This is a genomic window from Soehngenia saccharolytica DSM 12858, assembly GCF_059568515.1.
The window spans coordinates 1-55,729 of the sequence record NZ_JCANTN010000011.1 but is presented as its reverse complement, the minus strand read 5'-3'; the positions used below and the strand labels follow the sequence as shown (position 1 = coordinate 55,729).

General features: G+C 33.1%; 53 protein-coding genes, 2 tRNA genes and 2 rRNA genes. 9 read left to right on the top strand and 48 right to left on the bottom strand.

Annotated features, from left to right (window positions below):
- Positions 1-430 precede the first annotated feature (430 nt).
- The 4 genes from BO51_RS04730 to BO51_RS04715 form a co-directional block, all read right to left on the bottom strand.
- Positions 431-519, bottom strand: a tRNA-Ser gene (locus tag BO51_RS04730).
- A 3-nt stretch (positions 520-522) separates the two neighbouring features.
- Positions 523-972 (bottom strand): tRNA adenosine(34) deaminase TadA, encoded by a 450-nt coding sequence (tadA, locus tag BO51_RS04725; RefSeq protein WP_496484468.1) that lies wholly within the window; start codon positions 970-972, stop codon positions 523-525.
- 11 nt (positions 973-983) lie between these two features.
- Positions 984-1,059: transfer RNA gene (locus tag BO51_RS04720), tRNA-Arg, on the bottom strand.
- 42 nt (positions 1,060-1,101) lie between these two features.
- Positions 1,102-1,710: a sugar O-acetyltransferase gene (locus BO51_RS04715; protein WP_496484466.1), complete on the bottom strand. Its 609-nt coding sequence runs from the start codon at positions 1,708-1,710 to the stop codon at positions 1,102-1,104.
- Between the two features lie 99 nt (positions 1,711-1,809).
- On the opposite strand from BO51_RS04715, the gene BO51_RS04710 reads away from it, so the two are divergent.
- Positions 1,810-3,135, top strand: coding sequence for an alpha-amylase family glycosyl hydrolase (locus BO51_RS04710; RefSeq protein ID WP_496484464.1), 1,326 nt, complete (start codon positions 1,810-1,812; stop codon positions 3,133-3,135).
- A 24-nt stretch (positions 3,136-3,159) separates the two neighbouring features.
- Here the strand turns inward: BO51_RS04710 and BO51_RS04705 are convergent, their stop codons facing one another.
- From BO51_RS04705 to BO51_RS04610, 20 genes are all read right to left on the bottom strand, one after another.
- Entirely contained in the window at positions 3,160-5,148 is a 1,989-nt protein-coding gene (locus BO51_RS04705; RefSeq protein WP_496484462.1) for a TRAP transporter permease, read from the bottom strand.
- Entirely contained in the window at positions 5,148-5,684 is a 537-nt protein-coding gene (locus tag BO51_RS04700) for a DUF1850 domain-containing protein (RefSeq protein WP_496484460.1), read from the bottom strand. The genes BO51_RS04705 and BO51_RS04700 overlap by 1 nt, the downstream gene beginning before the upstream one ends.
- Positions 5,662-6,657 carry a TAXI family TRAP transporter solute-binding subunit gene (locus BO51_RS04695; RefSeq protein ID WP_496484458.1) on the bottom strand — a complete coding sequence of 332 codons (996 nt, stop codon included), beginning with the start codon at positions 6,655-6,657 and terminating at the stop codon, positions 5,662-5,664. Before BO51_RS04695 ends, BO51_RS04700 begins: the two co-directional genes overlap by 23 nt.
- 183 nt (positions 6,658-6,840) lie before the next feature.
- Positions 6,841-8,118, bottom strand: coding sequence for a serine--tRNA ligase (gene serS / locus BO51_RS04690; RefSeq protein WP_496484456.1), 1,278 nt, complete (start codon positions 8,116-8,118; stop codon positions 6,841-6,843).
- A gap of 269 nt (positions 8,119-8,387) precedes the next feature.
- Positions 8,388-9,176: a glutamate racemase gene (gene murI / locus BO51_RS04685; RefSeq protein ID WP_496484454.1), complete on the bottom strand. Its 789-nt coding sequence runs from the start codon at positions 9,174-9,176 to the stop codon at positions 8,388-8,390.
- Between the two features lie 12 nt (positions 9,177-9,188).
- On the bottom strand, positions 9,189-10,208 hold the full coding sequence (locus BO51_RS04680; protein ID WP_496484452.1) for a PTS sugar transporter subunit IIC: 1,020 nt from the start codon (positions 10,206-10,208) through the stop codon (positions 9,189-9,191).
- A 17-nt stretch (positions 10,209-10,225) separates the two neighbouring features.
- Entirely contained in the window at positions 10,226-11,206 is a 981-nt protein-coding gene (locus BO51_RS04675) for an ATP-binding protein (RefSeq protein WP_496484450.1), read from the bottom strand.
- Complete coding sequence (locus tag BO51_RS04670) at positions 11,199-12,266, bottom strand: DnaD domain protein (RefSeq protein ID WP_496484448.1); 1,068 nt, start codon at positions 12,264-12,266, stop codon at positions 11,199-11,201. The genes BO51_RS04675 and BO51_RS04670 overlap by 8 nt, the downstream gene beginning before the upstream one ends.
- Positions 12,250-12,870 (bottom strand): GNAT family N-acetyltransferase, encoded by a 621-nt coding sequence (locus BO51_RS04665; protein WP_496484446.1) that lies wholly within the window; start codon positions 12,868-12,870, stop codon positions 12,250-12,252. Before BO51_RS04665 ends, BO51_RS04670 begins: the two co-directional genes overlap by 17 nt.
- A 67-nt stretch (positions 12,871-12,937) precedes the next feature.
- A complete protein-coding gene (dnaB, locus tag BO51_RS04660) occupies positions 12,938-14,278 on the bottom strand; it encodes a replicative DNA helicase (protein ID WP_496484444.1) in 1,341 nt (446 codons plus the stop codon).
- A gap of 12 nt (positions 14,279-14,290) precedes the next feature.
- Positions 14,291-14,737, bottom strand: a complete 447-nt coding sequence (gene rplI, locus BO51_RS04655) for a 50S ribosomal protein L9 (RefSeq protein WP_496484442.1) — start codon at positions 14,735-14,737, stop codon at positions 14,291-14,293.
- A gap of 3 nt (positions 14,738-14,740) precedes the next feature.
- Positions 14,741-16,729: a DHH family phosphoesterase gene (locus BO51_RS04650; RefSeq protein ID WP_496484440.1), complete on the bottom strand. Its 1,989-nt coding sequence runs from the start codon at positions 16,727-16,729 to the stop codon at positions 14,741-14,743.
- Positions 16,730-16,739: 10 nt separating this feature from the next.
- On the bottom strand, positions 16,740-17,690 hold the full coding sequence (locus BO51_RS04645) for a DUF2232 domain-containing protein (protein ID WP_496484438.1): 951 nt from the start codon (positions 17,688-17,690) through the stop codon (positions 16,740-16,742).
- 102 nt (positions 17,691-17,792) lie between these two features.
- On the bottom strand, positions 17,793-18,017 hold the full coding sequence (gene rpsR / locus BO51_RS04640; RefSeq protein ID WP_496484436.1) for a 30S ribosomal protein S18: 225 nt from the start codon (positions 18,015-18,017) through the stop codon (positions 17,793-17,795).
- Positions 18,018-18,034: 17 nt separating this feature from the next.
- Positions 18,035-18,475, bottom strand: a complete 441-nt coding sequence (locus BO51_RS04635) for a single-stranded DNA-binding protein (RefSeq protein WP_496484434.1) — start codon at positions 18,473-18,475, stop codon at positions 18,035-18,037.
- Positions 18,476-18,495: 20 nt separating this feature from the next.
- Positions 18,496-18,780: a 30S ribosomal protein S6 gene (gene rpsF / locus BO51_RS04630; RefSeq protein WP_496484432.1), complete on the bottom strand. Its 285-nt coding sequence runs from the start codon at positions 18,778-18,780 to the stop codon at positions 18,496-18,498.
- A gap of 317 nt (positions 18,781-19,097) precedes the next feature.
- Positions 19,098-19,283: a hypothetical protein gene (locus BO51_RS04625; RefSeq protein WP_496484430.1), complete on the bottom strand. Its 186-nt coding sequence runs from the start codon at positions 19,281-19,283 to the stop codon at positions 19,098-19,100.
- A gap of 219 nt (positions 19,284-19,502) precedes the next feature.
- On the bottom strand, positions 19,503-19,895 hold the full coding sequence (locus tag BO51_RS04620) for an MFS transporter (protein WP_496484428.1): 393 nt from the start codon (positions 19,893-19,895) through the stop codon (positions 19,503-19,505).
- A gap of 460 nt (positions 19,896-20,355) precedes the next feature.
- Positions 20,356-20,802, bottom strand: coding sequence for a hypothetical protein (locus BO51_RS04615; protein ID WP_496484426.1), 447 nt, complete (start codon positions 20,800-20,802; stop codon positions 20,356-20,358).
- Between the two features lie 3 nt (positions 20,803-20,805).
- On the bottom strand, positions 20,806-21,945 hold the full coding sequence (locus tag BO51_RS04610) for an amidase domain-containing protein (RefSeq protein ID WP_496484424.1): 1,140 nt from the start codon (positions 21,943-21,945) through the stop codon (positions 20,806-20,808).
- Positions 21,946-22,624: 679 nt separating this feature from the next.
- Here BO51_RS04610 and BO51_RS04605 point away from each other — a divergent pair.
- Entirely contained in the window at positions 22,625-22,819 is a 195-nt protein-coding gene (locus BO51_RS04605) for a transposase domain-containing protein (RefSeq protein WP_496484422.1), read from the top strand.
- A gap of 434 nt (positions 22,820-23,253) precedes the next feature.
- Here the strand turns inward: BO51_RS04605 and BO51_RS04600 are convergent, their stop codons facing one another.
- The gene (locus tag BO51_RS04600; RefSeq protein WP_496484420.1) at positions 23,254-23,874 is read right to left on the bottom strand and encodes a hypothetical protein; all 621 of its coding nucleotides are present in this window, start codon (positions 23,872-23,874) and stop codon (positions 23,254-23,256) included.
- Between the two features lie 514 nt (positions 23,875-24,388).
- Between BO51_RS04600 and phoU the strand changes: the two genes are divergently transcribed.
- From phoU to BO51_RS04580, 4 genes are all read left to right on the top strand, one after another.
- Entirely contained in the window at positions 24,389-25,039 is a 651-nt protein-coding gene (gene phoU / locus BO51_RS04595) for a phosphate signaling complex protein PhoU (RefSeq protein WP_496484418.1), read from the top strand.
- Between the two features lie 5 nt (positions 25,040-25,044).
- A complete protein-coding gene (locus tag BO51_RS04590) occupies positions 25,045-25,710 on the top strand; it encodes a response regulator transcription factor (RefSeq protein ID WP_496484416.1) in 666 nt (221 codons plus the stop codon).
- Between the two features lie 2 nt (positions 25,711-25,712).
- Positions 25,713-26,768 (top strand): sensor histidine kinase, encoded by a 1,056-nt coding sequence (locus BO51_RS04585; protein WP_496484414.1) that lies wholly within the window; start codon positions 25,713-25,715, stop codon positions 26,766-26,768.
- A 698-nt stretch (positions 26,769-27,466) separates the two neighbouring features.
- Positions 27,467-29,005, top strand: coding sequence for an ATP-binding cassette domain-containing protein (locus tag BO51_RS04580; protein ID WP_496484412.1), 1,539 nt, complete (start codon positions 27,467-27,469; stop codon positions 29,003-29,005).
- Positions 29,006-29,067: 62 nt separating this feature from the next.
- Here BO51_RS04580 and BO51_RS04575 read toward each other — a convergent pair whose 3' ends face one another.
- The 9 genes from BO51_RS04575 to yedF all read right to left on the bottom strand — a co-directional run bounded on the left by BO51_RS04575 (position 29,068) and on the right by yedF (position 36,681).
- A complete protein-coding gene (locus BO51_RS04575; protein WP_496484410.1) occupies positions 29,068-30,252 on the bottom strand; it encodes an aminotransferase-like domain-containing protein in 1,185 nt (394 codons plus the stop codon).
- An 83-nt stretch (positions 30,253-30,335) separates the two neighbouring features.
- Positions 30,336-31,394, bottom strand: coding sequence for an S-methyl-5-thioribose-1-phosphate isomerase (locus BO51_RS04570; RefSeq protein ID WP_496484408.1), 1,059 nt, complete (start codon positions 31,392-31,394; stop codon positions 30,336-30,338).
- Positions 31,395-31,404: 10 nt separating this feature from the next.
- Positions 31,405-32,226, bottom strand: a complete 822-nt coding sequence (locus tag BO51_RS04565; protein ID WP_496484406.1) for a purine-nucleoside phosphorylase — start codon at positions 32,224-32,226, stop codon at positions 31,405-31,407.
- Positions 32,227-32,332: 106 nt separating this feature from the next.
- Positions 32,333-33,496 (bottom strand): iron-containing alcohol dehydrogenase, encoded by a 1,164-nt coding sequence (locus BO51_RS04560; protein ID WP_496484404.1) that lies wholly within the window; start codon positions 33,494-33,496, stop codon positions 32,333-32,335.
- Positions 33,497-33,509: 13 nt separating this feature from the next.
- Positions 33,510-34,718, bottom strand: coding sequence for an EAL and HDOD domain-containing protein (locus BO51_RS04555; RefSeq protein ID WP_496484402.1), 1,209 nt, complete (start codon positions 34,716-34,718; stop codon positions 33,510-33,512).
- A 15-nt stretch (positions 34,719-34,733) separates the two neighbouring features.
- Positions 34,734-34,964, bottom strand: a complete 231-nt coding sequence (locus BO51_RS04550; protein ID WP_496484470.1) for a DUF951 domain-containing protein — start codon at positions 34,962-34,964, stop codon at positions 34,734-34,736.
- Positions 34,964-35,614: a mechanosensitive ion channel family protein gene (locus BO51_RS04545; RefSeq protein ID WP_496484400.1), complete on the bottom strand. Its 651-nt coding sequence runs from the start codon at positions 35,612-35,614 to the stop codon at positions 34,964-34,966. Before BO51_RS04545 ends, BO51_RS04550 begins: the two co-directional genes overlap by 1 nt.
- 201 nt (positions 35,615-35,815) lie before the next feature.
- Positions 35,816-36,085: a putative Se/S carrier protein gene (locus BO51_RS04540; RefSeq protein WP_496484398.1), complete on the bottom strand. Its 270-nt coding sequence runs from the start codon at positions 36,083-36,085 to the stop codon at positions 35,816-35,818.
- Positions 36,085-36,681: a sulfurtransferase-like selenium metabolism protein YedF gene (gene yedF / locus BO51_RS04535; protein WP_496484396.1), complete on the bottom strand. Its 597-nt coding sequence runs from the start codon at positions 36,679-36,681 to the stop codon at positions 36,085-36,087. Before yedF ends, BO51_RS04540 begins: the two co-directional genes overlap by 1 nt.
- Positions 36,682-36,897: 216 nt before the next feature.
- On the opposite strand from yedF, the gene pdxR reads away from it, so the two are divergent.
- A complete protein-coding gene (pdxR, locus tag BO51_RS04530) occupies positions 36,898-38,349 on the top strand; it encodes a MocR-like pyridoxine biosynthesis transcription factor PdxR (protein ID WP_496484394.1) in 1,452 nt (483 codons plus the stop codon).
- Between the two features lie 21 nt (positions 38,350-38,370).
- Here pdxR and BO51_RS04525 read toward each other — a convergent pair whose 3' ends face one another.
- Positions 38,371-39,171: an alpha/beta fold hydrolase gene (locus BO51_RS04525; protein ID WP_496484392.1), complete on the bottom strand. Its 801-nt coding sequence runs from the start codon at positions 39,169-39,171 to the stop codon at positions 38,371-38,373.
- A 96-nt stretch (positions 39,172-39,267) separates the two neighbouring features.
- Here BO51_RS04525 and BO51_RS04520 point away from each other — a divergent pair, with 96 nt between their 5' ends.
- The gene (locus tag BO51_RS04520; protein ID WP_496484390.1) at positions 39,268-41,001 is read left to right on the top strand and encodes an ABC transporter ATP-binding protein; all 1,734 of its coding nucleotides are present in this window, start codon (positions 39,268-39,270) and stop codon (positions 40,999-41,001) included.
- Positions 40,991-42,808 (top strand): ABC transporter ATP-binding protein, encoded by a 1,818-nt coding sequence (locus BO51_RS04515; protein ID WP_496484388.1) that lies wholly within the window; start codon positions 40,991-40,993, stop codon positions 42,806-42,808. The genes BO51_RS04520 and BO51_RS04515 overlap by 11 nt, the downstream gene beginning before the upstream one ends.
- 25 nt (positions 42,809-42,833) lie before the next feature.
- Here BO51_RS04515 and BO51_RS04510 read toward each other — a convergent pair whose 3' ends face one another.
- From BO51_RS04510 to BO51_RS04450, 13 genes are all read right to left on the bottom strand, one after another.
- Positions 42,834-43,775, bottom strand: a complete 942-nt coding sequence (locus BO51_RS04510) for a 3-hydroxyacyl-CoA dehydrogenase family protein (RefSeq protein ID WP_496484386.1) — start codon at positions 43,773-43,775, stop codon at positions 42,834-42,836.
- A gap of 52 nt (positions 43,776-43,827) precedes the next feature.
- On the bottom strand, positions 43,828-44,487 hold the full coding sequence (locus BO51_RS04505) for a CoA transferase subunit B (protein WP_496484384.1): 660 nt from the start codon (positions 44,485-44,487) through the stop codon (positions 43,828-43,830).
- Positions 44,487-45,143: an acetate CoA-transferase subunit alpha gene (gene atoD, locus BO51_RS04500; protein ID WP_496484382.1), complete on the bottom strand. Its 657-nt coding sequence runs from the start codon at positions 45,141-45,143 to the stop codon at positions 44,487-44,489. The genes BO51_RS04505 and atoD overlap by 1 nt, the downstream gene beginning before the upstream one ends.
- Positions 45,144-45,161: 18 nt before the next feature.
- Positions 45,162-46,340: an acetyl-CoA C-acetyltransferase gene (locus BO51_RS04495; RefSeq protein ID WP_496484380.1), complete on the bottom strand. Its 1,179-nt coding sequence runs from the start codon at positions 46,338-46,340 to the stop codon at positions 45,162-45,164.
- Between the two features lie 93 nt (positions 46,341-46,433).
- Positions 46,434-47,723: a GntP family permease gene (locus tag BO51_RS04490; RefSeq protein WP_496484378.1), complete on the bottom strand. Its 1,290-nt coding sequence runs from the start codon at positions 47,721-47,723 to the stop codon at positions 46,434-46,436.
- Positions 47,724-47,748: 25 nt separating this feature from the next.
- The gene (locus tag BO51_RS04485; RefSeq protein ID WP_496484376.1) at positions 47,749-48,510 is read right to left on the bottom strand and encodes a 3-hydroxybutyrate dehydrogenase; all 762 of its coding nucleotides are present in this window, start codon (positions 48,508-48,510) and stop codon (positions 47,749-47,751) included.
- A 327-nt stretch (positions 48,511-48,837) separates the two neighbouring features.
- A complete protein-coding gene (locus tag BO51_RS04480) occupies positions 48,838-50,535 on the bottom strand; it encodes a sigma-54 interaction domain-containing protein (protein ID WP_496484374.1) in 1,698 nt (565 codons plus the stop codon).
- 70 nt (positions 50,536-50,605) lie between these two features.
- Positions 50,606-51,109 carry a DUF4825 domain-containing protein gene (locus tag BO51_RS04475; protein WP_496484372.1) on the bottom strand — a complete coding sequence of 168 codons (504 nt, stop codon included), beginning with the start codon at positions 51,107-51,109 and terminating at the stop codon, positions 50,606-50,608.
- 19 nt (positions 51,110-51,128) lie between these two features.
- Positions 51,129-51,791: a hypothetical protein gene (locus tag BO51_RS04470; protein WP_496484370.1), complete on the bottom strand. Its 663-nt coding sequence runs from the start codon at positions 51,789-51,791 to the stop codon at positions 51,129-51,131.
- Positions 51,792-52,093: 302 nt separating this feature from the next.
- Positions 52,094-53,395, bottom strand: a complete 1,302-nt coding sequence (locus BO51_RS04465; RefSeq protein WP_496484368.1) for an acetamidase/formamidase family protein — start codon at positions 53,393-53,395, stop codon at positions 52,094-52,096.
- A 432-nt stretch (positions 53,396-53,827) separates the two neighbouring features.
- Positions 53,828-55,216 carry an aminopeptidase gene (locus tag BO51_RS04460; protein WP_496484366.1) on the bottom strand — a complete coding sequence of 463 codons (1,389 nt, stop codon included), beginning with the start codon at positions 55,214-55,216 and terminating at the stop codon, positions 53,828-53,830.
- Positions 55,217-55,391: 175 nt separating this feature from the next.
- Positions 55,392-55,508: ribosomal RNA gene (gene rrf, locus BO51_RS04455) — 5S ribosomal RNA — on the bottom strand.
- A 41-nt stretch (positions 55,509-55,549) separates the two neighbouring features.
- A 23S ribosomal RNA gene (locus BO51_RS04450) occupies positions 55,550-55,729 on the bottom strand; the annotation flags it as partial.

Sequence of the window (55,729 nt, the reverse complement as noted above, 5' to 3'; positions counted from 1 at the left end):
ATTATAGATATTTAAGTTTTTCAAACAACTGCTTATTAGAAAAAATCATTACTTATATTCAAAAGCAAATAAATGTTTTTAGTAGAAAGATGATAGCAGTATACACTTAATAGTAAAATAAAAAAATAAATTACCTTAAAAATCCAAATATTATTTGGGTTTGTTAAGTATACTCAAAAACAAACCTGACGGTCTAAAATATCATACCAAATGCAATTTTATTCATAATGAAAATAAAAATGGCAAGCGAAAACTTTTTTTAAATTCACTTGCCGAATTCAAGATTATTATAATATTCTATGACTGTCTAATCTATATCCGTAAAGGTATCTACAGTATCTTTTCTGCCCTTATTTTCTTGTTGCTTTCACCAAAAACAAAAAAACCCCTTGAAATCAAGGAGTTTCTATTGTATCAACATTTAATTTATTGGCGGAGAAGGTGGGATTCGAACCCACGTGCCCGTTAAGGCAACCTGATTTCGAGTCAGGCTCGTTATGACCACTTCGATACTTCTCCATATCATTTTTTATTTTTTCGCAAATCCTTAAAGAAATCTACGAGTAATTGTCTGCATTCATTTTCTAATACGCCTTTAGTCACTTTTATTTTGTGGTTTAACTTAGGGTGAGATGTCAAATCTTCAACTGAGCCACAAAATCCTCTTTTTTCATCCATTGTTCCAATAACCAGTCTATCAATTCTTGCATTTACTAAAGCTCCTGCACACATTGCGCAAGGTTCTAAAGTTACATACATTGTGCAGTTGATTAATCTCCAGCCTCCTAAAACCTGTGAGGCTTTTTTTATAGCTATGATTTCTGCGTGGTCAGTTGGGTCTTTTGTGATTTCTTTCATATTGTAGCCTTCTGCTATTATTCTTTCATCATGCACAATAACAGCACCTACTGGTACGTCGCAGGTGCTTAATCTCGCTATTTCAATAGCTATTCGCATAAAAAATTCATCCATGAAATCACCTATGGTGCACCCGAGAGGAATCGAACCCCTGCACATGCCTTAGGAGGGCACCGCTCTATCCTACTGAGCTACGGGTGCTTACTACCATAATATTCTACATTAATTTTAAGGCTTTGTCAATTATTTGTAGTCTTCTAAATCGAATATTCTGTCTTTGTAATAGTATTTTCTGTCTTCTTCTGTTATCTTTCTAATTACTTTGCACGGATTCCCTACTGCTATGACATCATCAGGGATGTCTTTTGTTACTACACTTCCCGCTCCAATGACGACATTGTTTCCGATTGTCACTCCTGGCAAAACAACAACCGAGCCGCCTAACCAGACATTGTCGCCAATTTTTATGGGAATACCATATTCATAGCCCGAATTTCTTGAATCTGGGTGAATTGGATGGCCTGCTGTGAGTATCGAAACATTGGTTGCAAATAAGCAGTTCTTTCCTATGGTGACTTTCCCTACATCGAGTATGACTAAGTTGTGGTTTGCGTAAAATGCATCGCCTACTTCTATGTTATATCCATAATCACAGTAAAATGGAGGTTCAATGTGAATACTCCCCTTTGCAACTACTATATCTTTAATCATTTCATGCAGTTTTTCTAAATCATCAGGGTATGTGTGATTATAGTCGTATATTTTTCTCTTATTTTTGAGTCTGTCCTCCAATAGTCCATCCAAGTTCGATTTGTACGGAAGTTGAATTAGCATTCTCTCTTTTTGATCCATTTCGCCACCTCACTATTTAATACTCTTATCATATAATATTTATATAATTTATGCTATAATTATAAATTAATATCATATTGATTTGAAAGGAGTGTCATCATGGCAAAAGATACAGATATTTCTCTTAGAAATATGACGATTTATGAAGTTTACGTGAGGAATCATTCTGAAAAGGGTGATTTTAATTCAGTAACTAATGATTTAGAAAGGATAAAAAGTTTAGGGGTAGACATAGTTTGGCTTATGCCAATCCATCCAATTGGTAAAGTAAATAGAAAGGGTAGTTTAGGCTCTCCCTACTCAATTTATGACTATATGCAAATAAATGAAGATTATGGCACATTAGATGATTTTATTGGCTTAATCAAAAGAGCTCATCAGTTGAATTTAAAGGTAATGATAGATGTGGTTTACAACCATACCTCTCATGATTCAATTTATTTAACCGAAAATCCTGATTTTTATTATAAAAAGAGTGATGGTTCACTTGGAAATAAAGTAGCTGACTGGTATGATATCATAGATTTAGATTATGCAAATAGAACTCTTTGGGCCAAACAGATTGATGCTTTGAAATATTGGGCTAATCTTGGAGTTGACGGTTTTAGATGTGATGTAGCAAGCATGGTTCCATTAGAGTTTTGGCTTGAGGCAAGAGCAAAGTTAAAAGAGATAAATCCTGATATAATAATGCTTGCAGAAACCATTGAAGGTTCATTTCTTGAATATGTTAGAAATCAAGGGATATATGCGGCATCTGATTGTGAAATGTATCAGGCTTTTGACATATGCTATGATTATGACACTCATGGGGAATTTTTAAAATATCTAAACGGAGAAGCTACACTTGAAAATTATTTAGAAAAGAAGAGAATACAGGAGTATATATTCCCTGAAAATTATGTTAAATTAAGATACCTTGAAAATCACGATAGACCCCGAATAGCTTCAATGGTTCCAGAAGACTTGCTTTTACAATGGAGTGCTTTTTTGTTCTTTGAAAAAGGCACAGCTCTTATATATGCAGGTCAAGAAGCAAAGGACAAAAAGCTGCCATCTTTGTTTGACAAAGATCCAATTGATTGGAGTGGATTAAACTCAGATTTTCATCTAAAGCTTAAAAAATTTGCAGAATTAAAGAAATTGCCGATTTTTGCAAATGGGAGATACAAATTGCATGATATTGATAAAAAAGGTGTTATACTGGGAACTTATGTGTTAAACGGAGAATGGGTATTTGGAGTATTCAATGTAGAGGGGAAAACTGGAAAGCTAAAACTTTCGTCCCATTCTGAAGGATATTTCGATATTCCTGAGATTGCCAATGGCGAATATGAAAATTTATATGACGGTTCAAATATAACTGTTGAAAATCAATCAATTGATTTAAGTCATAAACCGATACTTTTTAAAGTCAGTGTATAAAAAGACTGTGGCATGCCACAGTCTTTATTCAATAGCGGGGGAATTATTTGTTTTCCTTTTTTGTAGAAAATATGTCACTAAAAGAACAATTATTCCAAAGGAATCTGTCAAAATACCAGGTCGCAACAACAATAGAGCAGCTACTAGAAGTAATATTCTCTCAATAATATTGGTTTTTTTGAGTAAATAACCCTCAACTCCTGCTGCTAAGCATACAATCCCAATTATTGCAGTCAATATTACAGGCAAAGCTTGGAATAATGATATGAATTGAACTTCTGAACCCACCACATTTTCCACGAGTATTAGGTGAGGGTCAATAGCAAATATATATGGCACTATAAAGGCGGCTAGTGCCAGCTTTACCGCTTGCAGCCCTGTCTTCATAGAATTTGCTCCCGCTATACCCGCACCTGCATAGGCTGCTAATGCAACTGGTGGTGTTATGTCTGCTACAACTCCAAAATAAAGTATGAATAGATGAGCAGCGATTAGGTTTACCTCTAGTGTTATCAGGGCAGGTACTGCCATAGTAGCTAAGACAATGTATTTAGCTGTTGTTGGAAGACCCATGCCTAATATGATGGATGCTATCATTGTAAAAAATAGAGTGAGAAGTAGATTCTCATTTGCCAATGTAACTATTATTTCTGCTATTCTTAGTCCCAATCCAGTTAAAGTTACTACACCTACAATCATTCCTGCACATGCGCATGCACATGCTACAGTTATAGCTCCTTTCGCCCCTGCTTCAAGGGCATCTAAAAAATCTTTGAAAGTAAATGACTTGTCTTTCTTGATTAGGGCAACTATTATAGCTACAATTATGCTAATAGCAATAGCTTTAAAAGCAGCTAATGTCGGAGTGTTCCCTGAAACCAGAAATACTATAACTGAAATTAAAGGAATCAGTAAATATCCTTTGCTAATGAGAAGCTGTTTTATACTTGGCAGCATTTCTCTTGGCAATCCCTTAAGTCCAAGTTTTGAAGCTTCAAGATGTACCATAGTTCCCACTGCAAAATAGTATAGTATTGCAGGTATCGCAGCTGCTATTATTATCTTCGAATATGGAATTCCCGTAAACTCTGCCATTATAAATGCAGCAGCACCCATTACCGGTGGCATTATCTGCCCTCCTGTAGATGCAGCAGCTTCTACAGCTCCTGCAAAATATGGCTTGTATCCCGTTCTTTTCATCAGTGGTATTGTGAAAGCCCCGGTGGTTACAGTATTTGCGACTGAGCTGCCTGAAATAGATCCCATAAAACCACTTGCAACTACCGCTGTCATAGCCGGCCCACTTTTAAAACTACCTGTCAATCCATAAGCTAAATCTATAAAAAATTTGCCCACTCCTGTTTTATCAAGAACTGCCCCAAATAATATGAACATGAATACAAAAGTAGCTGAAACACCAAGGGGTATGCCCATAATTCCTTCCAAACCTAAGTACATATGAGATATAATTCTCTCAATTGAAAATCCCCTATGAGCTAACAATCCTGGCATATATGGACCAAAATACGCATAGATTAAAAATAGAATTGCAACTATAGGAAGTTCTGGCCCCACTGCTCTTCTTGTGATCTCTAATGTTATAAGGATTGCCAGCATCCCCAATACTAAGTCGATACTAGTTGCGCTACCTCCTTTTGCTGCGATAGTATCTGAAAATACAAAAATATATCCAAATACTAATACAGTTAATGTTATACAAATATAGTCAAGAAACGATGGCTTTTCCTTATTTGATTTTTTACCTGATGGATAAAGCAAAAATCCCAAGACAAACGCAAACATTATGTGAAGTGATCTTTGTTTATATGATAAGAGTGTTCCAAATCCAGCTGTATAAAGATGAAATAAAGACATCGCTATCGCTATAACCCTTGCTATGTTGTTTACATTGCCCTTTAGTTTTCTTAGCTTAGAAGTTTCTTTATCGTATGATTCTAATAATTTATCCACATTTAAGTCTTGATCCTTGTTGATATTATTTTGCTCGCTCATCATCCTACCCTCCCCGTCAAATATCTTATAAAGCTAATTTTTTCTACACTGAATTTAATGGCTTGCATAGGCTTTGAAAAATCTAGAAATTCATATTCTTCATTATTTATGAATATCTTGTGATTTGCCCTGACTGCGCCTGTTCTATAAACAACCTCTTTAAATTCTTCATTTATATTGTAAATCCTAAAGCCATCTTCAGTTTTTTCAAAATCATATTTTGTTGTTGCAGGTAATCCTGCTCCGTAAGAACTAAATAGAGTTTCTTTAAGTATTATATTCTCGCCTTTTGTATCGATTTGATAGATTTCTCTAACTTCAGATAATTCTACTGAATGTGTATAAAAAACTTCAAAATATTCATCTCTAGGTAACCACATCTTCAGCATTTTGTTGTTTTCAAAGTCTCTTGCAGTGACGACATATACTGGAATAAAATATAGAGATAATATCAATAAAAAAGCGATGATTAGAGGAAAGACTTTTCTTAATGAAAAGCCTTTACCTTTTATACTATTTAATGCCTTGTTCAGCATAATATCTTTCTGCGCCTGGATGTAAATCAATTGGCATACCTAAAAGCGCTGTTTCTAGTTTTATGTCATTTCCTCTGTCGTGAGTGTCTATTATGACTTGTCGGTTCTCAAAAATTGATTTTGTCATGTTGTAAACCAGCTCTTCGTCTAAATCTTCTGGAACTATTAGCATGGCCATTACCGCTGCAGCAATTACATCCTCGGTTTGATTTTTATAACTGTCTTTAGGTATTGTCACTTCAGTATAGAAAGGATATTTTGATTTCAATGATGCTATTTTATCAGAATCTAATGATACTACTACTATGTCTGCGGTTTGAGTTACTTCGGTAACTGCAGATGTTGGAACAGCTGCTGTTACAAATGCTGCATCTATCTGTTTGTTTTTCAATTGGTCTGCAGCTTCATTGAAAGACAGATAATCCGCTTTAGCTAAATCATCGTATGTAATTCCATATTCAGCCAATATTTGTCTTGCATTTACCTCGGTTCCCGAACCTGGTGCACCAACTGCAACTTTCTTTCCCTTTAAATCTTCTACAGATTGTATGCCTGAATCTTTAGTAGCAATTATTTGAATTACTTCTGGATAAAGCATTGCCATTCCTCTTATGTTTGTCACTTTTTCTTTGTCTTGGAAAGTTTCAGTCCCAGTCCAAGCATAGTAAGCAACATCATTTTGAACAAATCCAACCTCTGCTTCTCCTTGGGAAACTAAATTGATATTTTCGACTGAAGCTCCTGTAGATTGAGCATTTGCAGTAACCCCTTCTATGTTCTCATTAAATATCTTAGCCATTGCTCCGCCTAAAGGATAATATGTTCCACCAGTTCCTCCTGTGGCAATTGATATAAATACATTGTCTGTTTTTGTTCCAGTATCACCGTTTGTATCATCTCCGCCAGTACTGCATCCAGCAATTAAGCTCAGTGTCAATATCACGGCTAGCAATAAAGAAAAATTCTTTTTCATTTTATCCCTCCTTGTTTAATTGGTTTTGTATCATGCAAATGTTTGATAATATTATATATTAATCGGCTTAATAATGCTACAATTTTTTCTTACTATTTTGATAAATGAAATAATTTTATCTATAAAATGCAAAAGGACTCAAGTTATTAGCTTGAATCCTTAAATATATTATTCTATTTATTGTTATTTGCCGTCGATTACTTCTTTTCCATCCATGTATTTTCTTAAGACTTCTGGAATGACTACTGTGCCATCTGCCTGTTGGTAATTTTCTAGTATTGCTGCAAAAGTCCTTCCTACAGCAAGGCCAGAGCCATTTAACGTGTGCACATATTCGACTTTCTTGTTTTCTTTTCTTCTAAACCTTATGTTCGCTCTTCTTGCTTGGTAGTCCTCAAAGTTACTGCAACTTGAAATTTCAACATATCTGTTGTAACTTGGCATCCAGACCTCTATGTCATATGTCTTAGCTGATGAAAAACCTAAATCTCCCGAGCAAAGCATTACCACTCTATATGGGATTTTTAATAATTTCAATACATCTTCTGCGTTGCTTGTGAGAGTTTCTAATTCATCATATGAATTTTCAGGAAGTGCAAATTTAACCATTTCAACTTTGTCAAATTGATGATTTCTTATAAGTCCTCTTGTATCTCTACCAGCGGAGCCTGCTTCCAATCTAAAGCATGGAGTATATGCAGTTAAGTACATTGGCAAATCCTCTTCATCGACTATTTCATTTCTCAAAAGGTTTGTCAAAGGCACTTCAGCAGTAGGCACTAAGAAGAAGTCTTTGCTTGGCACATAGAACATGTCCTCTTCAAATTTAGGCAATTGACCTGTACCTATCATACAATCTCTGTTTACCATATACGGAGTTGCCATTTCAGTGTACCCATGTTTCCCCGTATGCAAATCTAGCATAAAGTTTGTGATCGCCCTTTCTAATCTTGCTCCGTCGCCTCTAAATACGCTAAATCTAGTTCCAGCGATCTTAGTAGCTCTTTCAAAATCAAGTATTCCAAGTTCCGTTCCAATATCCCAATGAGCCTTTGGTTCAAAGTCGAAGGTTTTTACTTCTCCTACTCTTCTCATTTCGATATTGTCTGCATCGGATTTTCCTACTACTACAGATTCATGTGGTGTGTTTGGTATATTTAGCAATAAATACCTGATTGAGTCGTCTAATTCCTTTACAATTTGATCTAATGACTTTGTCCTTTCAGCTATTTCCTTCATTTGCTCTAGGATTTCCGAAGTGTCTTTACCTTCTTTTCTTAATCTTGGAATTTCTTTAGAAACTTTGTTTTGCTCGCTCTTTAAATTCTCAAGTTCTACTAATGTCTGCCTTCTTTTTTCATCCAATTCCAAGACTTTATCTATCGGGTAATCTCCACCTCTTTTTTCCAAAGCTTTCTTTACATTTTCAGCATCCATTCTAATTCTTTTAATATCTAACATACAATCACTCCTTATAAAAAAATAAACTCTCAATCCCAAATCTTAGGGACGAGAGTTACCCGCGTTGCCACCCTAGTTAGCTAAAAGCTCACTCGAATAGAAATTAGTTCAGGGTCGGAAACAAATAATTCCACCTGTCAATTTACACCAACCATTGACTCTCTGCAAGGTTTTCTTACTCATTGTATCCCTTCATCACTATATTAAATTAAATTTAATTATACCATAGAAAATATCATTGTCAAGGCGAATATTACAAATCTCATAGATTACAATTCCACCTTTTTCATCTTCTTAGCTTTCTTTAGATTTAACTTCTTAAATACTTTTTTGTATATTTCTATATCTCCAGTTGTGTATATGCTTATGTTGCCTTTTCCTTCAGTGTTAAGCATATCATTGTATTTTAAGTAATGTTTTATAGCAACCGCTTCATGTATCGCAGGGTTTATATAATTTAGGTTGGAATCTGCTTTATAGAAAAGGTCCTCTACTATTGGATAATGTGTGCATGCCAAAACGACATTATAAATATCGCCAAGTTCTTTAATTGCATCAATTCTCTCTTTCAAGCACTCAAAGGTTTCATCGGAATCAAATTTTCCTTCATCTATTAGTTTAGCTAATTCTCTGCTTTTTACACTCACAATGTCGATGTTTTCAGATCTTTCTTTTAGTTTTTTTTCATAAACTTTTTTATTTATTGTGAATTCTGTTCCAAATATAGCTATTTTCCCAATGCCACTCTTTATTATATGTTCAATCGTGGGTTCCACTATATCTATTATAGGGTAACTCAATTTCCCTTCAAATTCTTTTGATATAGCTGAAATAGTGTTGCAGGCAATAGCTACTAATTTTACATCCTTCTTCTCTAAAAATTTCAGCATCTTCATTGTTAAATCATAAATTTCTTTCTCTTCTCTATTTCCATAAGGTACGTTTATATTGTCCCCAAAGTAAATTATATCTTCATTTGGCAGTATTTTTTGTATGGAATCTATTACGGTTAAACCGCCAATCCCAGAGTCTATCACCCCAATGGGTCTTTTGTCCATGTTTTTCCTCCTCTAAAGTTGCATGTCTCCTTTTTTAATCCACCTTTTTTTTCTCATCCACTCGGATACCACGAAGGCTATGATACCAGGAAGTATGAAATGCATAAGAATGATCGAAGTGATTACATAAGTTGAGGCACCCATAGTTTCTATCATTGCTATTTGTCCGACTAAACCACTTGTTCCCATGCCAGCTCCTATTGCACTGCTTTCAAGTTTCAACACCGCAGTGGAAATAGGTCCTAATATCGCAGATGCAACAATTGCGGGTATCCAGATGCGTGGATTTCTTATTATGTTAGGGATTTGTAACATCGATGTCCCTAAACCTTGGGCTATAAGCCCTCCCATTTTATTTTCTCTATAAGATGCTACTGCAAAGCCAATCATATTCGCAGCGCATCCTACAGTTGCTGCTCCTGCTGCTAATCCTGATAAATTCAGTGCCATTGCAAGCGCTGCAGAGCTTATTGGAAGTGTTAGTATAATTCCCATTACAACCGAAACAGTTATTCCCATTGGAATTGGATGTAGCTCAGTGAGTCTATTTATAAATGCGCCTAGTCCATTCATCATAGCTGCGATATATGGGCTTATGTAATAGCCAGTCATTCCGCCAACAACTATTGATGTCAGCGGTACGAGTATTATGTCGAATTTAGTTTTTCCTCCAACCAATTTAGAAATTTCCGCACCAACTAAAGCTGCAACAAATGCTCCTACAGGTTCCCCTGTTTGAATGATTGCAGTGGCTCCATCAAAGATGATTGAATTAGCGCCAATCGCACCTGTGACAGCTGCCGCAAAAACTCCAAGCGGAGGAGCTCCTACACTATATGCCACTCCTACTCCTATTGCAGGTCCCATAAGTTTCTGCGCAATATTCCCAAAAACCACTAGTTGTGGAATACCCGCATATGTCCCTATTTGCTTTATAATAAGCCCAATTAATAATGATGCAAAAAGCCCATGAGCCATTCCATTTAAAACTTTAACAAAATAATTTTCTACTGAAGAGCCTCTATTCGCCATCTCTTTCCCCTTTCAATTTATTCCCATCTTAAATCTTTTCCATAGAATTTAAGTGGTAAAAACTTATCTGAAATTCTTGAAAAAACTCTATCTGTATACACTTTTGAAAGTTCATTTGGTGTTAGATTTGTCGATATTATAGTTTTTTTATTCTTCAATATTCTGGTATTTACAATGTTGAAAATTTCAGCATTTGTGAAAGTATTTGTCATTTCTGTGCCCAAATCATCTATTATCAATAGATCGCATTCAAAGAGCAGGTTATACTCGTAATCGCTCATTTCACTCGTTTCAGCTCGAAACCTCCTATTGCTCAATAGTTCCAATATTGTGAAGGCTGTTTGATATATCACTATTTTATTTTTATCTAAGAGTGCTTTAGCAATACAACTGCATAGATATGTCTTGCCAAGCCCTGTTGTGCCATAAAACAAGAGATTAAATGTATTTGGCTTGTCAAAATCAGCTACAAAATTCTCAGCTATACTCAATATGTCAAGCATATTTTCTCTCGGAGTAAGGCTTTCGTTTTCAAATGGTTCATTGCTAAATACATTGATATCAAAGTGCTTAAAGTTTTCTTTTTCCAATATAGCTTCTAGATTTGACATCTTATATGCTCTGTTTATAAGAGCTTGTGTCAAACAATGGCATTTGCTACCGTCTTCAAGGTATCCAGTGTCCTTGCATTTATCACAGTCGTATTTCAACTCTAAATAATCTATCGGTATATTTGCCTCGCTTAATAAATAGGCTTTTTCCATCTTCAGCTTATCAATTTCTTTCTTTGCCTCGTTGACTATTCTTTCATTGTCATCAGGGTTTAATAAAATTTCTTTTGCCATTTTCAAAGATGTTAGTTTTATTTTTTCATCTATTTCTTTTATCTTTGGCATCATTTTATAGACATTGTTTTGCCTGCTTATGAGCAGCCTTCTATTTTTATCTCTCTTTCTTTCAAATTCCTCTTCAATTTCTTTAAACAGGGGATTAGCCATTTACATCACCTTTTGTATTTTTTATATAGCTCTCTCTTTTCTTCCTAAATATCTCTTCTAGCTCTTCTTTTGTGTAATTATTGCTCCTCTGTTCAAAATTGTGGAATCTATTTTTAGTTGCTTTGTTCTTATTTTCAGAGTTTGTCTTTACTTTTGCTTTAACTTCTTTTTTATCGAGTTGTTCAATTTCTTCAACTGTTTTAAACCCTTTCTTATGCCAGTCGCTGATCACTCCATCTATGTATTTTACAGTAGGGTACATAATATTGCTAGCTTTTTCGCATCCCTTTAATACAATTTCTAGCGAATAGCCGTAATCATCAAACCATTTGTTGATTAGTTTAAAATCTCCTACATTTACTCCTTTGTGCGAAAGTCCCAATGCTTTCATGACCTTTTGATATCTGTAGTATTTTTCATCTTCGTTCTTGAAGTAATCAATTACCGAATCAATATTAGTAAGTCCTAAGTCATACCAATTTCTGACGATGCCTTCTACATATTTTACGCTTCTCTTCCCCTTGATTTCACATGAGTAATTAAAAGCTTTCTCGATGACATCTGGATTCATATTGTATTCTTTAATCCACCTTAATATCTCCATTTTCTCTGTTGGCTGTAAGCCTCTTCTCATTAAGTAGTCTATGTTTGTAAACATGGTGTTTATGGAAGGTATTTGATTTGCTTCGATGACTTCCTTTTCTAATACATTTTCTTCTTTTTCTTTCTTGTTTTTATTGAAATTATTTTTGATGTAGAGCTGTTTTAAATTTAAAAATGTAACTTTATAATTTACACCTTCGCCTTCTTTTTTAATTATTCCTTTGCTCTCCCAAAAATCCCAAGCTCCCAATACATCTTCTAATGGTATGTCCAAATGCTTTGCAATGGTTTTATTGTTTACCTCTATATTTAAATCTCTATCGTGTGCGTATTTATATCCCAATAGATAAACTTTTACATATGTTCCATTTGCCATTGGCATGAAATCATTTAAAAATATATTTTCTATAGGAGTGTCCCCTAAGTCCATGTCAGTCGTTTCAAGTGTAAAATCCATTTTTCTCCCCATCCTTAAACAGACTAAAAAACCTGCGTCTAGTCAACTTCATCCTGTATATCTGTTGATATATTATACCATCTTCTATTACAAAGGCATCTCTTTTTTCTACGAAATATGGATTTCTAATATCCAAATTCTGATTAGGAAATATATCTAGATAATATGCGATTTTTTGAAAGCCCATCTTTTGATATAGATGATAAGCCCTATCGTTAAATTCTGCAACCTCTAAATAGAGGGCTAGCATTTTCATATTTCTAAAATAATAAGGAAGAAATGTCATAAATGTCTCTGTACCATACCCCTTGTCTAAATAGTTTGGATCAAATACTATCCCAAGGTAGGCACTTCTTAATATAAATCTTTTATCCTTTATTCCGAAATACCCAATTAAAATTCCATTTTCATTTCTTACACTGTAATAGTGATTTCGAAATGGCTTTGTTTTTATGTTGTACCATCTTTTAATATCCGAATCAGTTGTAAACGGGAAGTTGTAATCATCCAAGAGCACATTTTCATGCTTTCCCCAACTCACCATTTCATATACATCTTCTAGCTTTAAATCCTCAATGGTTATCCTTTTGCCTTTAAGCTTCATATTAACCTCCAAAAAAGCTCCGAAGTTGCCCTCGAAGCCTTTAATAAGTCACAAATAATTGCTGCTTTTATTGGCCATCCATATACTTTTCTAGATTTAAAAACTTCGTATATTCCTTCTTGAATGCTAGTTCAACTTTCCCGGTAGGTCCATTTCTATGTTTTGCTATGATTACTTCCCCAATATTTTTCTTCTCTGAATCCTCATTGTAATAGTCATCTCTATATAAGAATAGTACAACATCGGCATCCTGCTCTATAGCTCCAGATTCTCTCAAGTCTGAAAGTATCGGCCTATGGTCTGCTCTTAACTCAGGCGCTCTTGACAGCTGAGATAAAGCTAGCACCGGGCACTCCATCTCCTTTGCAATTGCCTTTAATCCTCTAGATATCGCCGAAATTTCTTGTTGCCTGTTTTCTGACCTAGAGTCCATTTCAACTAGCTGCAAATAGTCAATCACAACCAAGTCGAGCCCTCTTTCGACTTTCATTCTCCTGCATTTAGCTTTCATTTCCATAAGCGATATTCCTGCGGTATCGTCAATAAATATGTTCATCTTGGAAAGTGGAGCCATGGAATTTACTACCTGTATCCACTCGTCATCAGACAAATTTCCACTGATGATTTTCTGCAAGTCCACATGGGCCGTAGAACTTATTATTCTTTGAGCAAGCTGCTCTTTAGACATCTCTAGCGAAAATATGGCTACATTTGCCCCTCCTTTTATAGCTGCATTTGTAGCAATATTTATACCCAAAGCGGTTTTACCCATAGATGGTCTGGCAGCAAGCAGAATCAGATCTGATCTTTGAAGTCCGGATAGCTTTAAATCAATATCGACAAATCCTGTAGTAAGTCCTGTCAATTCTCCTTTTTTAGCTGCTCTTTCTTCTATCTGCGAAAAACTCCTAAGCAGTACATCATTTATTGGGTAAAACCCTTTGTTGTGTACTCCTTGAGTAATGTCAAATATATCCTTTTCCGCTTTTTCTAATATGAGATTTACTTCCTTGTTGTCTTGGTATGCAAGACTCATTATCTCATCACTTGATTTAATGAGCCTTCTAAGTATTGATTTTTCTTTTACTATTTCGCAATAATACTTTGTATTTGCAGCTGAAACAACAGAAATAGATAGATCTGCGAGGTAAGAAATCCCACCAACACTTTCTAGAGTTTGTCTTTTCCTGAGTTCTTCAGATAGAGTCACTAAATCTACTGGTTCGTTTCTATTGTATAGTGAAATAATCGCTTTAAAAATCTCTTGATTTACTTCCTTATAAAAGTCTTCTGCTTTTAATATCTCTAGTGCTGTATTTACCGCCTCTTTGTCTAAGAGCATAGCACCTATAACTGATTCCTCAGCTTCAGTGTTATTGGGAGGAATTCTTCCAAGTGTTGTATCCAAAGTTTACCACCTCTACAGTGCAACTACATTGATTTTCAATTTTGCAGTTATATCTTGATATAGCTTAACTTCTGCTTCAAAATTCCCTAATGATTTTATATTTTCCTTCAATTCGATTTTTCTTTTATCTATATCTATTCCATATTGTTCTTTTAAGTTGTTGGCAACATCCAATGCTGTGATCGAGCCAAATAGCCTTCCTTGACTTCCTGTTTTCACTTTTAGTGTAACAGTCAAGTTTTCTAATTTTTCCTTTAACTCATTTGCTGCTTCAATTTCTTGTTGAATCTTTTTTGCCTCTTCTTTTTTTCTTTCTTCCCATTTCTTTAAATTTTCTTCGTTTGCTTCAATAGCTAAATTTTTAGGAAAGAGAAAATTTCTGGCATATCCATCTTTAGAATTAACTAAATCTCCAGCTTTGCCTAATCCTTTTACATCTTGTAACAAAATTACCTTCATTTATCATTCACCCTCTTGTAAGTATTTATCTATAGTTTCTATTAGCGTTTTTTCTGCTTCTTCCATTGATACATCATAAAGTTGAGTGCCTGCACTTGTCAAGTGTCCTCCACCACCTAGTTTTTCTAATATAAGTTGAACGCTTATATTCCCTAAGCTCCTGCCTGATATATGAATGCTGTCTTTTAGTCTGCACAGTACAAACGAAGCCTCTACATTGTTAATATTTAAAAGCTCATTCGCTGCTTGTGCAGCTATCAATATTGAATCATCCATGGTTTTTTCAAGTCTCCCAATAGCGATTGAATTGTGAACTAGTTTTGCAGTTCTTATGACTTCCGCTTTGTTTATAAATGTGTTGAAGTCGTCTCTAAAGAGCTGTTTTACTACCAAAGTATCTGCTCCTGCTCTCTTTAGTATAGAAGCAGCCTCAAATGTTCTAACTCCTGTTTGAAAAGTAAAGTTTTTAGTGTCTACTGTGATTCCTGCTAAAAGAGCCTCTGCTTCAAATTTTGTTATTTTATTTTCATACCCCATGTAAGAGATTATCTCAGTGATCAACTCCGATGTACTCGATGCGTAAGGTTCGATATAAACTAGCATAGAGTCATCCATGAACTCAGCGCCTCTTCTATGATGGTCAATTACTACAATCTTTGATATCGAATCTATAATTTCTTTAGATTCTGCCAAGCTAGGTTTGTGATTGTCTACATTTATCAGCAAATCATTTTCGCCAATCATATCTAAAGCTCTTTGCGTGGAAATTAATTTTTCCTTAAGCTCTGGGCTTTCACTCTGCATCAAAGCCATCATATTTTTTATAGAAGGATTTTCTTCATTGAATATTATATAACCTTCTTTTTTATTTTCAACTACTGCTCTTAAAGTTCCAAAAGCAGAACCTAAAGCGTCCATATCTGGATTTTTATGACCCATTATAAAGACTTTGTCGCTTTGAGTTATGAGCTGTTTTAAAGCATCTGCCATTACTCTGGCCTTTACTTTGTTTCTCTTTTCCACAGCTTTAGATTTGCCGCCAAAGAATTCAAATCCGCTTCCAGTATTGACTACTGCTTGATCTCCACCTCTACCTAAAGCTACATCAATGGATGCCCTAGCGTCTTTATACGACTCTATTAGACTCTCATGCTTTTGACTAGCACCGATGCTAAGAGTAATCGGAATTGTATTTCCCATTTTTAAATCCCTTATTTGATCTAATAAGTCAAATCTTCTTTGTTTAATTCTCTCAAAGTCCACTTGATTTATGATAATCATATATTTATCACTTTCATATTTCCTCACTAGTGCATTGTTTTCAGTGAAGTACTCATTGACCATCCTATCAATTTCAGCCATCAAGATAGGTCTGTGTGTATCAGGAGTTGAGTTTTTTATGTCGTCGTAATTGTCAATAAAAGCCAAAATTATTATTGGTCTTTCATTTTTATATGATCTAGATAACTCTACAAAATCAGTATTATCCACCCAATATAATATAGTCAAATTTTCTTTTTCATTTTGCCTTTTATCTTCCAAAAAATTTGGAAACACTTTGTAATATCTGTTTTTAAATTCTATATCTACTGGCTCATTTTCTTTTGCAGTTTTCACTAAGTTTATATTAAATAGTGGTACCAAGTCAGTTAGGGGCTTATTTAACAAATCTTCTTCCTGTGACAAATTTAAAAATGGCGTGTTATACCATGTGATTTTCCCTAATTCATCTACAAAAATCATAGGAAATGGCATGTTGAATATCGCATGTTTTGTAGCGGAATCAAAAGTATCTGATAGTTCTTCAATAGCTCTTCTAAACATGAGATTTTTATCTTCAACCAACTTAAAACTGTAGTATACTAGATATCCGATAATCAAAGCCATGATAAAGCTTATTATAGGTTGGTAAAACAACATGATTATCATAAATCCTAAAGATACCAATATATAGATGTATATGTCTCTCCAAGAAAAAAATTTGTCTTTCATAAAATACCTCCTATGACTTCCTAGGCTTCCTTAGCTTTCGCAAGTCAAAGACCATGTCAATGCAGCCTAAAATAGTAACTGGCGTAAGCAACGGTGTGATTATTACAATCAATATCATTAAAATTATCCTTAAAAAAGTCTTCATATTTCTCTTCTTTAAAAAATAATCCACTACGCTAAGGCCTTGCAACATGAAGATAAGACCTAAGACAGCCATCAAATTTATAAATAAAGCCTCGTATATTACAGCATCAAAATTCCTTAGAATGAGCATGAATATTAATACAGTAAATACTCCTATTCCAAAATTTGATGGTACGCTGAATTTACTAAATGGGGCAATTTCTCGAATTCCTAATCCTAATTTTCTCAAGGTGTATTTAGAAATATTGTAGTTTATATACCCAATAACAACCGAATATACAATCAATATGCTAGGAAGTATCTGAAGTATGTAGTTGTTGATGTTTGCTTGGGAAACCTTAAAGTTTTCTATGAAATCTTTATCTAAATTTGTATTTTCTAAAATATCAATCTGTGTTTTCAATTGATTGTCTAAAAACTGTTTTAATTGGTGAGTAAAATCCAACTCGCTTCCAGCAGTCAGCGCACTTAAAGAAATCAAAAGGCACAAAAACAGAATGAGCGCAGATACCAAGACTACATCTCTAGGTTTTTTTCTTTGTTTTACCATATAGCTAAAAACCAAAGAAAGAGGAAATATCTGAATCAATGTCATCATTCCATAAAACCTATCGATTAAAATTAGAACCAATAAAGCCACAGCAAGAGATATCACCGATTCTTTAAAACTGTATTTAATAGAAAAAACGCAAACCACAGCTGGTATTAAAAACATCAAACTCCCAAATGTAAATCTCGAAAACATGCCAATGAGTAAAATTATTATTATCTCTAGCATTAATTCTATGTTTATTTTTTTCTGTGTCTCATTGTTCAAAGTATTCACCCCAAATTTTATGTACTACTTATTGATTATATTATATTAGTAGAATAATTAAAAGCATAATTCAATTATAAAAAAAGAGAGGCTTTCCCTCTCTTAGTCTTGTGTATATGGCAGTAAAGCAACTTGTCTTGCTCTTTTTATAGCAATTGTAAGTTCTCTTTGATGCTTTGCACAGTTACCTGAAATTCTTCTTGGTAATATCTTACCTCTTTCAGTAACATATTTTTTTAGTTTGTTGACATCTTTATAATCTATATGTGATGATTTATCAGCACAAAAAGCGCAAACTTTTTTTCTTGGTTTATATCTTCTTTGCATCTTTTCCCCTCCTTTGACTAAAATGGGATGTCGTCATTGTCGGCAGGATGAAATCCATCAATTCCATTAAAAAAGTCGTCATCATCATTTAAATGAGTGTTTGGTTTGTTTGTGTTGTCTCCCCACTCTAAAAATTCAACGCTATTAGCGACTACTTCAGTGATATATCTCTTAGTACCGTCTTTTGCTTCATAGTTTCTAGTTTGAATTCTTCCTGAAACGCCAACCAATTTCCCTTTTGTAAGGAAATTAGCGCAGTTTTCAGCAACTTTTCCCCATACGACTATGTTAATAAAGTCAGCAGTTGGTTGATTTTTTAATTCCATTTCACTCTTTTTTTCTCTCGAAAGTCCTTTGTCAACAGCTAATGTAAATGTAGAAACTGCAGTGCCAGTATTAGGTATATATCTCAACTCTGGATCTCTTGTAAGCCTACCAATCAATACAACATTATTCATGTATTTCACCATCCCTTGGTTTACTCTTCAATTTTAGTTATCATATGTCTCATAATGCCTTCTGAAATCTTAGAAACCCTGTCTAATTCCTTAGCAATGTCTGGACCAGCTTCAAAGTTTACTAATACATAGTACCCTTCAGCATAATCATTGATAAGGTATGCAAGCTTTCTTAAACCCCATTCATCAATAGTTTCAACTTTACCATCTGTTTCGATGATACCTTTTAGTCTATCCATGACAGCATTTCTTTTTTCTTCTGCATAATCAGGGTAAAAGATTAACATCATTTCATACTTTCTCATTTTTTCACCTCCCTATGGACTATCGGCTCTATCAATATAATAGAGCAAGGAACACTTACATAGTATATCACAACACATATTTTACTGCAAATAATTTTTTGCTTATGATAGTGTCAATTAATTGTTGGAAAACAATTAATAATAATTTTCTAAATAATATTTAGAATAATAACTCCATAATCATATATTGTAATAATTTGTAATTTTAATTTTACTTTTTACCTTAATAAACCTAAGATAATAGGCTATTTTGTACTTGTTTATATTGTATTTTAAATCACATTAAACTTTAAAAACTTGAACTTCTAAGCATATCTTTAAGCCATCTGCCCTATTACACTCCATCCCATTGGTCTTGAACTTAATCTGTCTGATAGTATATGGCTGATATGGCCTTCTGTACTACATCTATATTTTTCTTCTCCAAATAATTTTTGGATTCCTTCCCAATTATTTAATATATATATTTTAGCTTTTATCATACTTTCTTTTTTACTTCCCATTGGTGTTACATCTATTGCCAAATTTATTATTTCTATTGTGCTTTTTTATTCCCTGCTTTCATATATTCCCATAGGGCTTCTTCTATACATATTGGATTGTCAAGCCTTCCTAGATGTGCTGTTATTGTTTTTACATACTTACTTAGGTGATAATGATCGAGTACATATTTACTGTCTTTAATTATCTTTTTCTATTAGAATTTATAATTCTATAATTGTCTATTGTACATATGTTATAAAGTACTCATATAAAATTGATTCTTCGTTTCCAGACCCTAATGACATCCCAATCGCCAAAAAGATAATACTAATTAAGCCCCCTTTAAATCCATTTGATAAAAGCAAAATTACCATTGAAAATAGTACTAAAAACTTTGATAAAATTAATACTCTCTTTCTTCCAAAATAGTCTGATATAAATCCACTAGGTATTTCTGTTATTGCAACAGTTATAAATAATAAACTGTCAAGATATAGATATTGTGATAATGTTAAATTTAAGTGTTTTAAATAAAACATAACTAAAACAGCATTAATCAATGCTTGCCGTGGGAAAAAAGCTGATAAAGTCATGTACCTTCTTTGTTTTAAAGAATCACTACCTAAAATCATAATTCTATATCCTGCTTATCGATTTTCAGTTCTTGCAGATATTGAAAAAACTCATCATATAAAAATGACTCATCGTCAAAGTTTTTTAGGTTTCTATGACTAATCTCATTTAGTTGATAAATCTCAATCTTAGACAATGAGAAATAATTTTTATCTTCTTGCCTGTACACTAAATCAATGTTTATTTTGTATTATTTTTGTTCATACATAGTAACACCCCGATTTTAGTTTATTGTTTCTAAGGAATACATGATATAGCTTATTTTATGAAAATAATGCATTTAGTAGTATAATTTATTATGCTTTAACTAATACAATATTATAACAGAAAACGAACTAGTGAGGAAAATATTACTAGTTCGTTCTAATTTTATTTCTTAGATTTTAAATCTAGAAAACACTTTATGTTTTTCAGTGTCCTCCTTTTTCAAGCTACTATTTTTGTAAATCTAATTTAAATTTAATAAAATGGTTCTCGTTTGACTATTCTAATATTATTATCAGCATCTTTTTCAAAAGTAAATAATTCTGTAATTTTATTAGTACCTGGCTCAAGTGTACCTATTGGAATAAAGTCTTCACTAAGCTCTAATATATAAGTAATTGGAACAACTAATAAGTCATTTTCACTCTTTTTACTAGAAAAATCTATATCTTCTAACTGACAATCAATAATTTTAGCATAAAATGTTTGATATTTGGGATCATCTTTTTCAACATCAATTTTAAGATTATCGCCAACTATACTATTATGCATTTCTATATCGTGATATTTAAGCGATTCTAAGTACTCCAATGTAATTTTTTCTATCTGGTCTTCCGAAATATTTTCCCGATTGTTAAATACTGCAAAAAATATCAACACAAGAATTAAAAATATTAAGAGTATACTGTTTTTTAATCTCATAATTTATCTCATATACCCTGTTAAGACAATCCATCTTTTAGTGCCTGGATAATCAGAGATAGGTCTATTAAAAACATCGTTAGTATGTGCAGCTACAGTAGTATTATTAAGTGTACCTATTTGATAATTAACTATACTTGTTGAATGATCGTAAGTACCATCAGAATCAAAATCTATCTGAATGATATCACCACGGTGCATATTATATAACATATCGTTAGTGCTCGCACGATAACCTTGAGGTCCCACTCCTGTATTTCCAATAAGATACTCATACAAAAATCTTACTGATGTCCAAGAAGGAGCTCTATCAGAGTAACCATAATAATACCACTGATAACTACCAGTATTATCCATTGGCGCTCCACCAGCATAAATTATTTGAGAAATAAAATTAGTACAATCTCCTCCCATACCATCAAAATTACCCCAATTAGAAGGCCTCTTATTCCAATTTGCTTGAGCATAATTATACATATTTGTTCGATTAAGAGATGCATTTACAGATAAAGTAGATATATCTTCTGAAACTCCAAAATTAGCTAAATCTTTACTATAACTATTATTTATTTCTTTTTCTTTTTGAATTTCTTTTAAATCATTTTCTATTGCTTCATCAATATCTACTTTACCTTTAATATATAAATCAATAACATCATCACTTACGATGTTAGTAATAACGTATTTGTTATCTTTATTTTTTTCAAGCGTTATTTCATAATTTGTACTGATAAATGTAGGATCAGTTAGATTACTATATTGAAGTACATCAGTCACATTTAATTTAGCAATAGCATTATTGTCAATGTACTCTATATCATTATATGTTAATTTTCTATCTATGATTTTAATTTTGTTACCATTAGCTTTTCTACGATTTTGCATAAGGATATTCTTTTTGACAAGATAATCTTTAAGTTCTTTGTCTTTAGGATTAATTACTTCGTCAAAATTTAAAGTATTTATATCCCCCTCTAGAGTATATTGTACTTTTTCCATATCAAAGTACTTTTGAATTACTTTCTTTAAATTACTTTCAGAATGAGTAAATATTTCATTAGCGTTAGATTCATTAGGAGTATGGAAAACAAAAATTCCAACCAATAAAGTAAACATAATCCCTAAAACAATACTTTTTTTCACATTTAATCCCCTCTTTCTTAATATTTATAACTGTCTTTATTGTATCACACTATTCATATAGTGTAAATTAATTGTTAGAGAAAGGATAGTGTCAATTATGAGGAGTTAATTGTAAAAGTAAATTAGACCCCCTTTTCAAAAACAGTCTAATTTAGTCTTACAAATTTAGGGGTCTAATTTAACCTTACAATTAACTATATCATCATATACATAAATTAATTTCAATTTCGTACTTAACTTTTTCAGCTATTAATTGTATAATATTATTCATAGAGAATATTCTCCTTTCTTTATTGTGGTTTTGCAATTACATTATATCAAAAGGAGAATTATTCTCTATATTTTTATGTTCTTTGTCCAACAATTATTTTACACTAAGAAAACAGGCTTTTGATTTGGCTAAGTTTGACCCTTACTTATATTTTTTTAAAAATTCACAAGCTAGTCACCAAACCTTTATTTTATGCAATAAAAAACTCCACCAAATTTCTCCTTTGGATTCCTTCTTTTCTTATTTTATTCTTCTAAGTATTATTTACTTATGTTTAGATACCTCTTTTCCAATTCTATCTCATTTATCAGCATTTTGTTTATGACCTTCAAATAGGGCATCCATCTTAGGAATCACTTCATGGTTTATTTTAGTGTTTGTTTTTTTGATTTCATTTTTTTATCTTAAATGAAAGAAAAAATAGAAAACTTTAATCTAGATCCTTTCCCAAGAAAGGCTAATAATCTAAACCCATTTTATTATTTAAAATATCTATTTGAAAAATTACCTAATATAGACCTAAATAATATGGAAGAATTGGATCAACTACTTCCTTGGTCAGATTCAATTCCTCTAAATTGCAAAATTCCTAACAAAGAATAGTATATAATACAGCCCATATCTTTAAAAGGTGTGGGTTATTTTACGCTTACCTCTCAACATTCAATAATGAACCTATTTTTTTATACTAGTAAATATTTGTCTATTCATTAATTTGGGATTAACTATATTTATATATATAAGATATTCAATAACTACTAATAATGAACTATAAACATTTCCAATATATCTAGAGCCGTATTTCATTGTTATATAAACTAATACACAATACATTAATTCAAATAAGGTGTTTTTAACTCGCTGTGATGAATTTTTTTCTTTAAAAGTGTTTATTGCCATAAATAAAGCAGATATAAATATTAAAACTAACACTATTTTTGAAAATAATGGTGAGTTTATAAATAAATAAAAACTTATCATCAGAGCTGTATAGATTGTAATTGGCTGAAATATTTTATTATTTATAGACATTATCATCACCAAGTACCATCAACATATACTGGGAATAGTCCATCCCATTCTAGCCCAATATAAACACCTTTTTGTAACATTACAGCTCTCATTACAAGATAAGCAAATCCTGCTCCACTTACATATCCAACAATCGTACCTATAGCTGTTCCAACGGGACCCCCAATAGCTGTTCCTAAACCTGCTAACGCTGCTACTATTGCAGCAGGTCCAATTTGAGCAGCTGCAAGGAAATAAGTTTGTACTTCTTCAAGTGTAAAATAGATTTTCCAATCTTCAACAAACACTTGTGGTTCTATTGTATTTCCAGTTTTAGTAATATCTTTTGATATCGCTTCACTTATCTTACGTTCATTAGCAACACTAGGATTGTTTTTACTAAATATTAGGATTTCATTAAACCTTTCCATCTCTACATCTGTAAACCCAGCTTTTTCTTGTATTTCACTTAATGATTTATCAACTTTTAAAACACCTGAGCTATTTAATGAGAATTCATCAAAAACTTTTGTTAACTTATCTAAATAAACCTTATCATCTTGATCTAAATAATCTTCAATATAAATCTCAGCACTTAAAAGTTTTATATTTTCTTTTTCATGTAAAATTTCAGCTTGTGCAGTCACTATTACAATCAGTCCTCCTTCCATTTATAATAATTAGTTCGTTGCAGAACTCTACAACTCGCATATTTACTGCCTCTTTATGTATTGAAATGGATAGATTCCTCCCTTTTTGGGTATATTCATAATATAAAGTTGTGTATAACTCAAAACAGAAAGGAGAATCTTATGCCAGTTTCAGCTAAGCAATTCAGCATTGACGAGTAAACTTTTTTTACATTACTTATTACCTTCATTATTAATTTATAATGTACAGAATTTTCTGAAATATAAATTCTAGCATTAATTGAAAAAACGATGCTTTAATTGCCTGAACAACTAATTTTATTTTTTTCATAAAGTACTTTTACTTTACCACCACCTTCGGTGTTTTTCAAGTAAGTTGTCGCATTACGTAGTTATTCTATGATAATATCAATTTTTACATTAATTTTACCTCATTTTTATCAAAAATTTTGGTAAGTATGGTTTTTTTCAATTATAATAGTGGTATAAATCATAAAAAGGGATGATAATTATGAGGAGTAAATTTGACCAAGAACTCGAAAGATTAAATGAAGAACTAATTGAAATGGGAAATTTAATAGAAAGCAGAATTGAGGCAGCTGTATCTGCACTTGTAAATCAAGATGTAGAACTCGCTACCAGAGTTGCAAATGGTGATAAAGAAGTAAACGACAAAGAAAGAGATATAGAAGATTTATGTTTGAAATTAATCCTTCAACAACAGCCCGTCGCAAGAGATTTAAGGCTTATATCATCAGCATTAAAAATGATAACAGATATGGAAAGAATAGGAGATCAGGCTGCTGATATATCTGAACTAACTATTCGAATGGCAAATGAAAAATACTTTAAAGAATTAATTGATATACCTCAAATGGCTGAAGAAACTATCTATATGGTTAGAGAATCCATAAACGCATTTGTAAACCGAGATGTAGATAAAGCAGTAGAGATAATTTACTATGATGATAAAGTGGATAAATTATTTGATATGGTAAAGAATGAACTTATAGAATATATAAGGGATCAAAAGTATTCAAGTGAACAATCAGTTGATTTTATTTTAATTGCAAAGTATTTCGAAAGAATAGGAGATCATGCACAAAACATTGCTGAATGGGTTTATTACGCTATAACTGGCGAACATTTTAGTTGGAGTTGATTTATTTGAACTTAATTTATATAGTGGAAGATGATGAAGGGATAAGAGAATTGGTTACATATGCCCTAAAAAAAGAAGGCTATGAAGTAGTTGGCTATGAAAGCGGAAAAGAGGTTTTTGAACAAAAACCTCCTGATTTGTATATATTAGATATAATGCTTCCGGGAGAAGATGGGTATACAATTCTCAAGAAAATTAGGACTATGGCGTCCACTAAAGAAATTCCGGTTATCATGCTTACATCAAAGACAAGCGAGTATGATAAAGTAAAGGCATTGGATATGGGTGCAGATGATTACATTGAAAAACCTTTCGGTGTAATGGAACTCATATCCCGTGTGAAAGCCGTATTGAGGAGATATACAGGCTTAAATAAAGATTCTGTGTTAAAAAGTGGTAATCTAACTTTAGATGTTGAAAAACATGAAGTAAGGGTAAATGATAAAGAAGTATATTTAACTCTAAAAGAGTTTGATTTACTGTATTATCTAATGAAGAACATGAATATTGTTTTATCTAGAGATCAAATCATGAATGAAGTTTGGGGCTTTGATTTTGAAGGAGAAACTCGAACTGTCGATGTGCATATAAGGACATTACGTATGAAATTGGGAGAAGCAGGAGAAAGTATACAAACAGTAAGAGGCGTGGGCTATAAATTCGGAGGTTAGTTATGGAAAAGAGAATATTTAAGTACCTTACAATAATTGTAATAGCAACATTGGTGGTCTCAACACTTGTACTTGATGTATTGTTTTATGAATATTTTTCAAATATAGAGAATTATGATTTAACCTTTGGTGAAATCTTTACAGCGAGTCTACCTCCAATGGTAGCCATATTAGTTTTAATACTTGTGGTCTTATATATGTTATCTACGAAAATATCTAAAATAGTACTTTCTCCTATTAAAAATGCAGCTGATAACATTGAAAGCATTTTATCAGGAGAAGAAGTTGAAGATGTGGAAATTTACCCTGAAATCAAACCATTTGTCGAAACAATAAATAGACAAAAGAAGCAAATCGAGATTGTCATGAACAACTTAAAAGAAGCTGAAAAAGTAAGAAGAGAATTTACTGCAAATGTTTCCCATGAGCTTAAAACTCCTCTGACTTCAATAAACGGATATGCTGAAATGATTTCAAACGGAATGGCTGAAGGAGAAGAAGTTAAAAAATTTGCTGGTATAATACAAAAAGAAGGTACGAGGTTGCTTACATTAATAGAATCCATTTTGAACCTTTCTAAGCTAGAAGACGAGTCAGTTGAAAAGACATATGAAGAAATCGACCTATATGAGACCATAAAAGATGTTGTACACAAATTAAAGCCTCAAGCTGCATCTCACAAAGTAAATTTAGAAGTTGATGGAGAAATAACCCATGTTAAGGCAAATAAGAGAATGACCGAAGATTTGGTGTATAACCTCATTGACAACGCTATAAAATACAATGTGGAAAATGGAAATGTTTTAGTTTCAGTTAAAAATGAAGAAAATAATGGATTAATTTCTGTAAAAGATACTGGAATAGGGATACCTCAAGAAGAACAAGACAGGATATTTGAAAGATTTTATAGAATAGACAAGTCAAGATCTAAAAAAATTGAAGGCTCTGGCCTAGGGCTTTCGATTGTTAAACACATTGTCGAATATCACAATGGTTCTATTACATTGGAAAGTGAAGTCGGTAAAGGTACTACAATCACAATAAAACTTCCAAAATAAACTTAATATTTTATAAGTTTGAATAAGAAAAAAAGCTCTTATGGTAATAAACGTAAGAGCTTTTATAACTAAATTTACAAATTGACATTTAACGCTTCTGTTGTAAAATAAGCTTGTTATTTTGTCCCTACGGATAGCAATTTACAAAAAATTAAACAGAGTCTATAAATACTTTATCTGGCTCTGCTTTATAACGCGGGACTATCAAAATTTTCCTATTCATAGGGTATGACTTAAACCAAACTTCTTATGGTTTATGGTTGGAACAATAAATGGTGTCACCTCCAATCACATCAACTGCTAGATAGCTTACACTTTCTTCATGTTTATCATATTATATTACCTTCAACTATTCAACTGTTTTAAAACACAAGTGTCAGGAATGTTCTTCAATTTATTCAATTGAAAATCTAAATTCCACCCTTATCAATCAATAAGCATAGCCAACCATAAAAGTTAATCTTACAAATTTATGGATTTTAGTCACGAAAAGTATTATACTGTAATTAATATTTGTTTTCTATATCGTTGCCTGCTAATTATGTAGTTGCAAAATACAAAATTAAAAATTCAATAGATTTTGCAATTAACCAATGAGCACTATCTTTTTAATTATTGGCAAATGGAAGGGTAAATTAATTAAAGCATCAAACTTTCAAGGGAAGACTCTCTAAAAACATGAAAGCGAGGTCAATAAAATGAAATTAGTTGCATATTTATTCTACATAATAAATTCGTTTGTTTTAGTAAGAATCGCAATTTTATTTGGAGTCCTTATAGACAATCTCACTAATTCTCAATTTGATATTTTCAGAAAAAACGTTTTAATAATGCTCATCTATGGTTTACTTACATTAATACTTCCAGTGATTTCTTACAAGCTTGCTTTTAAAATTTCTAATAAGGAAATGAATAAAATAAAAAACAATAAATTCCTTTCCGAATTTACAAACAACAGAGATAAATTTGATTTAGTTGACTACTCTCAAAACTTGGATATTTATTATAGTGGACAGTTGATGAATAAATTTAATTTTGTTAATATTCTAAGTGTGTTTATATTCACTTCAATATCTTTAATAAGCATAGATATTAGGCTTTTTATAATTGCGTTCATATCTTCCTCATTGCCTCTTATCGTGCCTATATTTAGCCAAAAAGCATTAAAAAATAGATCAGAAAGCTTTGTAAATTCTTCAGATAATTATTTAAAATTTATCGAGGATACCCTTACTGGAAAAAAAGAGTTAATAAGATACAATGGAATAAACTGGATTAAGTCTATTCATGAAAATATTTCTAAAGATCATGAAGACAAAAGAGAGTCTTTTAAGCTTCTGAACATATTAAATGATGTGTTTTCTGAAGGTATAAGCAATATTAGTCAAATAGTAATATTATTTACTGGAGGAATTTTTGTAAGCAGGTCTATAATATCCATAGGAGAAGTCATTACATTATTACAATTAATGAATTATTTAGCAGGACCTGTTGTTGCATTGATTTCCCTTTATAATAACTATGCGTCGAGTCTTGTTGCTAAGAAAAGACTTATAGGAGAAACTGAAGTTGATCTTTCACAAAAAGATTTCAAATTCCCCATTTTTGATTCTTCTGAGGTGGCTGTTGAAATCGAAAATATAGAATTTTCTTATGGGAATAATAAAGTTTTAAATAATGTAAGTTATAAGTTTATGAAAAATAAAACTTATTTAATAAAAGGTAAAAGCGGAAGCGGTAAGTCCACATTATTAAAAATAATTGCCGGTGAATTGACCCCAGACAAAGGAAAAGTTCTAATATTTAATAAAAACATAGAAGATATGGAAAAATCAGCTATATATACTACTATATCTTATATTTCCCAAGATATACATATCTTTGAAAATTCCGTAGAAAATAATATTTTATTAGGTAAGGTTAACGAAAATAATAAAATTAGTAATTTAATTGAAATGTTAGAGTTAAATTTATCTTTTGAAGATATATTGAGTAAAGAACGTAAAATTTCTGGTGGAGAAGCTGTAAGAATTGGAATAGCTAGATGTCTTATAGATCCAAAGGATATCATTATATTAGATGAACATACTTCTGGACTAAATGAAGATCTTGCTTTTAAGATAACTAAAGAAATATTGAATCTTGGCAAGACTGTCATTTGTGTATCCCATACAGAATCACAAGAAATCATTAATTTATTCGATGAATGTATTAATTTGGAAAGTTTACAAAGCTAAAATATATATACTTGAATTAACAAAACAAAGCTAAAAGTTCGGAGGAAATCCTCCGAACTTTATTATTTCAATGCTTCATTTATTACTTCTGCTAATCTGTTCATTCCTTCAATTATCAAGTCGTCTGGCATTGCAGAATAGTTTAATCTCATGTCATTTTCATGCCCAGGATATGCATAGAATGAGCCACCTGGTACAAATGCAACTTGTTTTTCCAATGCTTTTACTGCTAAATCTCTAGTGTTTATATGCTCAGGTAAAGTTACCCAAGTGAATAATCCGCCTTCTGGTATAGTGTATTTAACTTCTTTAGGGAATTTTTCTTTCATAATCCCGACCATTAAATCTCTTCTTCTCTTGTAAACTACCTTTATTTTTTCAATATGTGCATCAATATCGTATTCATTTAAGAAAGTAGCTACTTCAATTTGAGATATTGTGCTTGATTGTAAATCAGCACCTTGTTTTAGCAATATGAATTTTCTAAGTACATCTGGATGAGCATCAATCCAACCAAGTCTCAACCCTGGGCAGAATATCTTGGAGAATGTTCCTAAGAAAATTACTCTGCCTTCAGTATCAAAGTGTTTAATTGCAGGGAATAATTCTCCTTCATATCTTAACTCACCATATGGGTTGTCTTCAACAATAGCTATGTCATATTTGTTTGCTAATTCAACAAGTTTTTTTCTCTTCTCAATAGACCAAGTTTTACCTGAAGGATTTTGAAAATCTGGTATTACATAGATAAATTTAACTTTTTCGTTTTCTTTTAGTGCTTTTTCTAATTGTTCCATATTCATACCATCGTCTTCTAATTCGATGTCAATGAAATTTGGTTCATAAGCTCTAAAAGCGTTGATTGCTCCTAAATAACTTGGTTTTTCGATGATTATATAATCGCCTGGGTCAATAAATACTTTTGCAGCAAAGTCTAATCCTTGTTGAGATCCACTTGTAACTAAAATATCTTCTACTTGTGCATCTACTTGTACTTTTCCCATTCTCTTTGCGATTGCTTCTCTTAGAGGTCTGTATCCTTCAGTTGGCCCATATTGAAGTGCTTGAGCTCCATTGTTTTCCATTACCTTTTTGCTAATCTCAATCATTTCATTTACAGGGAATAGCTCTGGTGCAGGAAATCCGCCACCAAAAGAAATAATTCCTGGTTTTTCTGTCAATTTAAGTAATTCTCTAATTTCTGATGCTTTAACATAGTTCATCCTATTTGCGTACTTTAAAGCCATTTAACACACCTCCATATATTCGGAAAACCTTTTCCTACTGTTATATATAATATACACTTAAAACAATTGATTGTCTATACCTTTTACAAAATCATTTCTATTTTTTCATCCCCCCTAAAATATCTTTTTAAATCATATGGTGAAAAAATACCTCTGTCTGTGACTACACCACTTACTAAATGAGGTGGAGTTTTATCAAACGATGGATAATACCCTTTTACTCCTTCTTTAGCAGTCTTTGTCCCCATAGCTTGAAGCACAAAATCCCCATCTCTTTCTTCTATCGTCACTGTAGAAATATTTTCATGCCCTATGTCAGGTATTCCTGTTACAAAGTATGGAATTTTCAAATATTTTGCTACTATTGCAATTTGATAAGTGCCAACTTTATTTACTACATATCCGTCCATACAAATAGCATCAGCTGCTGAAGTAAATAAATCGACTTTCTTTTCTTCCATTACATATGCGGGCATGTTATCTGTGATCACTGTAACATCAAAACCTTGGTCATAGCATACACTCGCTGTAAGCCTTGAGCCTTGAAAATATGGCCTTGTTTCTGGGCAAATCACTTTTATATCTAAATTTCTTTCTTTTGCCTCTTTTAACATCATACCGACAATAGTTTCTCCGAAACATTGTGTCATTATAGTACCTTTTTTCGGAAACATATCTACTAAATATTTAGCCACGTCATTAATTCTGCTATATCTTTTGTTATTGTGTTCGATTGTATGTAAAAAAATCTTTTCGTCGACTCTTTCCCCTTTTTCCAATGCTATTAAAGCAGCTTCAATACATCCATCTGTGATGAGCTTCATCCTTTTAGTAGTGGTTGGCCTAGCCGAATAAAGAGTCTTCGCCGCTTCGTTTAAATAGTTAATGAAATCATTTTTATTCAGATTCCTAGCCTCATATGCCGCAAGTGCCATTCCCATGCCACATGCTGTGTATGGACCTGCACTTTGTGTTACCATGTCCTTTATAGCCTTAGCAACTTCTTGATGGCTTTTACACTCTACAAATGATATCTCATTTAGATAAATGCGCCTGTCTAAAATCCTGACAATTCCATTTTCATACCATGCTATATTTTCATATCTTAATAAAAACGCTAATCCTTCATCAAATCTTTCCACAAGATCCCTCCTACATAGCTTCAATTATTGAAGAAATAAATATTTTCAATTTCTCCCTTGAGAGTTTCCCTATCTCCTCAACTTCTTCAGTGGTTATCTTTTTGTCCAAAATCCCAGCTGCCATATTTGTAACTAATGACATGGCTAACACTTCAATGCCAGCATGAGCTGCAGTCAATGCCTCTGTGACAGTTGACATGCCAACTAAGTCTGCTCCAAGTATTTCCATGGCTTTTATCTCTGCTTTAGTTTCAAACTGTGGACCTGTGGCAAAAAAATAAACTCCTTCTTTTACATCTATGCTCTCTTTTGTTGCTATATCCTTTGCCAATTTCCTTAATTTTTCTGTATACATATCTGTCACATCAAAAAATCTAGGGCCAAACTCTTCGATATTTTTCCCTCTTAAAGGACTTGCTCCAGTTAATTTTATATGGTCTTTTATAAGGACAATATCTCCTGGCTTAAAACTTTTATTTATAGCTCCAGCAGCATTTGTCAATATGACTTTCTTTACTCCCAACAACTTAAATACTCTTATAGGTATTGAAAGCTCTTCAAATGTATAGCCTTCATAGTAGTGAAATCTCCCATTCATAGCCACAACTTTTTTGCCTTTAACTTCTCCAATTATGAGCTTTCCCTCATGGCCTTCTGCAGTAGAAATAAGAAAGTTTGGTATGTCTTTGTAATCAATGATAGTTTCAACATTTATGATTTCTTTTACACTGCCCATTGATGAGCCTAATATAAGCCCAATCTCAACCTCGTGCCCTACAATATTCAATATGTACTCAGCAGCCTTTTTATAATAATTAAAATCAAATTCCATATTGCACCTCCGCCTAATTTAATTATACCAGATAATTGACTGAAAAATAAACAATTATTGAGAGAGTCTAAAGAAAAACCTCTAAGGAATTCCTTAGAGGTCATCTTTACAATGCTAATTCATATATCTTAATTATATCTTCTACATCTAATTTTTTGAGTCCACCTATTTTGCCTTTTATCACTGCTTTCTGTGCCATTTCTTCTAACCTATCACTTGGTAGATTAGCTTCTTTAAAGCTTGTAGGAAGTCCTACTTCCTTTAAAAATTCCTCGTAAGCTTTTATTCCTTCAAGTGCAACAATCTCTTTAGAACTCCCTGCATCAGATATGCCAAATACATTTATTGCAAACTGATTGAACCTATCTAAATTAACTAGATATACATATTTCATCCAAGCTGGAAATATAATACTTAAAGTCACTCCGTGTGTAGTACCATATAGAGCACTTAATTGGTGACCTATGTTATGGCTTGCCCAATCTTCTTCTCTTCCAAGTCCAAGCATCCCGTTGTGAGCGATTGTACCAGCTAGCATGATTTCTGCTCTAGCATTGTAGTCATCTAGGTCTTCATTGAGTATCCTTGCATTTTTAATGACACTTCTCATGGTTGCTTCACATAAATGGTCAGTCAAGTCAACATTTGGTGTATTTGTAAAATATCTTTCCAAGATATGAGACAATATGTCTGAAATGCCTGCAAATGTCAAATCCCTTGGCAATGTCAAAGTATATGTTGGGTCCATTATTGCAAATGTAGGTCTAATCAAATCATCATTTACAGAAAGCTTTAAGCCCTCTTCTTCATTTGTAATTACACTTCCCATGCTAGCTTCGCTTCCAGTAGCTGGATAAGTGAGTACAACTCCTACCGGCAATGCTCTTTCAGGTCTTTTGTTCCCTAAATAAAAATCCCAGACATCTACATCGGTTACAGCGCCTAAAGCAATAGCTTTTGCAGAGTCAATAGCACTTCCTCCGCCAACCGCAAGTATTAAATCAATGCCTTCTTTCTTAGCTAATTCAATGCCTTCTCTAACTAAACTCAATCTTGGATTTGGCTTTACTCCTCCAAGTTCATATATTTCTACATCCGCTTTTTTAAGCTCATTTACGACTTCATCGTAAAGTCCACTTCTTTTAATACTGCCTCCACCATAGTGAATGAGTACTTTTTTATAGTTTCCCTTTACAAGTTTAGATAATTTATTGATTGTTCCCTTCCCAAATTTTATTTTAGTGGGAAGATAAATACTAAAATTGTTCATAAAACACTCCTCCTTATACTATTTGCATCATTCTATTTGCCCACTCAATGGACTCGATGTAGAATTTACTTAGCAAATTTTCATCCAGTCCCATCGCTTCAGCAATTATGCTTACTTTTTTGAAATCTCCTCTTTCATATGATAAATATAATTCTTTTATGGGTGCTAATATCCCATCATTTTCTAGCAGTGCATCTTTAACAATATCGTCAAGTTTTAAATCTTTGAGTGCCTCATCTAGAGGCATATTCAATATGGCATCTAAAGTGCTAAAAAGTCCTATTATCGATGCTTGATATCTCAGATTATCGTATTTAGGTACATTTAAGGCAATCTTTTCTGCAAAACTAGCTCGAATTAGAGAGATTTTAACCAGCTCTCTAGGACAGTTTTTCCCGAGTGTTTGAACTAGCACAATATTTATCCATCTCTCAATTCCTTTTAATCCCATGTAAGTAAGAGATTTCTTTATGTTTTCCCTGTTTATTTCTAAATTCCTAAGGCTCATCATCCTCATAAGTCTGTACGATAGATTTAAATCTTTTTCAATGATATCTGCCAATCTGTCAAATGATGGTTCTTCCTTGTTTAGCTCTGAAATTACAGATGTGTATTGAATTGGACGCACTTTGTCATTGGATGAACTTGCAATCTGGGGCTTTTCAAAAAAATACCCTTGGAAAAGTGTAAATCCAATTTTCTTTGCAAGTTCAAATTCTTCCTTTGTTTCAACTTTTTCAGCTAAAATAGTCTTTCCCTTTTTAATAGCAATGTTTGAATCAATTATTATTTGTTTTATATCGGTGTTTAAAAAATCGTACTTGATTATATCGCATAGATCGATTAGTTCGTAATCCTCACTTGAATGGAAAAAATCATCTAAAGCTATTGTGTAGCCCTTATTTTTTAAATCAAATAATCTTTGAACTAGTGCTTCGTCGACTTTTACGTTCTCAAGCACCTCTATTACCATTTTGTCAGGTTTGACTATTTCGAATACATCAGACATTAAAAGTTCTTCATCAAAGTTCACAAAAGCTCTCTTGTTTTCGGTTATTCTTTCTGCTCCAGACTCGAATAACTCCAATATGACCCCTGTTGATGCTCTTAAACTTGACACTTCTTGATTAAAAGAAGTCGTTTTGTTATCGTCTCTATAAAGTAATTCATATGCAAATATATTTTGCCTTTTATCAAGTATAGGTTGCCTTGCTACAAGCAAAACCGTCACCTTCTTTTAATCATTTTCTTTGTCTTGTTTATAATGCACTATGCTGACCCATTTGTCCCCATCCAAAATCTTTCTGACTCTTTTTTCAAACTCTATTCTTGTAAGCCATACCTGCCTATTACAACCTGTGCATAAAAGCTTAATGTCCGCTCCAGTGCGAAGTATTTCCCAGTTGTTTTCTCCGCAAGGGTGTCCCTTTTTAAGAGTTACATGATCTCCAACCTCATATTTTAAAATCACGATTTTTCTCCTCCAAGCACTACTATTTTTTGATATGGTATCTCAATGTCCTCTTTCTCAAATTCTTCTTTTATTCTCTTCCTCAAATTCCTTTCGATTGCCCATTGTTCCATTGGAAGAGTCTTTGCAACAATAGTAATCTCTATACCAGAACTGCCTAGTTGAGTAACTCCCAATACAGTAGGCCCATCGATTATCTTGTCATTTTGCTTGAATTCTTCTGTAATTCTACTCAACACACTTATCACATGATCTAAATCTTCCTCATATGCCACTGATACCTTTATCAGCGCTCTCATTCCACCTCTGGTTCTATTTGTTACTTCGTTTATCGACCCATTTGGTATGATGTGAAGTTCTCCTGTAAAATCTCTAATTTTAGTAATTCTAATCCCTAGTTCTTCTACAATTCCCTCTTTAGAACCTATTTGAACATAGTCTCCAACTGAATATTGATTTTCGACCAATATAAAAAATCCAGTAATCATATCCTTTACTAAAGATTGTGCACCAAAAGTTAAAGCAAATCCTCCAATACCAAGAGTTGCAATCAGCGAGGCAGTATTTACCCCAAACATATCAAGACTTATAATTAGAGCAAAGAAAAAAAGGACATATTTTATTATTCGCTTTATAGTCTGTGTCATCGTGATGATCCTGTTCGCAGACTCAATTGTAGATGAGGATTTTCTATTTAGTATTGTCTTGTCAATAACTTTATTGACAATCTTTGTAATGATGTAAGCTGATAAAAAAATAATGATCGAAATGGCTAATTTACCTAGGAAGTTTATATTTCCTAAATCATCTTTAAAAATACTATTTATGATAGATATTAAAAACACCTCCTAGATGATTTTCTTTAACTCTCTTTTATTATCTATTATCGAGATTTCATATAGATTTTTAAAGTCCAAAATTTTATCTTCGTACATTTTAACGATTTTTTCTTTATCTAAAACACTCGCTTTTATTGCAAGGCCGCAGCTTAGAGTTATATCTCTCGGTGTTGGAATTGTTTTTATAGAAATCTTCTCATCTTTTAGAATGCTTTCAGCCCTCATTGCATGATGAGTAGAATCAAATGTCAAAATCAGAAATATATTTTCTCCATCCATTATCCTATCGTCACCACATTTGTTGAGTTTCTTAGCTTTTCATATATAGTGTACATATTTGAAATGCTTCCCACTTCTAATTTGTCTTTTAAATTGAAATAGTCTAGGCATGTCCCACAAGAAATTATCTCAACTCCCTCATTTTCCAAAGCTTTTAGGTCGTCTAACACTTCACTTTCAGCAACTGTGAGTTTCACTCCACTGTTGAAAAATAACATAGTTTTAGGGTAAGGTTTAGTTTCCTTCACTGTGTAAATAAAACTTTTCATCAATATTTTACCTAACTTTTCATCTCCTCTGCCCATGTGCTCAGACTGTATTGCTATTACGAAATTTTCATCAACTTCTACCATCTTCTTATGATTTTCTGTTTCGATACTAGCTTTCTTTTCAATCGTAACTGCGAAAAGCCCTCCTTCTAATTCTTCAACCTCAAAATCAGCATTTTGACTTTTTGCAAGCTTAATAAGGTTCTCTCTAGCTACCTCATTGTCAACAGTAGTCCTTACTTTCCCTTCTTTAATACTGTCTAATTCTTTCTTCGTCAATATGACTGGTTTAGGACATTCTAAACCTCTAGCATCTATCTCTTTCATGATCATCTCTCCTTCGTTGTTTTTTTATACCCTTAAATTGAAAGTTTTATACATCTATAAAGATTATAATTATAAAACTCATACTACATATAATTATTATAAGTCAGTAAAAATTATACAGCAAGAGATATAGAGTAAATAAAAATTACCTCAACTAAGTTTGACACATCATCTCATAATGATATAATAAGTGTATCCATACAATGAGGTGAAAATATGAATATAGATTTCAAATTAGATAAAAATTCAACCATACCTTTGTATATTCAGCTTTATGAAAATTTAAAAATGGCAATAGATAAATTCTCCGATGGTGAAAAGCTTCCATCTATTAGATCACTTTCAAAAGCATTGGAAGTTAACAATGTGACGGTCATTAACGCATATAAAATGCTTGAGCAAGAGGGTTTAGTCTACACAGTAGAAGGAAGTGGCACATATGTCAGAAAGCCTTTAAAAAATTACGCATCGCTTGATTTGGAAGAAGGAGATCTTGAGCTAATGCTTTCAGGCATATTCCCTCACTCTAAACCAAATATAGATTTTGCTAGTGTAACCCCATCACCTGACCTTTTCCCAATTAAAGAATTTAAAGAGTCCTTGATTGAAGTTCTTGACAGAGATGGCGGAAATGCTTTTTCCTATCCTGAAATTAGAGGTTATGAACCGCTCAGAGAGTCTATCTCGAAATTCTTATTGGATAATTACTCGATTAATGTATCAGAGGATGGAATATTGATTACTTCGGGAGGGCAGCAGGGTCTTGATATAGTATCTAAGACTCTTATCGAGCCATTAGATGTTGTATTTGTTGAAAATCCAACTTATCCGGGGGCTTATCAAGCTTTTAAATCCAGAGGAGCAAAGATTGTTGGAATTCCTATGGAAAAAGACGGAATAAATATTGAGATTTTGAAATCATATTTAAAGAGATATTCTCCAAAATTTATATATACTATGCCCAATTTTCAAAATCCCACAACGATTTGTTACAGCGAAGAAAAGAAAAGAGAGCTGTTGAGACTTGCAATCGAGCACAACTTCTATATAGTTGAAGATGATTTCTTGACAGATCTAACTTTCAACAACTCGACTCTTTATCCAATTAAAGCCTATGACAGAAGCGAAAAAGTAATCTTTATAAAAAGCTTTTCAAAGATATTTATGCCTGGAATTAGAGTAGGTTTTTTAACTGTGCCAGAAGAAATATTCAAAGACATATACAAAGCAAAGCACTCCACAGATATATCATCTTCAGGATACCTTCAAAGAGCATTTGACCTGTATTTGAGAAAAGGTTATTGGAAAAACTATATTGAAAATATAAAAGAAAGTTATAAGAAAAAATACGATTTATTCACAAGTGAATTGGATAAATTATCCACCCTTGGAATAAGCTATGCTAAACCAGATGGTGGTTTAAGCGTTTGGGTAAATCTAGACGAAAACATCTCCCAAACAAAAGTGTATGAAGACTGTTTAAAATTTGGTTTAGCAACTGTTCCCGGGAACGTGTTTACGATAGATATAAATTCAAATGTAAATGCACTAAGGCTTAGTTTTAGCGCTCCTGAGTTGGATGAAATTCCTTTAGGGTTTTCCATACTAAAAAATGTATTATCCAACATAAAAAATGGAGATAAAAAAACATATATGCCTTTCGTGTGATATATAAATGGCTAACTCAAATTAGCCATTTATATTTTCCTTTATTATATTTGCCAATTCTCTTGGCTTTTCTAGCATTATCAAATGATTTGCATCTTTAATTTCATTAAATGAAGATTTAATAAATGAATCACTGAAATTCTTTTGAGCTTCTCTCGTGTAAAAAGAAGATTCTTCTCCCCTTATTACACAGACTTCTTTTTTTATGTTTTTTATATCATTCAAGTAATCGCCAAACACCAAAGACTTCCACAGAGAGCTCATGCTTTTGTTTGGCAGTGGTTTCATTTTTTGAAGTGCAATCTCTTTTTCTCTTTTTTTGTTTAAAAACAGCTTGTCTATAAACGAAGAAAGAAAATTCTCCCATTCATTTTCTATCAAATATAAGTCTCTATCTAAATCTTTTATTGTATAAGATCCTTTAAACAACCCATCTTTATAGTTCTCATCATTTAGCATTTTAGGAGAAGATTCTATGAAAATGCACTCATCTATAAATTCATCTTTGTAGTTTTTAAGGTACTCTAATATGACGCTTCCTCCCATGGAATGCCCTACAACTATTACTTTGTCATCTATCACTTTAAGCACCGCGTATAAATCATCTGCAAGCAGCTTTACATCTAAGTGTTTTTCATAATTAAAGCAACCAAATCCCCTTTGGTCGTAAGAAATAATTTTAAAATCATCTTTAAGCAACCTTTTTATTATGCGAAAATCATCGCTGCTACCTAAAAATCCATGTAAGCATAATATAGGTTTCCCTTTTCCCTCGATATTCAACTTTATATTGTGATTGTCTTTAGTTTTTATGGGATACATAACTTACTCCTTCAATTTATTTCGAAAATCAAAGCTTTTATTTTTCATTAAATAGTACTAATATATATAGTATATCTTATTTAGAAGGTGATTTACATGAGTTATATATTTAAATACGCTAAAAAATATAAAAAGGATTTTTCTTTAGCCATCATTTTCTTGATATTGGAAGCTTTTATAGATTTAATTTTGCCAACTATGATGAGTTATATCATAGATAATGGAGTAAAGAACAATGACTTAAACTATGTTCTAAGGTACTCATTCTATATGTTGGTCTTCACATTGCTAGGAGCTGGTTTTGCGGTAATTAGAAATATAAAATCTTCGGTTGTATCTCAAAGTATAGGCAAAGACTTGAGAGAAGACTTATACATAAAGATCAATCGACTAAGTGCTAGTAAAATTAGCGAAATCACAGAAGCTTCTCTCATTACTAGGCTCACAAACGATGTAAACCAAATTCAAAACTTCGCTCATGGTCTTATGAGGGTTTTCGTCAAAGCTCCTCTTTTGGGAATAGGTTCTATAGTCATGGCTCTTATCTTGGATAGAACAATTGGACTTATAAGCTTATTGATAGTCCCTATAGTCATGATTGCCATCGTTTTAAATCTAAAGCTCTCATATCCTATATTTTTAAAAATTCAAAATTCATTAGACAAAGTCAACTCAAGGCTCAAAGAGTACCTCTCTGGAATAAGAGTTGTTAAGGCATTTAATAGGTATGATTATGAAAAACAGAGATTTGAAAGCGTAAATAATGAGCTTAAAGAAGTATCCATAAGCGGAATGAGAAGGCTTGCCATATTTAGTCCTCTTGTGACTTTTCTTGTGAATTTAGGGATAGTAATAATCCTTTGGGTAGGCTCTGATTTAGTCGTAAATGCGGATTTTGAAGTTGGAAAAATCGTTGCAGTGCTAAATTACATGACTCAGCTTTTATTCAGTTTAGTCATGTCCACTAGAATAATCAACATGTACATTCGCTCTAAAGCTTCATCAGACAGATTGGATGAGGTGTTTCTTGCTGAAGAAACATTGAAAAGTCCAGAAAAACCTGTAATAGCTGAAAAGAGCGACATTATACTTGAATTTAATAATGTCTACTTTAAATATTTCGATACCACAAATTATGTATTAGAAGACATCAATTTTAAAGTAGATCCTAATACTACACTAGCGATAATTGGCACAACGGGATCTGGAAAATCTACAATAGTTAATTTAATATTGAGATTTTTTGACCCTAATAGTGGAGAAATTAAATTTTACGGCAAAAATATCAAAGACTTAGATTTAAAAAAATATCGAGAAAAAATAGCGGTAGTTCCTCAGAAAAATTTGCTTTTTACTGGAACAATATTGGATAATCTCCGCTGGGGCAATGAAAATGCGAGTTTTGAAGAAATAGAAAAATGTTCTAAAATCGCAATGGCAGATGAATTCATTAAAACTTTTAAGGATGGTTATGAAACTTATCTTGGCCAAGGCGGTGTAAATCTTTCAGGGGGCCAAAAACAAAGGCTTTCTATCGCAAGAGCTCTAGTTAAAAACCCTGAACTATTGATATTAGACGATGCAACATCTAGCGTCGATTTGATTACAGAAAGAAAAATCAAAGAAGGTTTAAAAAGAAATCTGTCAACTACAACTATTTTAATTGCCCAAAGAATAACATCTGTAATGGATTCTGAAAACATAATAGTGTTGAACAATAGCAAAATAGAAGCTATCGGCACACACGACTATCTATTGGGCCATTCAGAAATATATAAATCCATCTATATCTCTCAATTGGGAGAGGAGGTGTCTAGTTTTGGAGCGTAATACTAAGAAAATCACAGGCATTCACGGGCCTCATTCGATAATTCCCGTTGAAAAGCCAAAAGACAGCAGTTCAACACTTAGAAGGCTATTCTCCTATTTCGGAGAAGAAAAAAATAAAATATTCATAGCATTTGCACTGGTCATATTGTCCACATTTTTAACGCTTTTAGTGCCTTATTTTACCGGGAAAATAGTTGATGCATTGACCGTTCCAAAAGAAAAAATAAACCTATTGAAAGTGAGAAGGCTCATACTCTTTGTGTTGAGTTTTTATGCATTTAGTTCATTATTTATGTACATGCAAGAGTTTATAATCGCTGGGATTTCACAAAGAGTTGTGTATAACATAAGAAAAGATATATTCGCCAAATTTCAAAAAATGCCTGTCATTTTTTTCGACAAGACAACTCATGGAGAACTTATGAGTAGGGTTACTAATGACATCGACAATATAAACAACACCATATCCCAAACTATGATACAGTTTATGCAAACTTTCATAAGTACCATAGGCACTGTAATCATCATGTTTTATATAAATGAAATCATGGCGCTGATTACACTTGCGACAGTCCCAATCGTGCTTTTAGTCACAAAGATTATAGCTAATAATACAAAAAAGTACTTCAAAACTCAGCAACAATTTCTTGGCAATCTCAATGGACATATTGAGGAGTCCATAAGCGGAATAGATGTTGTTCGAATGTTCAATAAAGAAGACGACATGATTGGCAAGTTTAAAAAATACAATGACGATCTAAAAGAAGTAGGTATAAAAGCTCAAATATGGTCTGGCTTTATCATGCCTATAATGAATGCTATCGGCAATTTGACTTTTGTAATCATAGTATTGTCCGGCTCATTGCTGACTTTGAAAAACATCATAACAATAGGTGTAGTCACAAGCTTTATTTTTTACTCTAAACAGTTTCAAAAGCCGATAAATGAATTGGCATCCACTTTCAACCAATTGCAGTCAGGTATAGCAGGTGCAGAAAGGGTTTTTGAGATATTAGATGAGACTGATGAAAGAGAAGATGAGCCTGATGCAATAGAGATAAAAGATGTAGATGGAAAAGTCGAGTTTAAAAATGTGTATTTTAATTACAATGAGAACAAAGAAGTTTTAAAGGATATCAGTTTTGTTGTAGAAGCTGGAACAAATGTAGCTTTAGTAGGGCCAACGGGTGCAGGAAAAACCACAATAGTAAATCTATTGACCAATTTTTATGAAGTAACCAAAGGTGAAATATTAATAGATGATATAAATATAAAGAAATACAAGAAAAATTCGCTAAGAGAAATGTTCGGCGTCGTATTGCAAGATACTTATCTATTCTCTGGAACTATAAAAGAAAATATTAGATATGGGAAACTAGACGCTGCGGATGAAGAGATAATTAGAGCTTGTAAAATATCAAATGCTGATGAATTCATCAAGAGATTGCCAAATGGATATGAAACTTATATAACCGAAGGTGGAGGTAATTTAAGCCAAGGTCAAAGACAACTTTTAGCAATTGCAAGAGCTGTTTTAAAAGACCCTTCAATCCTCATATTAGATGAAGCTACATCAAATGTAGATACTAGAACGGAATTGAAGATACAAGAAGCTATGATCTCATTGATGGAAAATAGAACCACATTCATCATCGCCCACAGGCTCTCAACTATAAGAGACGCAGACATAATAATGATGATTGAAGGCGGAAAGATAATCGAAAAAGGAACACATGAAGAGTTGATAGCAAAAAAAGGAGCTTACTTCAATCTATACATGAGCCAATATTTGAATACTACTGAGTAAAATAAAAGGAAGAATGATCTTCCTTTTATTTATTAGATATGTGTTTGATCATTTCAAATAAAAGCTTATCTCTTCTTTTTATTGCCTCTTCGTCTCTTCCATTTGAATAGTCATAAAATCCTTTTTTTGTCTTAACCCCGAGATAGTTATTTTCTATTAACTCTTCTAAAATTTTAGGAACTTCTTTTTCATCCCCCAAGTCTTTGAAAAGATAACTTGAGATGTTGTAAAAAGTATCTAATCCCCCTAAATCTGCTGTCTCTAATGGTCCTATTATAGGGTATCTAAAGCCTGGCCCATATTTCATAGCTTTATCAACATCTTCGACGCTCGCAATCCCCTGTTCCACAATGTGCATAGCTTCCCTAAAAGCGGCAAACTGAAGTCTATTGCCTATGAACCCAGGGACATCTCTATTTACTACTACAGCCTGTTTTCCTATAGTTTCAAGAAGGCTTTTTAAATCATTGACCATCTCATCGCTGGTCTCTTCTCCTCTAATTAACTCTACTAATGGGATTATGTGTGCGGGATTCCAAAAATGCATTCCGATAAATCTTGATTTGTCATTAAGTTTAGATGATATTTGATTGATGCTAAGACCTGATGTGTTTGTAGCAAAATAGGCATCTTTTTTAGCGATTTCTTCTAATTCTTTCCAAAAATCTTGTTTTATTTCGAGTTTTTCAACAATGCATTCAATTATCAAGTCACAATTTTTAAATTCATTCTTGTCGGTAGAAAATTTTATTTTCGAAAAAATATTGTCTACTTCATTTTCATTCATCAAGCCTTCTTCAATTAGGCTTTTGTTGAATATGTCTATCAAATTTCTAGATTTTGTTAAATATTCTTCTTTAATGTCATTTACAATTACATTTTTACCGTATCTAGCGAATATTTGAGCGATTCCTGAGCCCATAGTGCCAGCACCAGCTATACCTATTAAGTTTATATCTTTTAGCATCTTAACTATCTCTCCTTTCTTTAAATAAAAGGCTGCTTTACGCAGCCTTTTATTATATTTCCATTTTCTTTAAATCTTCAGCGATAATTAGTTCAGCTTCAGTACTATTTTGTACATCTTCAATGGTGAATTCTGGGTTTATTTCTTTTAACACAATGCCTTTGTCAGTAACTTCCATTACTCCCATTTCAGTGATGATCATATCCACTTGGTGTGCAGCAGTTAAAGGAAGTGTGCATTCTTTCAAAATCTTTGGCGCGCCTTTTGCAGTGTGTTCCATAGCTATGATTACTTTTTTAGCTCCTGTAACCAAGTCCATAGCTCCACCCATTCCTGGAACCATCTTGCCTGGAATCATCCAGTTGGCAAGGTTTCCCTTTTCATCAACTTGCAATGCCCCAAGTACAGTAATATCGACATGTCCACCTCTTATTATTGTAAAAGATGTGGCCGAGTCAAAGAATGCTCCGCCTGGAAGTATAGTCACAGGTTGTCCACCAGCGTTTACAATTCTCATGTCTTCTTTTCCTGGCTCTGGTGCTGGCCCTAATCCAATAAATCCATTTTCCGATTGAAGAAATATGTTCATGCCTTCAGGTATATAGTTTGCTACCATTGTTGGAAGTCCTATACCTAAATTTACAACGTCTCCGTCTTTTAATTCTTTTGCAACCCTCTTAGCAATAAATGCTTTTATTTCATTCTTGTCCATTAATTTGCACCTCCATCAACGATGTAGTCGACAAATATACCTGGTGTTACAACATCGTTTGGATCTAAATCTCCAACTTCAACTATCTCACTAGCTTCAACTATCACTGTTTCTGCAGCAGTTGCCATTAGAGTATTGAAGTTTCTTGTTGCTCCAAAATATACTATATTCCCAAATTTATCTACCTTTTGCCCTGCAATCAAAGCCACATCGGCTTTAAGTGGTTTTTCAAGTAAATACTCAACACCATCAACTGTTATTTTTTGTTTTCCTTCTTCAATTACAGTGCCAACGCCTGTTGGAGTCAATATCCCGCCAAGTCCTGCTCCACCGGCTCTTACTTGCTCAGCCAATGTGCCTTGTGGAACTAAAACAACTTCCATCTCTCCAGCATTCATTTGTCTACCTGTTTCAGGATTTGTGCCAACATGTGATGCGATGAGTTTTTTAATTTGGTGATTTACAACTAATTTGCCTACTCCATAGTCGGGAAAACTTGAGTCGTTGCAAATCAAAGTTAAATCCTTAACATTTTTTTCAACAAGTTTATCTATTATCTTATGTGGGTTTCCACATCCGAGAAAACCGCCTACCATTATCGTCATACCATCTTTAATCATGTCAACGGCTTCATCAATGCTGATTAACTTATTCATCTAATTCCCACCTTTCAATTATCTTCTAACTATCATTGAGATGCCTTGTCCGCCACCTATGCAAAGAGTTGCCAAACCATATTTGCTATCTCTTTTTTGCATTTCATGTAACAATGTAACAAGGATTCTTGCTCCTGAAGCTCCTATTGGATGGCCTAAAGCAATAGCTCCTCCATTGACATTTGTAATATCCATGTTCAAATTCAAGTCTTTAGCAACTGCAATTGCTTGAGCTGCAAACGCTTCGTTTGCTTCAACTAGTTCTATATCATCTATCTTAAGATTTGCTTTTTCTAATGCTTTTTTACTTGCAGGAATTGGACCAGTACCCATTATAGATGGGTCAACGCCAGCTGATGCGTAGCTTACTATCTCCGCAATAGGAGTTAATCCTAATTCATCAGCTTTTTCTTTGCTCATTACTACTAATGCAGCAGCGCCATCATTAATGCCTGATGCATTTCCTGCTGTAACTGTTCCATCTTTCTTGAATGCTGGTTTTAATTTTGCCAATGCTTCAATTGTGGTGCCAAATCTAGGAAACTCATCAGTATCTACTACTTTGGGATCTCCTTTTCTTTGTGGTATTACGATTGGAACAATTTCATCTTTAAATCTTCCGCTCTTTATAGCTTGTTCTGCTCTTAATTGGCTAGTAAGTGCAAATTGGTCTTGATCTTCTCTAGTTATGTTATATTGTGCAGCAACATTTTCTGCTGTGATCCCCATATGATAGTGATTGAAAATATCTGTCAATCCATCTTCTACCATGTAGTCAACAACTTCTCCATTTCCCATTCTTTGTCCCCATCTATGGTTTTTCAATAGATATGGAGCTTGAGACATGTTTTCAGTTCCGCCAACTACAACTATGTCAGCATCTCCCGCTTTAATAGCTTGAGCTGCTAATGCGACTGTTTTTAAACCTGATCCACATACTTTATTTACTGAAAAACTAGTGACATATTCAGGTATTCCAGCTCCCATAGAAACTTGTCTAGCTACATTTTGTCCAAGACCAGCTTGTAGTACATTTCCGAAAATTACTTCGTCAACCATCTCTGGGTTTACGTTTGCTCTCTTTAGAGCTTCTTTTACTGCTGCTACTCCTAAATCTACGGCGCTTACATCTTTAAAAGCTCCACCGTATGCTCCTATTGGAGTTCTAACAGCACTCACGATTACTGCTTGTTTCATAAAATTTCTCCTCCCTTAATACCATAATTCTAAAATATTTATCCCATCCCCATTTTCTAGTATATCATAGCCTATAAATAAATTGTATATAATTTAATATATTCCAAAGCTAGCTAGTATTATTGCAGGGATTGATGACAATACTGGCAATATCAAAGATGTCACGCAAATATCTATATATGATTCTTTATGAGTCATGCCAGTTACCGCTAAGAGCGTCAATACTGCACCATTATGTGGTAGAGTATCAAGTCCCCCTGATGCCAATGATGCCACTCTATGAAATGCTTCTGGGCTTATACCTCTTTCTAAAGCAATTTGGTAATATTTTTCTCCCAATGCCGCTAAAGCTATTCCCATACCACCTGATGCAGAACCAGTTGCCCCAGCTAATACATTTACTGCTACTGCTTCTGAAATAAGAGGTGACCCTTTTATATTCAGTACAGCATCAGTAAGAGTTTGGAAACCTGGCACTGCTTTAACTACTGATCCAAATCCTACAGCGGCAGATGTGTTTATAATTGCAATTATTGAACCACTAGCTCCATTATTTATGCTCTTCGTAAATCCTTTATATTGTTTGTAGTTTAAAATCATAGTTAAAACTATTCCTGAAAGAAGAGCAACAATTATATCCCATTTGAGAACATTAAGTGTCACTATTACACTTACTAGTGGCAATATGGATAAAAATGGATTTGGCAATTCTTCATCTGATAAGACCATTTCTTCATTTTTCACTTTTGGCTCAGTAAACACTTCACCATTTGCTCTGAGTTTCTTTTCTCTCCATGAAAGATACAAGTATCCAAGAATAAACATGAACAATGCAGCTACAATCCCCATTATAGGTGCAGCTGTTGGAGTAGTATGGAAATACTCCATAGGTATTAGATTTTGAATTTGTGGTGTCCCCGGCACAGCTGTCATAGTAAATGTAAACGAGCCTAGAGCAATACAACCAGGAATCAATTTTCTAGAAATATTTGCTTCTCTAAAAAGTGCCAAAGCCAATGGGTACATAGCAAATACTACTACAAATAAACTTATTCCGCCATATGTCAATACCGCACAGCCTAAAATAACTCCTAGGATAGCTCTTTTAGCGCCTATTATCTTTGTAAGCCAATGCGCTATTGATCTGGCAGCTCCTGTATAATCCATCAAATGTCCAAATACAGCCCCTAACATAAATGCTGGAAACCAAGACTTAGTAAATCCTACAAACCCCGTCATATAAACGTTTGTGTATGAGTCTAATAAAGGAATTCCCCCAAAGATCGCCACTACCAAAGCTGTAAGAGGTGCTACCCAAATAATTGAATAACCCTTATAAGCTAAAAACATAAGAAGAACAAGACCTATAAATATACCTAGCATACATTTACCTCCTCAATTTGTATTTTTAATTCGCAGTCCAGCCACCATCAATTGTAAGCATTGATCCAGTAATATGATCTCCTGCACTTGAGCATAAGAACATAGCAACATCGGCAACTGTCTCTGGTTCAATTAATTTTTTAACAGCACATTTTGAAAGCATAATATTTCCTATTACTTCATCAGTACTTATGCCATGTGTTATTGCTTGGTCGGCTATTTGGTTGTCTACTAAAGGTGTTCTCACATAAGATGGGCAAATAGAATTTACCGTTATTCCGAAAGGGCCGCCTTCCAATGCAGCAGTTTTAGTAAGTCCTCCTAATCCATGTTTTGCAGATACATAAGCAGATTTGAATTCAGATGCAACTAGTCCATGAATAGAATTTAGATTTATAATTCTACCCCAACCTTTCTTTTTCATATAAGGCCATGAGTATTTAGTTAACAAAAATGGAGCAGTAAGCATTAAATTCATCATAAAATCCCATTTGTCTTCAGGAAATGATTCAATAGGTGAAACCGTCTGGATGCCTGCTACATTTACTAATATATCCACCCCATCAAAACTCTCAACGGTAAAATCTACTAATTTTTTACAATCTTCTCTTTTGCTCAAATCAGTTTTAATGTATTTTGCATTAATTTTTAATGCTTCTTCTTTTAATTTTTCTTCATTAATATCCGCCATTACTACATTTGCTCCGTCTTCAGCAAATTTCTTAGCTATGGCAAGTCCTATACCACTGGCTGCTCCTGTTACAATACAAACTTTGTTTTCTATCATATCTTCATCCTCCTCTTTTTTCATATATAACTTGCAATATTTATGCCAACGTTTTCATTAATTTTTGAGAAAAGTCATCGTTTTTTCGGAAAAAAGAAAAGACTACTAAAAGTTGTTAACAAAGTATTTTAGTAGCCTAAAGTAAAACTCTGATTTTTATTTAATTTCTTTAATTCAGAATATGAGAAAATAGAAAAAGTGTCATGTTTAGTTTACAATATATCGGTTTATTATGCTAAAATGTTAACTATAGTTAACAATTATAGGGTCATTTTAACGGCATTGTAAATAATACTTTAATTCATAGACTGTGATAAATATATAACATCATTCTAACTCATATTTTTCTATTTTTTCATATAGAGCAGTTCTACTTATTTTTAAAATCTCAGCAGCTTTTGTCTTGTTCCCATTAGATGCAATCAATGCGTTTGATACTATCTCTTTTTCGTATTCTTCCATCTCTTCTTTTAAACTTTTTAGTTCTCTTTCTTCTCTTAATCCAGATATTTTGCTAGGTAAATGCTTAATTCTTATGATCGTCTCACCATCGAGGTAGTTGATAGCTCTTTCTAAAACATTTTCAAGCTCTCTTACATTCCCGGGCCAATCGTATTTTTTCAATAAATCCAATGCTCCCTTGCTTATTCCGTCGACTTTGATTTTCTCTTCTTTTGATATTTCCTCAATTAGTTTATTTGAAAGCACCGCTATGTCTTCTTTTCTTTTCCTCAATGGAGGTATTACCATGCTTACCACATTTAATCTATAATATAGATCTAATCTAAACTCTCCATTTTTAATCATTTCCTCAAGGTCTTTATTAGTTGCAGAGATGATCCTGACATCGATTTTTTCAGGAGTATTTGACCCTATTTTTTCTATTTCCTTTTCTTGCAGCACCCTTAATAGCTTTACTTGCATGTTCATAGGCAAATCGGCAATCTCATCTAAAAATATGCTGCCTCCGTCTGCAGCTTTAAATTTCCCTATCTTTCCACCTTTTTTAGCACCAGTAAATGCACCCTCTTCATATCCAAATAATTCAGACTCGAGAAGTTCGTTAGGTATTGAACCGCAATTAACTTTAATAAATGGACCATCTTTTCTCTTGCTCAAGGAATGGATCGCATTGGCAAACAACTCCTTCCCCGTCCCGGTCTCTCCTAAGATTAAAACTTTCGAGTTTGTGTTGGCTATTCTCTTGGTAAGCTCTTTTAGCTCTTTGATCTCCCTCGATTCGCCGATTATACTGTCTAATTCGTATTTCGCAGAATTTATCTTTTTAAACTCATTTTTGTACATGTTCAATTCTTTTTCAATCTTATATACTTTTGTGTAAAGCTGTTCCAATTCATCTAAATCTCTAAACAACACTTTACCAACTGCACCGACAATTCTGCCATTGACGTAAACCGGAATACGAGTTGCAATCATTTTTCTGCCATTTATTTCCTGAACCTGTGCTACCTCTTCGACACCCAATTTAGCAACTTCATGCATCCTAGTATTTTCAATAACTTCTGTGACATGCTTGCCTATTGAGTCGTCTCTATCCACATTTAAAAACTCTGCATAGGCATTGCTAAGCATCTCAATGTACCCTTCTTTATTGACATATACAATACAATCGTTTGTAGCCTCCATTATGGTTTTTAAAAGAGAAGAAGCTTCCATTTCAGTATTTATAGTGCCTATTACACTCTTGCACAAATCCAGTTCATTAAAATTTACTAACACATACACTTCTTTTTTGATTTCAACTCTTGATATATGGAACATGTATTCCAAATCAAGATATTTTATTTTCTTTCTAATAGCAGTTTCATTTGTGTAATCAATTATCTTTATCTCTGAAATTATCTCTTTCAGCAACAAATCGTATTCAAACTCATTAGTATCTTTCTTAAGCAGTCTTTTAGCCCTTTTATTAGTATATACAACCTTAAACATCTTATCTAGAATAATAATTCCAGATTCAAAAGCATTTGCTACTTCGTATGAAGATATATCTTTCTCTGGCATAAGAAACCCTCACTTTTTATTTTATAAATTAAGTATATCAAAAAAATAAAATATCACCAAAAGGTGATATTTATTCTACATTTTCAATGTATTTTTCTATCAATATATTAAAATTGTCATAATTACTTCCAATTTCTGTAGTTGTCATATCAAAATCTTTTTTAGTAATTTCATCAATTTCTTCCTTATATATAGTTCCTATACTTATGTCTTTATCGTTTATAGTATACGCATAAGTGATATAGCTTAAATTGTCAATTAGAGAAAACAATATCGCACTATCCTTGTCAAAATCTTTTATACTTGCATCCTTAGCTGTACTATCAAAATATATTTTGAGTCCATAAGGTTCTTCTCCAGATATGATTTCAATAGTGTTTACAGCGTAATCATTGGGAAATGGCAACTTGTTTACAATATTTCCAACTTTAGAGTTGTCTCCTACAAAACTAGTCTTGTAGCTGTATAAATTCTCTGCTAAACTTTTTTCTTCAGAATTACAAGCTGACAATAGGCTTGTAATTAATATGAAAGCCATCACAAATGCAGCTTTCTTTCTTCCTAATTTAAACACGGTATTCACTCCTATAAAACTATTTACTGCCCTTATAGTCTTTATACCCCATTGTGACTATCCATACATACATTAAAGTCTTTGGTATCATCAACATTCCTATCAAAGGATAAACATCTCCCCAGAGTACTACAGGTATATAAAAAATAAAAGACAAAAAAATTGCTAGATACATATTTTTGAAGCTCTTATCTTTATGCTCTTTTGCATACTTATATGCCAAGGCGATCATAATAATACCCATTATCACAAATGGTATATTCCTATAAATTCCCCAACTTAATGGCTGTATTTCACTTGTCCACTTGTTTTGAGGCAATGCCGTCAAAATAACTCTTATTATCCCTAATATCCAAATACACAAATCTAGCGTTTTGCTTTTTATATTATATCTATTTTTAAATATATAATAAAGTATGATGTAAAAAATTGTCATAGTTACCGAGGTTACAGCTTTGCCAATGCCCAATGAATTTCTATAAACTTCAAATCCGTTTGCAGTATTTAAAGCAAGTATTCTAGGCACAAGGTGAAAAGCATCTCCAAATCCCAGTATAACAGCCATAATCCCAAACAATCTTGAATTAGTATTTTTGTTGTTCTTAGCGATCAAATAAAATCCCATAGATATGACAAAAACTAAATAAATTATATCAAAAAGCGACTCCATCAAAGCTCTCATTAAATCACTCCTTTCCGTATTTCACGTTTTGTAAACTTAAATGAAAATTGAGGACTCCAAGCTCTCTATGGTACAATGTTCTTGCATAAAAACAAATACCTCCCAGAAAGGATGAAGTCCTCATATAAAAAATTGTATCAATAAAATGTCCAAAGTGCAACAATATTCATTCGTTTTATAGTTATGGCAAAGATTAATATTGTCATCAGAAATATCTCTGCCGTAGCTGCAATCATCAATTTGCACCTGATAGTCCAGTTTCTAAATAGATGTAAAGTTACCCTCGTTGCCCTGTTTAATGATTAATCTAATAAATTATATTGTTCTTTAACTAAGTCATATAATCCTGCAGCTTTTAATTTCTCTACAGGAGCTAAAAATGTGACTGTAACAGTCCCTGGAGCTCTACCGATTTCAATCGAACCATTTATGGTTGCTCTATTCATAACTTCTGGCACAGATATTTTTAATACTTGAGCTGCTCTTTCTAGACCATTGTCGATAGCCTCATTTAAATTAGCTCCTGTACCTACAAAACATATTGGCGCTGTATTTTCTAGCTTATCTACTCCCCACTTTTTGCTCAACTCCATTGCGAGTTTCTTTTCATTTTCATCAATTGGCTTTGCTAAATAAGGTAGATCATCTGAAAGAGGAATAATGATAGGTCCATCAATTTGAAGGTTTTTAAAGACTTTCACTTTTAAAGTCACTACTGCTGCAACATCAGCTGTATGACCTGCTATCTCCCCATTTCCTTGCATTGCATGTGCATCTCCAACATAAACTCCACCACCTTTTACTTTAACAGGTGCTATAACTACAGCTCCAGCTCTGGTTTTATTTATGTCCATATGACCGTCTGTTTTATGTTTTATTAATTCTTCTTTATCTATAGCATATTCATGAGTAGAGTTTATTAAGAACGAACCAAAATCACCTGCATTATGAGAGTCAGGTAAAGCTCTTGAAGGTGTTGTACCGATTTGCCCTAAAAAGGGTTTTATCCTCGATATACTGCCATTTATGTCATGTGGAGCAAAGTTAACAATTGGGTTTTGAATTGAATGATCTGGAATTGCCATTAAATTTTTAGCGTCTTTTGCAGCATTGTTTGCGGCTGTTTCATTTAATGTTAAAGCTATTGTTTTATTATCATTAAAGGCCATAGTATAACCATTATTAAATTTAAATGGTGATATGTCAGCCCCACAATTCTTACATCTTACAGATCCTTCTCCTATTCCAATTAGTTCTGTTTCAGGGTTTAGTATTCCACATTTAGGACACTTTGCATCAATAAATGGATCGCTGTTGAAATTTTCACTTATAGTTTTATCATTGCCAGATGCTATTACGGATGATGTGATTACGATAGATTGTATATATATAGCTATTGCATCCCCAATTTCTGCTCCCTCAACAAAAACAGGTCTAGTTACCTCATGTCCTCCCTTTAATTTTGGAGTAATCATAGGTCCCCAACATCCTGGTGCAGTATTAGCAATTATTGTCCCGCCATCTTTTACTGGACCAAGCATTTCTTCATTAGGATCCAGTATTCCATTAGTTAGTTTATCAACATATACTGTTTGCTTTGCCAATTTTACCACCCTTTCATATTTACTATTGTAAATATACCCCATATCTGCATTATTATACTAAAATCCTTTCTATTTAAAATGGGAAGGATTTTAGTATACTGTTTCTTTAACTAATTATTTAAAAAATCAATTGCTGACTGTACGAATATAGCTATTGCCCTGTCAAAATATTGTTCATCTATTGCAAATTTACTATTATGGTGTGGATAACATACTCCATCTATAGGTAATGGATTTGATAAAAATATAAAAGTTCCTGGCACTATACTATATTTCTGTTATTTGGTCAAATTAGTGTGTTTATTTAGCTATATATAAATATTACACATTTTTTAGCTGCCAAATATATAATCATAAGGGAAATGGCCTCTAAAATAAAAAACTAAAAAACCAGCTTAAGAATAATCTTAAACTGGTTTCTATTAATTATCATTAATTGTTGTAAAATGCCCTATAGGCTATATATGTCATATATAGGTCAACTTTACTTAATAGTTCAATTGGTGCATGCATGCTTAGCATTGGTGTTCCACAGTCTACTACTTCTGCTCCTCTATTTGCTAGGATATAAGCTATTGTTCCTCCGCCTCCTTGGTCAACTTTCCCAAGTTCACCAACTTGCCAAATTACATTTTCTTTTTCAAATGCTTTTCTTACTTCTGCTAAGAATTCAGCATTTGCATCATTTGAGCCACCTTTTCCTCTTGAGCCAGTATATTTTGATAGTGCAACTCCTCCGCCTATCATAGCTGCATTTCTCTTGTCCAATACTTCTGGGAAGTTTGGATCAAATCCTGCTGTTACATCTCCTGAAAGTACTTTTGAGCTTGCCATCGCTCTCATATGAGCAACTAGACTTGCGCTATTTTGAAGATTCATAAGCTCTGCTACTTGTGATTCAAAGAATAGAGATTGCATACCTGTATTTCCCATGCTTCCTACTTCTTCTTTATCTACAAATACAGCTACTGTTGTCATTGTAGGATTTTCAACGTCAAATATAGCTCTGAGCGCTGAGTATGTGCATACTCTATCATCATGGCCATGTGATGCTATAAGGCTTCTATCTAGGCCTACATCTCTTGCTTTTCCACTTGGCACGATTTCTATTTCTGACACATGAAAGTCTTCTTCTACAATGCCGTATTTCTCGTTTAGTAATCTCATAGCATTGTATTTTATTGCTTCTTTTTCTTCACCTTTAAATGGAATGCTTCCGATGATGACGTTTAAGTCTTCTCCTGCTATTCCCTCTTCTAGTTTCTTTTGCATTTGGTCTTTTGCTAAGTGAGGCAATAGGTCAGTTATATATAGTACTGGATCATTTTCGTCTTCTCCAATTACCATGTTAACCTTTTCCCCAGCTTTATTAAAAGCTACACCATGCAATGCCAATGGAAGTGTAACCCATTGATATTTTTTAACTCCACCGTAGTAATGAGTTTTAAACATAGCTAAATTTCCATCTTCATATAGAGGATTTGGTTTTAAATCCAATCTAGGTGAATCCATGTGGCTTCCTACTATCTTCATTCCTTGTTCTATTTTTTCTTTTCCGATTACAAATAATGCTACACCTTTACCCTTGTTGTCAGCATATATTTTATCTCCAGGTTTTACATTTCCTGATTCTAATACTTCCTTGATTGGCTTGTAGCCTTTTTCTTTTGCTCTTCTAATTATTTCATCTGTACATTCTCTTTCAGTCTTTGAATTGTTCAAAAAATTCTTATAGTCTTCTGCAAATTCAAAGACCTCTTTAGTTTGTGATTCGTCTAATTCTTTCCATGCATTTTTTTCTTGCCTTAATATTTTTTCCAAACTTTACACCTCCGCTAAAATTCGATAATTATATGTTAAAATTTGATTTATTTCATATGTATTATATCTTATATGTTTCAAAAATGATATATGTTTTTATTAATTACAGAATATTAAAAATTTAATTGTTTATAAAACAATACCCCATTGTCATATGACAATGGGGTATATATCAGTCTGGCAGCTACCTACTCTCCCAGGACGTTGCCATCCAAGTACCATCGGCGTTAAGAGGCTTAACTTCTGTGTTCGGTATGGGTACAGGTGTTTCCCTCTTGCTATCGCCACCAGACGAAAACTACATATATATCTTCTTAAAGCAAACTTTTTACTTAGGTCAAGTCTTCGGCATATTAGTACCACTTAGCTTAGATCATTGCTGACCTTACACTCTTGGCCTATCTACCAGATTGTCTTTCTGGTGCCTTATTCTTACGATGGGAAATCTCATCTTGAGGGGGGCTTCGTGCTTAGATGCCTTCAGCTCTTATCCCTTCCAAACTTAGCTACTCA

Coding starts and splice junctions, on each gene's coding strand:
- rpsR (WP_496484436.1), bottom strand. CDS start 18,017: ATGCAAAGAAGATATAAACCAAGAAAAAAAGTTTGCGCTTTTTGTGCT.
- BO51_RS04580 (WP_496484412.1), top strand. CDS start 27,467: ATGAAATTAGTTGCATATTTATTCTACATAATAAATTCGTTTGTTTTA.
- BO51_RS04480 (WP_496484374.1), bottom strand. CDS start 50,535: ATGCCAGAGAAAGATATATCTTCATACGAAGTAGCAAATGCTTTTGAA.
- BO51_RS04560 (WP_496484404.1), bottom strand. CDS start 33,496: ATGAACAATTTTAGTATTTATCTTCCCACTAAAATAAAATTTGGGAAG.
- BO51_RS04565 (WP_496484406.1), bottom strand. CDS start 32,226: ATGGAATTTGATTTTAATTATTATAAAAAGGCTGCTGAGTACATATTG.
- BO51_RS04615 (WP_496484426.1), bottom strand. CDS start 20,802: ATGAGATTAAAAAACAGTATACTCTTAATATTTTTAATTCTTGTGTTG.
- BO51_RS04490 (WP_496484378.1), bottom strand. CDS start 47,723: ATGCTAGGTATATTTATAGGTCTTGTTCTTCTTATGTTTTTAGCTTAT.
- BO51_RS04695 (WP_496484458.1), bottom strand. CDS start 6,657: ATGAAAAAGAATTTTTCTTTATTGCTAGCCGTGATATTGACACTGAGC.
- BO51_RS04680 (WP_496484452.1), bottom strand. CDS start 10,208: ATGGCGAATAGAGGCTCTTCAGTAGAAAATTATTTTGTTAAAGTTTTA.
- BO51_RS04710 (WP_496484464.1), top strand. CDS start 1,810: ATGGCAAAAGATACAGATATTTCTCTTAGAAATATGACGATTTATGAA.
- BO51_RS04715 (WP_496484466.1), bottom strand. CDS start 1,710: ATGGATCAAAAAGAGAGAATGCTAATTCAACTTCCGTACAAATCGAAC.
- BO51_RS04540 (WP_496484398.1), bottom strand. CDS start 36,085: ATGGATGGAGAAAATATATTTCTGATTTTGACATTTGATTCTACTCAT.
- yedF (WP_496484396.1), bottom strand. CDS start 36,681: ATGAAAGAGATAGATGCTAGAGGTTTAGAATGTCCTAAACCAGTCATA.
- BO51_RS04575 (WP_496484410.1), bottom strand. CDS start 30,252: ATGGCTTTAAAGTACGCAAATAGGATGAACTATGTTAAAGCATCAGAA.
- BO51_RS04525 (WP_496484392.1), bottom strand. CDS start 39,171: ATGTATCCCATAAAAACTAAAGACAATCACAATATAAAGTTGAATATC.
- BO51_RS04485 (WP_496484376.1), bottom strand. CDS start 48,510: ATGATAGAAAACAAAGTTTGTATTGTAACAGGAGCAGCCAGTGGTATA.
- pdxR (WP_496484394.1), top strand. CDS start 36,898: ATGAATATAGATTTCAAATTAGATAAAAATTCAACCATACCTTTGTAT.
- BO51_RS04605 (WP_496484422.1), top strand. CDS start 22,625: ATGAAAGAAAAAATAGAAAACTTTAATCTAGATCCTTTCCCAAGAAAG.
- BO51_RS04700 (WP_496484460.1), bottom strand. CDS start 5,684: ATGCTGAACAAGGCATTAAATAGTATAAAAGGTAAAGGCTTTTCATTA.
- BO51_RS04620 (WP_496484428.1), bottom strand. CDS start 19,895: ATGATTTTAGGTAGTGATTCTTTAAAACAAAGAAGGTACATGACTTTA.
- BO51_RS04470 (WP_496484370.1), bottom strand. CDS start 51,791: ATGAGAGCTTTGATGGAGTCGCTTTTTGATATAATTTATTTAGTTTTT.
- BO51_RS04675 (WP_496484450.1), bottom strand. CDS start 11,206: ATGGCTAATCCCCTGTTTAAAGAAATTGAAGAGGAATTTGAAAGAAAG.
- BO51_RS04650 (WP_496484440.1), bottom strand. CDS start 16,729: ATGAAAGACAAATTTTTTTCTTGGAGAGACATATACATCTATATATTG.
- BO51_RS04625 (WP_496484430.1), bottom strand. CDS start 19,283: ATGGGAAGTAAAAAAGAAAGTATGATAAAAGCTAAAATATATATATTA.
- BO51_RS04495 (WP_496484380.1), bottom strand. CDS start 46,340: ATGAAACAAGCAGTAATCGTGAGTGCTGTTAGAACTCCAATAGGAGCA.
- rpsF (WP_496484432.1), bottom strand. CDS start 18,780: ATGAGAAAGTATGAAATGATGTTAATCTTTTACCCTGATTATGCAGAA.
- murI (WP_496484454.1), bottom strand. CDS start 9,176: ATGGACAAAAGACCCATTGGGGTGATAGACTCTGGGATTGGCGGTTTA.
- atoD (WP_496484382.1), bottom strand. CDS start 45,143: ATGAATAAGTTAATCAGCATTGATGAAGCCGTTGACATGATTAAAGAT.
- serS (WP_496484456.1), bottom strand. CDS start 8,118: ATGTTAGATATTAAAAGAATTAGAATGGATGCTGAAAATGTAAAGAAA.
- phoU (WP_496484418.1), top strand. CDS start 24,389: ATGAGGAGTAAATTTGACCAAGAACTCGAAAGATTAAATGAAGAACTA.
- BO51_RS04705 (WP_496484462.1), bottom strand. CDS start 5,148: ATGAGCGAGCAAAATAATATCAACAAGGATCAAGACTTAAATGTGGAT.
- BO51_RS04520 (WP_496484390.1), top strand. CDS start 39,268: ATGAGTTATATATTTAAATACGCTAAAAAATATAAAAAGGATTTTTCT.
- BO51_RS04585 (WP_496484414.1), top strand. CDS start 25,713: ATGGAAAAGAGAATATTTAAGTACCTTACAATAATTGTAATAGCAACA.
- BO51_RS04665 (WP_496484446.1), bottom strand. CDS start 12,870: ATGAAGCTTAAAGGCAAAAGGATAACCATTGAGGATTTAAAGCTAGAA.
- BO51_RS04545 (WP_496484400.1), bottom strand. CDS start 35,614: ATGACACAGACTATAAAGCGAATAATAAAATATGTCCTTTTTTTCTTT.
- rplI (WP_496484442.1), bottom strand. CDS start 14,737: ATGAAGGTAATTTTGTTACAAGATGTAAAAGGATTAGGCAAAGCTGGA.
- BO51_RS04510 (WP_496484386.1), bottom strand. CDS start 43,775: ATGCTAAAAGATATAAACTTAATAGGTATAGCTGGTGCTGGCACTATG.
- tadA (WP_496484468.1), bottom strand. CDS start 972: ATGGATGAATTTTTTATGCGAATAGCTATTGAAATAGCGAGATTAAGC.
- BO51_RS04670 (WP_496484448.1), bottom strand. CDS start 12,266: ATGGATTTTACACTTGAAACGACTGACATGGACTTAGGGGACACTCCT.
- BO51_RS04635 (WP_496484434.1), bottom strand. CDS start 18,475: ATGAATAATGTTGTATTGATTGGTAGGCTTACAAGAGATCCAGAGTTG.
- BO51_RS04505 (WP_496484384.1), bottom strand. CDS start 44,487: ATGGACAAGAATGAAATAAAAGCATTTATTGCTAAGAGGGTTGCAAAA.